The sequence below is a fragment of the Nocardia sp. NPDC059240 genome (assembly GCF_042753865.1).
Classification (GTDB): Bacteria; Actinomycetota; Actinomycetes; order Mycobacteriales; family Mycobacteriaceae; genus Nocardia.
In genome coordinates, this window is sequence record NZ_JBHZAC010000001.1 from 1 (window position 1) to 57,335 (window position 57,335).

The window sequence follows — 57,335 nt, forward strand, 5'->3', positions numbered from 1 at the left end:
GGGGGGCCTTCCTCTGTTGTGCTAAGATATTGTTTTGGGGGGGTTTTTTCAATCTCCCGGCGGGCGCGCCCCTCTCGACATTGTCGAGAGGGCCTCGCCCGCTATTGTGGTGCGGCTCAGTTCTGCGAGCCGCCGAAGTGCTCCCCGGCGATGGAACGCGACGGCTCCCCGTCGACACCCACCGGCACCTCGCCCTCGAGCGTCGTGCGGTACAGCACCCGGGTCACGTCCAGGTGGTTCAGGTCGCCGGGGGCCAGGTGTGCGGTGGCGCGGTTGTCCCAGAATGCGACGCTGCCCTTCTCCCAACGGAATCGGACCGTGTACGCGGGGTCGGAAAGCTCGGCGTAGAGCAACTCGAGCAGGGCGTCGCTCTGCCGCGGGCTCAGACCGACGATGCGGGTGGTGAAGCCCGGGTTCACGAACAGCACCCGCTCGCCGGTCACCGGGTGCACGCGCACCACCGGATGTTCGGTGATCAGCGGTGCGGCCGCGACGCGCTTGGCGTAGTCGCTGTCGGCGTCCCATACGGGCAGTTTGCCGCCGAATCGGTGTTCGGCGCGCAAACCGTCGAGGAATGACTTCAGCGAATCCGGCAGTCCCGCATAGGCGGCGGCGAGGTTGGCCCACTGGGTGTCGCCGCCGCGCTCGGGCGCGATCTCGGCCCGCAGCAGGGACGCGGCGGGCGGGTTGATCAGCGGCGACACATCGGTGTGCCAATGATTGGTGTAGCTGAACTTCTTGCGCCCGAACCGCTTCTCGTACAGCTGGCTGTCGACGGCGAGGATCTCCGGGAATTCGGTGGGCGCGTCATCGTCGTAGGGGTGCGACGGCGTGACCGCGCCGAAGCGCCGGGAGAAGGCGATCTGCTCGGCGTGCCCGATGGTCTGCCCGCGGAAGAACAGCACCTTGTATTCGTGCAGGGCCGCGGTGAGGACCGCGATCTGCTCCTCGGTGAAGTCGTTGCTCAGGTCGATGCCGGTGATTTCGGCACCGATGTGACCTGCGACGGGTGCGATGCGGAAGGTGTCGACCGGGTTCTCGGTGGTGACTTGGTTCTCGGTGGTGGTCATGGCGGTTTCCTCTCGGAGCTCAGGCGGTCGCCTGGATACGGACGGGGGCGAACTGGCTCTCCACGGGTGCCAGCCCGTAGTGACCGCGCAGGGTGGTGGCGGTGTACTCGGTGCGGAACAGGCCGCGCTGCTGCAGGATCGGCACCACTCGATCGACGAAGTCCTCGAGTCCGCCGGGCAGATACGGCGGCATGATGTTGAATCCGTCGGCCGCGCCGCCCTCGTACCAGCTCTGTAGTTCATCGGCGATCTGCTCCGGAGTGCCGGCGAAGGTGCGGTGGCCGCGGCCACCGCCGAGCTTGCCGATGAGCTGGCGCACTGTCAGCTCCTCCTTCTCGGCCAGCTCCTTGACCAGCGTGAAGCGGCTCTTGCCGCCCTCGATGGCGGTCACCGACGGCAGCGGCGGCAGCGGCGCGTCCAGGGCGTGCTCGGTCAGGTCGACACCCAGTAGCGAAGACAGCTGCCGCAGTGCGTAATCCGGGGAGATGAGGTCGGTGAACTCCTGCTCGAGTGCGCGGGCCTCTTCCTCGGTGTCGGCGATGAACGGCACCAGCCCGGGCAGCACCTTCAGATCGTCGGCGGACCGCCCGTACTTGGGCAGGCGCTCCTTGAGATCCTGGTAGAACGCCTGGCCCTCTTCGATGGTGCGCTGCGCGGTGAAGACGGCTTCGGCGTATTTGGCCGCGAATTCCTTTCCGCTCTCCGAGGATCCGGCCTGCACCAGCAGCGGCCGCCCCTGCGGGCCGCGCGGCGAGTTGAGCGGGCCGCGCACTCGGAAGCGCTCGGTGCGGTAGTCGATGGTGTGCACCTTGTCCGGGTCGGCGAAGACTCCGGTTTCCGCGTCGAGCACGATGGCTTCCGATTCCCAGCTGTCCCACAGCTGTACCGCCAGGTCGACGAATTCGTCGGCGCGCTCGTAGCGGCGGGCATGCTCGGGGATGGCGTCGTAGCCGAAGTTGAACGCCTCCTCCTCGCTGCCGGAGGTGACGATGTTCCAGCCTGCCCGGCCGCCGCTGATGTGATCGAGCGAGGCGAACTTGCGTGCCAGGTTGAACGGCTCGTTGTAGCTGGTGGACGCGGTCGCGATGAGTCCGACGTGCTGGGTCACCGCGGCGATGGCCGCCAGCAGCGTGACGGGTTCGAACACGGCCAGCGCATTGCGTTTGATGCGGGGGCCGACGGCCAGCCCGTCGGCGAAGAACACCGAGTCGAGCTTGCCGCGCTCGGCGATCTGTCCGAGCTCCTGGAAGTGCGCGACGTCGAGCACCCGGCGCTCCTGGGTGCGCGGATGCCGCCACGCGGCCTCGTGGTGGCCGACACCCATCAGGAAGGCATTGAGGTGGAAAGGACTGCGTGCGTTGGTCATAGAGGAGGTCTCCTTGAGGACGGTCAGTTGGTGCGCCAGCGGGACAGTCGCCGCTCGATGGCCACCAGCACGCCGTTGTAGGCGAGCCCGACCAGGGCGATGGCGACGATCCCGGCATACATGTCGGGGATCTGGAAGTTCTGCTGTGCGGCGGTGATGAGATAGCCGAGTCCGGCGCGCGCGCCGAACATTTCGGCGGCGATGAGCACCAGGATCGACCCGGACGCGGCCATCCGGATGCCGGTGAAGATCGACGGCACCGCCGCCGGCAGGATCACCTTCTGGAACAGTCGTAGCGGTGAGAAGCCCAGCGACACCGCTGATTTCACGAGCAGCGGATCCACGGTCCGCACTCCGCTGATGGTGTTGAGCAGGATCGGGAAGAACCCGGCGTACACCACCAGCGCGATCTTGGAGGTCTCGCCGATCCCGAGGATCAGGATGAACACCGGCAGCAGCGCCAGCGCGGCGGTATTGCGGAAGAGTTCGAGGATCGGACTGAGGAATTCCGCGACCGGCCGATACCAGGCGATGGCCACGCCCACCGGGATGGCGGCGATGAGAGAGATGGCGAACCCGATCAGCGAGCGCGCGAGGCTGGTCGAGACGTTGTCCCACATCTGGCCGTTACGAGTGAGTTCGATCCCGGCCTGCACCACCGCCGAGAAGGGCGGCAGGAAGATCTCGTCGACCAGCCCCAGTCGCGGCGCGGCCTCCCACAGTCCGAGGAAGGCCGCGATCACGATGCTGGGCTTGCCGATTCGCCAGGCCACCCGGCCGATCCTGGCCAATGGCAGTACCGACCGCTTCGGCCGCAGCGCTACCGAATCGACATCCTTTGCCGAGATGCCGGTGGTTTCGGCGGCCGACGTGCCGATGGTTTCGGTTGCCGAGGTGGCGGTGGCGGAACTACCGACCGTGGAGCCATCCGAGGTGCCGGTGGTGAGATCTGGGAGTTCGAGGGTCGCCCCTGTGAATCGCAGAGCGCTAGACATTGGAATTCCTCCTGTCGGCGGCGAGTGCCGCCTGCTCGAGGTCCTGGGCGCGTGCCACCTCGTCGTGCAGCAGCGACCAGACATGGTGGCGCAGTTCCCGGAATCGCTCGCTGGAGCGGATATCGGCGTCGCCGTCGGAACCGGCGCCGCGCTCGAGATCGATATCGACGATCGCCTTGATCCGACCGGGCCGCGAGGTCAGCACCGCCACCCGCTGCCCCAGATAGACCGCCTCGTCGATGCCGTGCGTGATGAACAGCACCGTCTTGCCGGTGGCCCGCCAGATCCGTAACAGCTCGTCCTGCAACGATTCCCGGGTCTGCGCGTCGAGTGCCGCGAACGGTTCGTCCATCAGCAGCACTTCCGGATCGAAGGCCAGGCTGCGGGCGATGGCGACGCGCTGTTTCATCCCGCCCGACAATTCGTGCGGATAGCGCTCCCCGAATCCGGCCAGGCCGACCAGTTCCAGATAGTGCTCGGCAAGGCGCTGGCGTTCGCGCCGGCGAATGCCCTTGGCCTCCAACCCGAATTCGATATTGGTGCGGGCCGTGCGCCACGGCAGCAGCGCGTACTGCTGGAACACGATCCCGCGATCGAGACCGGGACCGGTGACGGGCGAGCCATCGAGGAGGATCTGCCCGGAGGTGGGTTTGCCGAGCCCGCCCAGCAGATCCAGCAGCGTGGATTTGCCGGAGCCGCTGGGGCCGACGAGGACCAGGAATTCGCCCTCGCGCACGTCGACGGTGATGTCGGACAGTGCCGTGAGGCTTTCCCGCTCGCCACGGACCGGGAATTCCTTACCCACGCCGGCGAGCGCGAGTTTGACTGCGGCCGAACTCATTTCGCCACCGCCTCGCCGCTCGGGCCGCCGTCGGCGGGATAGGTGCCGTTGGCGTAGGGGTTGTCCTTGTTGGTGTAGAGGTCCTTGGCGGCGAGCTTGCCCGCGGGCAGTTCACCATTGCGCACCAGCCAGTCGATCCAGATCTGCAGTTCCCGTTCCGCGATCACCGCACCGGGAACCGGCACACCGTAGGTGTGGTAGTACTGCAGCAGCGAGGTGTTCTCGTTGCGGCCGCGCTTGGTGATGATGTCGGTGAACTTCGCGACCACCTGATCACGCGGGGTGACCTGCAGCCAGCGGGTGGCGCGGGCGGTGCCCTGCACGAAGTCGGCCACCGCGTCGGCGTGCGACTTCAGGTAGTCGTTACGGAAAACATAAGTGCCGTAATCGAATTGCCCGAACAGATCCTTGTCGGTGTAGAGCGTGTGCAGGCCGCCGCGTCCGACGGCGGTATCGCGGAAGACGCCACCGAGCGCGGCGACGTCGATCTGCCCGTTGCGCAGCGCGTCCTCGGTATTGGCCGGCGGCAGCACCACCAGCTGAACCTGTTTGATCTCCGCGTCGCTGAGACCCTGATCGTGCAGCCACTGCCGGGTGATGAACTCGTGGTGCGCGCCGAGGGTATTGACGCCGACCTTCTTGCCGATGAGATCGCGGGCCGACTTGATGCCGGAGTCGTCGCGTACGAAGTATCCGGTGAAGTTCTGCTCGTCCGCGCCGTAGGAACTGAGTACGGCGGTCACGGGCGCACCGCCCGCTACGAGCTTGATGACCGCGCCGTTGAAGGCGCTGCCGAATTCGACCTGTTTGGTGGCTGCGGCCTGGATATTGGCCGGGCCGCTGGTGGTGTCGCCTTCCCAGTGCAGGTCGATCTTGGTGAAGTAGCCGAGGTCGGCGGCCAGTTCGAAGGCCGTGACCTGACCGGTGGTGCCCTGGTAGCGGATGACCGTCTTACCGTCGGCGGTCGTGCCCGCGTCGGTCTTGGCGCAACCGGTCAGCACGGCGATCGCACTGGTGACGGCGAATGCGGCCGCGAGGGCGCGCCGCAGCCGGGGGCGGCGGAGAGGGGATGCCATGGGGGACTCTTTCGGTGAATATGTCTGTCGCACGGGCTGATTCGAGACGGGGGCGACAACAGAGCTGCATGGGATTCCCTTTCCGGGAGGGGGAGTGCACATATGCTGCGATGCCGCGTCCGGCGCGGCAATCGCGATTTCACGATGTGGAAATCAGCGTGAGCGAAATTCGGCGGCGGAAAACGCTGGGCCACCGGTGGTTTGGAACAGGGGCGCGATCCGGCCGGCCGCGATCCGCATGGCGGGCACGACGGCCCGGATGAGCTCGTCATCCAGGCGTGCGGAGCGGGCCTGCACGGCCAGCGCGCCTTGCACCTGCCGATGCGGTCCGACGATCGGCACCGCGAGCGCCCGGATCGGGTCCTCGGTCTCGATCAGTTCGGAGGCGAAGCCGATATGGCGGACGCGATCGAGGTCCACATCGGCGGTGGCGCGGGCGGGGGAGTAGGCCAGCAGGGCGTGCCCGGTCGCGGTGGTCTGCAGCGACTGCCGCGGCCGGGGCACCTGGTGGTGGCAGAAGTAGACGGGTGGGCGGGCCTGGAACACCGTGACGGCGTCGCGGTCGTCGACCACGCTCACGCTGACCGTGATGCGGATGCCCGCCGCGAGCGCGTAGAGGTGGGGTGCGACCGAGTCCAGGCCCAGCCGGGTCAGCGCGGGCCGGGCCAGCGTGGCCAGCCCGTGACCGACGCGGTACCGGTCGGTCGAGGGGTCCTGTTCCAGCAGCCCGCCGCGGACGAGGGCCTGGGCCAGCCGGTGGGTCGTGCTGACCGGCAGTCCGGCCCGCTGGGCGAGTTCGCTGACCGACAGTTCGGGATCGTCGCCCTCGAAGCAATTCAGGACTTGCACCGCGCGGTCGACCGCGCGTGCGCCGGACCGGGGTTCATCAATGGCGGCCATGGTTCCTCCTGCGGACCCGAAACGGTGTTGCAGGCACTATGGCGAGGGCTCTGACCTGGGGCAACGGTTGTGCGCAGCAGGATCCGAGCCGGTCGGAAGGCGATTTTCGGTGCGCATCGTTTTGTATCGCCTTTGTATTACGCGATCGGGGTCACCATTTCTCCGTGACCTCCGTCACAAATCCGGCTGTAAATTCCAGAAATGTGATTCCGCGACACTCCGATGCCAACTGCGTAAACGTCAAGAGTGCGTTAGATACCGTTCTGTCAACTGCCCGTGATCGATACGTGATTCGCCGTGATTGATCCGTTACCGTCGTTCTCGGCTCGGATTCCTCCGGGCCCCCGCTCGAATCGACGAACGCCGGAACCCGTCCCGCGATTCGAGAGCAACCGATAACCCTGGGGACGGGGAACCGCAGCTTACAGCGCGGGACGGTGGGCGCAGGCAAAGGGAAAATACTTATGCATCGCAACCGGAAGCTCACCACCCGCATGCTCGCCGCCACCGCGGCCGTCGGCGCGATCGTGTCCGTCCCGTTCGCGCTGTCCACCGCGACCGCGTCGGCCGCCGGGCACAACTGGGACGCCGTCGCCAACTGCGAGGCCAGCGGAAACTGGGGCGCCAACACCGGCAACGGTTTCTACGGCGGGCTGCAGTTCACCCAGAGCACCTGGAACGCCTACGGCGGCGCGGGCAATGCCTCGAACGCCAGCCGTGAGGAGCAGATCCGCGTCGCGGAGAACGTGCTCGCCGGTCAGGGTGCGGGCGCCTGGCCCGTGTGTGGCGCGTACCTGTAATCAGGTTCCGCGTTCGTCAGAACAAAACAATGGCCCTCTCCGCAAATCTGCGGCGAGGGCCATTGTTGTCTTTCGATACTTACTCGTGCGCCGCGTAGATCGCCGCCGCCAATTCTGTTTTGAGGGCCTGGAACTCGGGTGTGGCCGTGACTGCGAGATCACGCACGCCGGCGCCGTCATCATCCGGTAATTCGATGCGCCGGTCCACGATGATCCGGCCGGGACGGGCGCTCATGACCAATACCCGGGTGGACAGGAATACCGCCTCGGCCACCGAATGGGTCACGAACACAATGGTTTTGCCCGCTTCCCGCCACAGCCGCAGCAGTTCCACCTGCAGGCGTTCGCGGGTGAGCTGATCGAGTGCGCCGAACGGTTCGTCCATGAGCACGATGCGCGGATCGTTGACCAGCACGCGCGCGATCTGCGCCCGCTGCTGCATGCCGCCGGAGAGTTCGTAGGGCCGCTTGTCGCCGAAGTCGGCCAGGCCCACCAGTTCGAGCATCCGCTCGGTCGCCGCGCGCCGCGTCTTCTTGTCCACACCACGACATTTCGGGCCGAACTCGATATTGCCGCGCACCGACAACCACGGGTACAGGGTGGGGGCCTGGAAGACCACCCCGCGTTCGGGTCCGGGTCCGTCGATCCGGTCTTGTCCGACCAGCAGGGTTCCGGTGCTGGGCGGCAGGAAGCCGCCGAGCAGCTGCAGCAGCGTGGTCTTACCGCAGCCCGAGGGCCCGACGATGCTCACGAACTCGCCGGGCTCGATGACCAGGTCGGTGGCTGAGAGCGCGACGGTGCTGCCGGTCGGGGTGTCGTAGGTCTTGGAGACGTCTGTCAGCACCACCCGGTCGCGCAGCTCGAGCGCGGCGGTCATTTCGCGCTCACCGTCGCGGCGGCATTGGCGTAGACCGCGCCCGCGTAAGCGTCCGGTGCCGCCACACCTTGGATCTCGCCCTGGCTCAACAAGAAATCGGCCGAAGACTTGAGGTCCTGTCCGAGCTGCTTGCCCAGGTAGGCGGGTCCGGCCTGGGTGGCCGCGTCGAGGTAGCCGTATTCGCCGAGCTGCTTGCGGATGTCGGGGACCGGGACGCCCAGTTGCGCCGAGATCCGGGTGGCCGCGGTGTCGGGCGCGGTATTGATCAGGTTGACCGCCCAGTTCTGTGCGGCGGTCCACACCTCGAGGAACCGTGGATTGGCCGAAACGAAGTCGGCGCGTGCGCCTTCCAGGTCGTAGGTCGGTTTGCCCGCCTTGGCGGTGTCGGCGGCGGTGGTGACCACATGCCCGTTCTTCACCAGCTCCGAGAGCGTCGGTTCCCAGATGAAGGCGGCGTCGATGTCGCCACCCTTCCAGGCCGCGGCGATGGCGTCGGGCTGCAGGTTCACCAGGTGCACGTCCCGCTCGATGCCCGCGGCGGTGAGTGCCGCGAGCAGACTGTAGTGCGAGGTGCTGGCGAAGGGCACCGCGATCCGCTTGCCCCGCAAACCTGCGACGCCGGTGATGGCGGAGTCCTTCACGACCAGCGATTCGGCGGCCCCGATCACGTCGTGCACCCACACCGCCTTCATCGGAATATTGAGCGGCGCGGACACCGCGCGGGCGGCGGCCGCGCTGCCGAGCAGACCCAGGTCGAGGGAATTCGACCCGAACGCCTGGATGACCGTGGCCCCGGAGGCGAACTTGCTCCAGGTGATGGTGGCCTTGGGCAGGCAGGTTTCGAGCAGGCCGGCGTCCTTGACCACCAGGTCACCGTTGGGGATGTCCTGGTAGCCGAGTCGAACTGTGCCGGTGAAGCTTTCGTCCACGGCCACCGGGCAGGCGGGCTTGTCGCCGGTGGCGCGCGACTGGTCGGTGCGCCCGGATTGGACGCACGCGGTCAGCGAGGCGGTGAGCAGTCCGGCGAGGGCCAGGGTGGTGAGAGTGTGCTTCACGCTTTGCCTTTCCATGGCACGACCAGCGCGCCGATCCAGCTGATGACCGCGTCGAGAGTGAGCGCGGTGAGTCCGATGACGAGAATGCAGGCCATGGTCAGCGGCGTATTGAGCTGCTGACCGGCCAGAAATGCGAGGCCGCCGATACCGGGGATGCCATTGTTGAGTTCGGCGGCGACCACGGTGGTCCAGGCGAACCCGACCGCCACCCGGATGCCGCCGATGACTTCGGGCAGCGTGGCCGGCAACAGCACGCGGGTGACAATCTGCACCCGCGATGCCCCCAGCGACCGTGCCGCGTTGATCCGATCGGCCGAAACCCCGTGCACCCCTGCGATGGTGGCGATCACCACGGGTGGGAACGCGGCCAGGAACAGCAGCCAGATCTTCGAGGTGTCGCCGATGCCGAACCACACGATCAGCAGGCCGATATAGCCCAGCGGCGGCAGCGTGCGCAGGAAGTTCAGGTACGGGCCGACAATGCCGGCCAGGGTTTTCGAGGTGCCGAGCGCGAATCCAACGACGGGACCAAGGATTACAGCCGCGCCCGCGCCGAGAGCGATGCGTTGGAGGCTGGCCAGGAGGTGTTCCCAGAGGAAGTAATTCTGCTCCCCGGGCACCTCCCGTGGCACGCCGGGCGCGAGCGGATGCCAACTGTTGGCCCGCACGAACGCGTCCCAGACCGCGCGCGGGCCCGGCAGGAATTGCGGATCGACCAGTTTCGCGGCGGCGACCGCCCACCACAACGCCAGCAGAACGACCAGCGACAGCGCCCGCACGAGCAGGCCGCGCACGGGACCGGGCAGGGTGAATCGGGCCGGGTTCACCGTGGTGGCAGCGGTTTTCGTCGCGCCGAGACTGATCATGTGAGGGTTCCGAGCACGCGGTGGGGACTCACGCGAAGCGCCTTCCTGTTCGACGGTGGACCTGGCGGTCGCGGGAGCCGCAACCGTCCGGCCAGATCCTGTCGTGGGTCGGCGCGCGCGAACAGCGCCACGATCACCGTGATTCTGAAGCCGGTCCCGGGATCGCCGGCAGCGGCCGGGTGGAGATAGCGGCGGTGAGGCGGGTGCCCATGCCGGGTGCCGAGTCGACGGTGAGGGTCCCCCCGATCACCGAGAGGCGATCGTGCATATTGGTCAGCCCCAACCCCGGCCCGGCCGCTGCCGGGTCGAAGCCGCGACCGGTATCGCTGATGGTGAGCAGCAGTGTGCCGCTGCGCTGTCGCGCCGCGATGGTGACCGTGGTGCCCGGTCCGCCGTGTTTGGCGCTGTTCTGCAGGGCCTCGAGACAGCAGTAGTAGAGCGCGGTTTCGATATCGGGCTGGTACCGGCCGAGGCGATCCACGCGGACGCGGACGGGTACGGGGGATCGCGTCGCGGCGGCGGGCAGCGCGCCGGACAGGCCGTCGCGGGCCAGTAGCGGCGGATAGATGCCCTGGGCCAGGCGGCGGATGTCGGCGATGGCGGTCTGCAGCAGTTCGCCTGCCTCGCCGATCAATTCGGCACAGCCGACCGGGTCGGCGCCGGCGGTCTGCCGGGCCAGCTGCAGGGTGACCGCCACCGCGACCAGTTGCTGCTGCGCGCCGTCGTGCAGATCCTGTTCCAGGCGACGGCGTTCGGCATCGGTGGCGGCGACCAGGCGGGCCCGCGAGGCGGTCAGCTGGTCGGCGCGTTCGGCGAGCAGCCGCTGCGAGGAACGCAGCGCGTCGGCGGCGCGGCGGGCGATGATCGCGATCTCGCGCATGGTGGCCGCGGTATGCCAGACCACCAGCAGCATCGGCGCGGCGACCGCCGGATAGGCCAGTGCGGCAAGGTATCGCACGGCGGTCGGGGTGGTCGAGGACGTCAGCCGAGGCAGGGCCAGCGCGGCGCCGATGGAGACGCACACCAGCGTGCCGAGGAAGTAGCGGGGCAGCTGCCGCCGGGGCACGTAGGGCGCCGCGCAGATCGCCGGGATCAACGCGGCCATCTCGTGCACGGGCAGCGTGAGCGGTGACACCCAGGAGGCGGCGATCGCGCCCGCCCAGATCATGATCGACACGGTGGCGACCGCGCGTTCCAGCGCGCCGCGATCGGCGAGCCGCAGTGCGATCACGAACCCGAGCGGCTCCACGAGCAGCACCGCGAGCATGCCGAACACCCATACGGTGGGCCGCAGATAGACCGCGACACAGTTGAGCGCGATGAGCGCGCCGGTGGAGAAGATCAGCGCGTAGATCAGCTGCCGGAGCCGGCGCCGCGCCAGCGACCCGGCGGGGTCGGTGTTCACGAGGGTGTCAGCTCGTTCCAGATGCTTCGCAGCAGCTGCGGACCCAGAGTTTCCTTGTGCACGTAACCTGATGCGCCGCACTGTGATACCTCGTGGGGGAGATCGGATGTGTCGTAGGTCGACATGAGCCAGACCGCCACCCGCGGGTGTGCGGCGCGGATGCGGCGGGTGGCCTCGATGCCGCCGATTCCGGGCATATTGATGTCCATCAGCACCAGTCCCGTGCCCGCGTCACGGGTCAGGTCGAGGGCCGCCTCACCGCTGTCGGCCTCACCCGCGATCACGAATCCGGTGCTCGCGGCCACCAATGCGGCTGCCGCGCGCCGGAACTCGGGCCGGTCGTCGACGATCCACACCGGCACCGGCGCGGTTGTGGCTGCCCCTGGTGTGGTCACCTTTGTCATCGTGCGACGTGTCCGGGCATCCGGAAAGGGTGCACGCACCCCTAGCCGGGGTTGGCGGCCAGAAACATCAGTACGGCGGTGACCCGCTGATCCAGGGTCGGGTCGCTGGTGAGCCCGAATTTCGCGAAGATCGAGTTGATGTGTTTCTCGACCGCCCGCTGGGACAGGCAGAGTCGTTGCGCCACCACCCGATTGCTGCCGCCCCCGGCGATCTCGCCCAGCACCTGGCGTTCGCGCGCGGTGAGCCGGGAGACCATATCGTCCTCGTGGCGACGCGCCAGCAGGGTCTCCACGATGTCCGGATCCAGTACCGAGCCGCCGCCGGCGACCACGTGCACGGCGTTGAGCAGCTGGTCGAAGCGGGCGATGTGCTCCTTGAGCAGGTAACCGCGCCCGGCCGACCCGCCGTCGAGCAGTCCGGTCGCGTATTCCGGTTCGGCGTAGTGCGACAGCGCGATGACGCCGGTGCCGGGCTGGGTGGTGCGTAGTTGCCGGGCCAGCCGGATGCCCTCGTCGGTGCCGGTGGGCGGCATCCGGATATCGGTGATCAGCACGCTCGGCGCGTGGCGGCCCACCAGTTCGACAGTGGCGTCGTAGTCGGTGGCGATACCGACCACCTCGATCGTGTCATCGGTGGCCAGCACCCGTAACACGCTGTCGCGGATCAGCATCGAATCCTCGGCCACCACGACCGTGACCCCCGTCGTACTCACGCTCCCAGCATCCTCCGCCGTCGGCCGGTGTGCGTGGGTACCGCACTACCCGAATCCGGCGGCCGCGCGGCCGCCGGCGGGGGTGCACGCACCCCGGCCGGAAGTGGTATCTGCAGGCTGCCTCGGGGGCGGGGTCGCGGACGACCATCGAATCGCACAGTCAAGTGGCGGTTTCCGTGCGCGGGAACCGATCTCATATCCACGGGGGCGATCAGGTGGAGACACTACTCGCGACGGCCTTTCCGCTGTCGGCGGCACAGCGCGGCATCTGGTTCGCGCAGCATGTGGTCGGCGCGGCCCCGATCTCGATCGCCCAGTACGTCGACATCACCGGCGATCTGGACTTCGAGGCGCTCTCCGCGGCCCTGGTCCGGGCGGGCAAGGAGTTCGGGACCGGATACCTGCGCCTGATCGAGGTCGACGGCGAGCCCTACCAGGTGATCGACGAGAATCAGCCGGAACTGCCGCGTTACCTGGACCTGTGTGCCGAAGCGGATCCGGAAGCGGCTGCGCTGCAATGGATGTGGGAGGAATACCGGAGGCCGTTGGATCTGCTGCGGGATCGGCTGGTGCACACCGCCGTGCTGCGGGTCGGGCCGCGCCGGTGGTTGTGGTACCTGCGTTTCCATCATCTCGTGATCGACGGATTCGCCATCGCGGCGCTCGCGCAACGGATCTCGCAGCTCTATGACGCGATGATCGCCGACGAGCCACCGCCACCGGCGTGGTCGCAAGATCTGGCGGCCATCGTGCAGGCGGACACCGCCTATCGCGAATCCGAGCGGTTCCAGGCCGATCGCCGGTACTGGACGGAACATCTGCGCGGCATGCCGGAGCCGGTGTCGCTGGGCGGGCGGCCCGCCCGGGTGGACGAGCATCCGCACCGGGCCACCGCGGTGCTGCCGGACGATCTCGCCGACTTGCTGGACCACGTTGCCGCCGAAGCGAATTCGAGCGTCGCGCCGGTGCTGGTGGCGGCGTTCGGCGCGTTCCTGTCCCGGCTGAGCGGCCGCGCCGAGGTGTCGCTGAGCCTGCCGGTGTCGGGCCGGACCACGGCCGCGCTGCGCCGCTCCGGCGGCATGGTGGCCAATGTGGTGCCGTTGCGGCTGCGCCTGGATGCCGCCGACACCGTCGGCGGGCTGATCACCGCGACCCAGCGCGAACTCACCGGAGCACTGCGGCGGCAACGCTATCGGCAGGAGGACATGCTGCGGGATCTGGGCCGCCCGGCCGACGCCATGGCCGCCTTCGGCCCCGCGGTCAACATCATGCCGCCGTTGCCGCCGCTGCGTCTGGGGCGGGCCGAAGGGGTGGGCCACATCCTGTCCTCCGGCCTGATCGAAGACCTGTGCGTGACGCTCTACACCGGGCACGGTGCGGCCGGAACGCGAATCGACTTCCTGGCCAACCCGAATCGGTACCGGGCCGACGAACTGCAACGACACCATGGGCGGTTCCTGAACTTCCTGCGCGGCTTCCTGACCGGTGGTCTCGCGGCGGAGCACGCGAGCACCGAGCTGCTGACGGCCGCCGAACGCGAGCGACTGGTCCCCGCCCGCGGTGGTGCGGCCGAGCCGCCGCGCACCCTGCCCGACCTGCTCACCGCCGCGGTGCGGCGCGCGCCGCACCGTCCCGCGGTGATCGCGGGGGAGCGGGTGGTCACCTACGGGCAGCTCGCGGCGCGCTCCGCCCGGCTGGCGGCGCGGCTGCGCGCGGCCGGCGCCGGACCGGAAGTGCCGGTGGCGGCGGCGATCTCGCGGTCGGTCGAGTCGATCGAAGCGCTGTGGGCGATCGCCCGCTCCGGTGCGGTGTACCTGCCCGTCGATCCCGGCTATCCGGCCGAGCGGATCACCTATCTGCTCGACGACTCGGGGACGCGTCTGGGCCTGACAACCCGCGCGGACCGGGCGGGTCTGCCCGATGCGGTGCGCTGGCTGATCGTCGACGAGCAGGATGAGCCGGTGAAATGTGCCGGGCCGCAGGACTATCCGTGCGTCCATATCGACCAGGCCGCCTATCTGATCTACACCTCGGGCTCGACCGGGCGGCCGAAGGGCGTCACGGTCAGCCATCGTGGACTGGCCAATTTGGCCGTCGAACAACATGACCGCTACCGCCTGGACGCGACCGCGCGGGTGCTGCACGTCGCTTCCCCGGCCTTCGACGCGACCCTGCTGGAAGTGCTGATGGTCGTGGAATCGGGTGCGGCCCTGGTGATTGCGCCGCCGGAAGTGTATGCGGGCCGGGCCCTGCAAGAGCTGATCCGGGCGCAGCGGATCTCCCATGCCTTCCTCACCCCCGCGGTGGTCGCCACCCTCGATCCGGCGGCCGTGCCGGGGCTGCGAATGTTGACCGTCGGTGGCGAGGCGGTGCCGGATGAGCTTGTCGCCCGGTGGAATCCGGGGCGACGCCTGTACCTGTGCTACGGCCCCACCGAAACCGTCGTCGTGGTTACGATCAGTGCGCCGATGCGGTCCGGTGACCCGGTCACCCTGGGCGGGCCGATCCGCGGCGTCGCCGTGGTGGTCCTCGACGAGCGGCTGCGGCCGGTGCCGGTGGGCGTGCCGGGCGAACTGTATGTCGCGGGCATCCAGCAGGCGCGCGGCTACCACGGACGGCCGGGCCTGACCGCCGCGCGCTTCGTGGCCGATCCGTTCGGGCCGCCGGGAACCCGCCTGTATCGCACCGGTGACCTCGTGCGATGGACGCCCGCAGGCACCCTGGACTATCTGGGCCGCACCGACTTCCAGGTCAAGGTGCGCGGTCAGCGCGTGGAACTGGGCGAGATCGACGCGGCCTTGACCCGGGCGACCGGGTCCACCTACGCCGTCACCGTGGGCTGCCCGGGACCGGCGGGACACACGGTGCTGGTGTCCTACGTAGTTCCCGCCCCGGGCCGGTCGGTGCAACCGCGCGAGGTGCGGCGGCGGCTGGCGTCCGAGCTACCCCGGCACCTCGTACCCGCCGAGATTCTCGTCCTCGACGCCCTGCCGCTCACGCCCTCGGGAAAATTGGACCGCAAAGCCTTGCCGATGCCCGATCTCTCGGTGTCGCACACCGTGTTCGAGCCCCCGCGCACCCCCGCCGAGCGGACGCTGGCAACGGTGTTCGCGCAGGTTCTCGGTCTCGACCGGGTCGGGATCGACGACTCCTTCTTCGACCTGGGCGGCGATTCGCTCTCGGCGACCCGGGTGGTCGCGGCCCTCGACTCGGCGGTCGCCTTGCGCGACGTATTCGAAGCACCCACGATCCGTGAGCTGGCCTTACGTGTGAACAATGCTGCGGCACAGGCACATCGGCTACCCCTGACCGCCACCGACCGCCCGCCGCGCGTGCCGCTGGCCGCCGCTCAGCAGCGCATGTGGGTGCTCAACCAGCTGGATGTCACCGCGCCCGCCTACAACGTGCCGGTCGCCTTACGCCTGCGCGGCGATCTCGACGTGGCCGCGCTGCGTGCGGCACTGGCGGATCTGATCGAGCGGCACGAGAGCTTGCGCACCTACTATCCGGCCGACTCGGCCGGCCCCCATCAGGTGGTGCTGCCCGCGCATCCGGATCTGACCGCGCTGCCCGTGACCGTGGTCGAGCCCGATGAACTGCCCGGTCGGCTGACCGCGACGGTCGGCGCGGGATTCGATGTCACCACCGCGATCCCGGTGCGCGCCGGGCTGTTCCGGCTGACCGCCGACGACCACGTGGTGGTGCTGGTCCTGCACCACATCACCGCCGACGGCCTGTCGCTGGCTCCGCTCGCGGCCGACATCGTCACCGCCTACGGTGCGCGGCTGCGCGGGGCGGCACCCGGCTGGACGCCGCTGGCCGTGCAGTGTGCCGACCACGCGCTGTGGCAGCAGGCGGTGCTCGGCGACGAATCGGACGAGAACTCCCTGGCCGCACGACAACTCGGCTTCTGGCGCGCGGCGCTGGCCGACGCACCCGCCTACCTGGAACTACCCACCGACCGGCCGCGACCCGCCACACCGTCGATGCGGGGTGCGACGGTGTCCTTCGAGATCGACCCGCGCCTGCACGCCGCCGCCCGCAACCTCGCCGCCACGCATCAGGCCAGCCTGTTCATGGTCGTGCACACGGCTTTCGCGATCCTGCTGGGCCGCCTGGGCGGCACCGCCGACATCGTCATCGGCACCCCGATCGCGGGCCGCGGGGATCCGCTGCTGGATCCGCTGATCGGCATGTTCGTCAACGATCTGGCCCTGCGCACCGTCATCGACCCCGCGAGCACCGGTGCCGCACTGCTGAATACCGTGCGGGGAAGCGATCTCGACGCCTTCGCTCACGCGGACCTGCCGTTCGAGCGGATCGTGCGCGCCCTGGGCGGCGACCGCTCGAGTGCCCACCATCCGATCTTCCAGGTCATGCTCGCCCTCGAGAACTTCACGCTGCCGACGCCCGGACTGCCGGGCCTGCAGGTGGAACTGCTCGCGGCGGAGCACGGCAGCGAACGGTTCGATCTGGCGTTGGTGCTGCGTGAACGCCCCGACGGCGGACTCGACGGTGAAATCGGCTACGCCACGGATCTTTTCGACCGGCACACGGTGCAGGCACTGGGTCGTCGCTTCGTACGCGTGCTGAGCGCCCTGTGCGCGGACCCCGCACGTCCAGTCGGTGCGATCGACATCCTCGACGAGGAGGAACGCGCGCTGCTCTACCCGATGTCCGGCCCGCCGAACGTCCCCGCCAGGCTCTGGCCGGAACTGCTGGGCGCGCGGGTCGCGGCCCGGCCCGACCATCCGGCCTTGCTGGACGGCGACCGGAGCCTCACCTACCGCGAGCTCGACGAGCGTTCGAATCGGCTGGCGCGCCTGCTGATCGAGTCGGGCGCCGGACCCGAGCGGACCGTGGCCGTCGCGCTCGAGCGGTCCGCGGAGTCGGTGACGGCACTGTGGGCCGTGGCGAAATCCGGCGCGGTGTTCCTGCCGATCGATCCCCGCCAGCCCGGCGTGCGACTGGCTCACATGCTGTCGGATTCCGCTGCCGTGCTGGGGATCACGACCCTCGGGACGCGCCCGTCGATGCCGGATTCGCTGCCCTGGCTGCTGATCGACGAGCCCGGACGACTTCGTCGCTGGGCGGCCGCATCGCCCGCACCGATCACCGACGCCGAGCGACCGCGGCCTCTGCGCGCGGCCAACTGCGCCTATCTGATCTATACCTCGGGGTCCACCGGAGTCCCGAAGGGGGTGAGCGTCACCCACGCCGGACTGTCGAATCTGGTGGCGGGCTGGATCGATTCGGCGCTACCGGAGGACTCGGACCTGCGTTTCGCGCACCTGTGCCCACCGATCTTCGATGTGTCGGTGGAGGAACTGCTGGTGTGCGCCGTGCTCGGCGGCACCACGGTGGTGGTGCCGCCCGCGGCCTACGCGAGCACCGCGCTCGCCGAGGTGCTCGCCGCCCACGCCGTCACCCACCTCGAGGTGACACCCGGCGTGCTGGCCACCCTGGACCCCGACGGTCTGCCGAGCCTGCGCACCGTGATCGTCGGCAGCGACGTGTGCCCGCCGGAACTGGTGGCGCGCTGGGGTGATCGGGTGCGGCTGGTGAACTCCTACGGCCCGACCGAGACCACCGTGTCGGCCACCTTCAGCCGCCCGCTGTCGGGCGACGGACCGGTCAGCATCGGCGCGCCGGGCACCGGAGTATCGGCACTGGTCCTGGACGGCCGCCTGCGTCCGGTGCCGGTCGGTGTGAGTGGTGAGTTGTACTTGGCCGGTGCGGGTTTGGCACGCGGCTACCTGGGCCGTCCGTCCGGGACCGCCGCGCGGTTCGTTGCCGACCCGGCCGGCGCCCCGGGTGAACGCCTCTACCGGACGGGTGACCTCGTCCGCCGGCGGGCCGACGGTGAGCTGGAATACCTGGGCCGCACCGACTTCCAGGTCAAGCTGCACGGCCTGCGCATCGAACTCGGTGAGATCGATGCCGCCCTGACCGCCCACCCGACCGTCGCGCAGGCCCACACGCTCGGGCGTACCGATGCGGCGGGCCGCAAGTCGCTCGTCTCCTACGTGGTGGCCGCACCCGATACCGAGCCAGAGCTCGCGGAGCTCACCGGCTGGCTGCGAACCCGACTGCCGGACTACATGATTCCCGCCGCGATCACGCTCCTGGACCGGCTGCCCCTCACGCCCACGGGCAAGCTCGACCGTCGCGCCCTGCCCGCACCCGCGGTCGACGCGGTCGCCTACCGTGCCCCGCGCACGGCCGTCGAAACCGTGCTCGCCGAACTGTTCACCGAGGTGACCGGCGCATCCGGCCCGGTCGGTATCGACGATTCGTTCTTCACCCTCGGCGGCGACAGCATCACTGCCATCCAACTGGTGTCGCGGGCGCGTTCGCGCGGCGTAATCCTGACCGCGCCGCAAGTGTTCGAACACCGCAGTGTCGCAGGCCTGGCCGGCGCCGCGACCATCGATGACGCTCCGCTCCCGCCGGGACCGGAGACACCGGACGGCGGGATGGAGGGGATCCCGCCGTCCGACGTGTGGCCGGTGTCGGCGCTGCAGCACGGGCTGTACTACCACGCGCTGCTCGCCGGTACCGGGGTCGATCCCTATCTCACCCAGACCGTGCTGACCCTCGCGGGCGAGCTCGATACCGAGCGGCTGCGCGCCGCCATTGCCGCTGTGCTGGCACGGCATCCGAGCCTGCGCGCCGCGTTCGTACTGGATGCGGCCGGTGAACTGGTGCAGCTGATCACCCGGGTCCGAACAACCCCGTGGCGGGAACTGGATCTGCGGGCGCTGACCCCGGCGCGATTCGACCGCGAATTCGCGCGGCTGCGCGAAGCCGACCGGGTCGAGGGCTTCGACATGGCCACCGCACCACTGCTGCGCTGCACGGTGATCCGCGCACCCGGCGACCGGTGGACGCTGCTGGTGACCATCCACCACATCCTGCTCGACGGCTGGTCCTGGACGGTGCTGCTGCGAGACCTGCTGGCGCTGTACCTGATCGGCGACGCGAGCGCACTGCCCGCGCCGGGCTCATATCGGCGGTTCCTGGCTTGGCTGGAGCGTCGCGACACCGCCGCCGCGCACCGAGCGTGGCGGGCGGCGCTCGCGGGGATCGGGGAACCGGCGATGCTGGCACCGGCCGAGTCGAGGGGTGACACCGTCGCCGCGCCGCAACACCTCGACGTCGACTGGGACGATGACCTGACCCACGCACTCCGCCGCCTGGCCGAAAAATCCGGTGCCACGGTCAATACCGTCCTGCAGTGCGCGTGGGCGCTGGTGCTGGGCCGCTACACCGGCCGCACCGACATCGTGTTCGGGGCGGTGGTGTCGGGACGGCCGCCGGAGCTGCCCGCGGTCGAATCCACGGTCGGACTGTTCGTCAATACGATTCCGGTGCGCGTCCGGCTCGACCCCGCCGAGACGGTGACCGCCCTGCTGCGACGCGTGCAGACCGAACAGGTCGCCCTGCTCGAACACCATCACCTGGGCTTGACCGAGATCCAGACGGCAACGGGCGCGGGGCTTTTCGACACGCTGCTCGCCTTCGAATCCCATCCCGTCGACTCCGGTCTCGCCACCGGCGACCACGAGACGCTGAACGGGCTGCGGCTGCTCGGCGTCGAGGGCACGAGTGCCACCCACTATCCGCTCACCCTGGAGATCAACCCCGGTGGGCGGCTGCGCGGCCGGGCGACCTTCCAGCCCGAGCGCCTCGACCGCGACACCGTGCGACGCCTCACCGGACAGCTGACCCGGGTGCTGCGCGCACTCACCGACGAATCCGACCGGCCGGTGGGCGGACTCGACCTGCTCGACCCGACCCAACGACTCGACGCGCGGATGCCGAGCCCGGCCGGTGCCGCACCCGCGACCCTGCCCGCCCTGCTCGCCGCCGCCGTTGCGGCCGAGCCCGACGGTGTCGCGGTGGTGGACGGAGACCGCACCCTCACCTATCGCGAACTCGACCGCCGGTCGAATCGGCTGGCGCACCGCCTGATCGCACTCGGTGTCGGTATCGAGGACGTGGTGGTCGTCGCGCTGCCACGGTCGCTGGAATCGGTGCTCGCGAGCTGGGCGGTCGCCCGCGCGGGCGCGGCCTTCGCGCCGGTGGATCCGCGCTATCCGTCCGCTCGCATCGCCCAGCTGAGCGCCGAGTGCGGTGCACGGATCGGGTTGACCTCCACGGATCTCCGGGCCGAGCTGCCGGACGGGCTGCACTGGGAGCTCCTCGACAGCCCGGCCTGCCTCGAAGCGCTGCAGCAGGGTTCGACTGCGGCACCGCCGCTGCCCGCGCTTCGCCCGGACCATCCCGCGTACGTGATTCACACCTCCGGCTCGACCGGTCGACCCAAGGGTGTGCTGGTTACGCACGCCGGGCTGTCGAATGTGGTTGCCGCCCAACGGCTGCACTGCGCGATGGAGGCGAGTTCCCGGGTGCTGCATCTCGCCTCGCCATCCTTCGACGCCTCGGTCTTCGAACTGCTGATGGCCGTCGGGGCCGCCGCCACCCTGGTGGTGGTGCCCGCCACCGTGTTCGGTGGCGACGAGCTAGCGAGCGTGCTGCGGCGGCACCGAGTCAGCCACGCGGTCATCACGCCCACCGCACTGTCGACCGTCGACCTGACCGGGCTCCCGGACCTGCGGACGGTACTGGTCGCCGGGGAAGTCTGCCCGCCGGAACTGGTGAACCGCTGGGCCGGTACGGATTCCGGGAGCCGACGCCTGCTCAACGGGTACGGGCCGACCGAGACGACCATCGTTGCCAGCATGAGCAGACCGCTGGCAGCGGGCGGGCCGATCACCATCGGCGCGTCCCTGGACGGGGTGCGGGCACTGATCCTCGACGACTGGCTGCGGCCGGTCCCCACGGACGTGACCGGCGAGTTGTACGTCGGCGGTACGCATGTCGCGCGCGGCTACCTCGGCCGACCGGCGCTGACCGCCGCCCGTTTCGTTCCGGACCCGCACGGTGCGCCCGGCGCACGCCTGTACCGCACCGGCGACCTGGTTCGCCGCCGCGCCGACGGCGAATTCGAATTCCTGGGCCGCGCCGACGCGCAGCTGAAGCTGCGCGGCATCCGCATCGAACCCGGCGAGATCGAGAGTGTCCTCATGGCCGACCCGACCGTCGGGCAGGCGGTCGTCACCGTCCGCGACGACGGTTCCGGACCGCGGCTCGCCGCCTATCTGGTCCCGGCCCGACCCGACACGGCCATCGACACCGCCGCTCTGCGCGCCGCCGCCCGCGCGACTCTGCCCGCACACCTGGTGCCGACCGCGTTCGCGGTACTGAACGCCCTGCCGCGCACCGTGAACGGCAAACTCGACCACCGCGCCCTGCCCGCGCCGACCCTCGCGTCCCGGCCCTACCGGGCGCCCGGCACGGACCTCGAACAGACCGTCGCCGATACCTTCGCCGCGGTGCTCGGTCTCGACCGCGTCGGAGCCGACGACGACTTCTTCGATCTGGGCGGACATTCCCTGCACGCCCTCGCCGTCACGGGTCGCCTGCGCGAAGCCGTCGGTACCGAGATCCCCGTGACGTGGATCTTCGAAAACCGCACCGTCGCAGCCTGTGCGCGCCGGATGAGCGACCCGGTCGATCGGCCCGACCCTCTCCGGTACCTGGACGTCCTGCTCCCGATCCGCACCGAGGGCGAGCGTGAACCTCTGTTCTGTGTGCACCCTGCCGCCGGAATCGCCTGGTGCTATCAGGGATTGGCGCAGGCCATCGACCCTGGACGGCCCATCTACGGGCTGCAATCGCCCGAACTCGCGGGCACGGAACACCCACCGAGTTCACTCACCGAATTCGCCGACCGGTATCTCGAGTGCATCCGGGCCGTCCAGCCGCACGGGCCGTACCACCTGCTGGGCTGGTCACTCGGCGGGGAGATCGCGCACACCATGGCCGCCCGCCTGGCCGCCGACGGCGAGCCGGTCGCGCTACTGGCCATGCTCGATTCCGATTGGGGGAGTGGCGACGACACCGAGCACACCGACCTGTCCCCGGAGGATTTCGTCCGCGTACTCGCCGCCGACTTCGGAATGGACTTCCTGCCGGCACAGGCGAGCGCTACCGATGCCGCCCGCCTCATCGGCGCGTGGTGCGGACTCGACGGCACCACCATCGCCACCGCCCTGCACCGGATCACCCACTGCTACAACCGCGCCGCACAGATCAGGAGCGGCCACCGACGTCCGCTGTTCAACGGCGACCTGATCTATTTCACGGCCGGGCGTGACGATATCGACGTCCGGCCCGGCGGCGCGGGCTGGCAGCCCCACATCGGCGGCACCGTCACCGAACACGAGATCGACGCGACCCACGCCCAGATGACCTCGCCCCGGGTGCTGCCCGATGTGGCCGCGATTCTCAATGCGGCGCTACGGGTTCCGGCGTAGGAGCGGCGACCGCCATCCGCGCGTCCACCAGCAGCCCGATCACGCCCAACGCCAGACACGCTGCGGTGACGATCCATTGGGCGGGGGAGGTGCGGTTGGTGAGCGCGTCGCCCAGCAGCACCGTGCCGACCGTGCCGGGAATGATGCCGATCAGCGTCGCCAGGAAGTACGGCGTGAGCTTGATGGACGACAGTGCCGCGCAATAGTTCACGATGGAGAACGGCGCGAAGGCGATGAGCCGCAACGACCCGATGGCGAGCCAGCCGCGCCGGGCCAGCCGGGCATCCACGGCCTGCACGGTCGGGTGGGTGAGATGTGGCCGGACGCGTTCGTGACCGATGGCGCGGACGAGCCACAAGGCCAGTAGCGCGCTCACCGTCGTCGCCGTGATCGCCAGCGTCAACCCCTCCGCCGAGCCGAACAGCATGCCCGCGCTGAGGGTGAAAATCGTGCGCGGGAACGGGACTATGCAGACCAGCGTGTGCACGAGGAAGAACACCACCGGCAGCATCGGCCCCACCGAATCCGCCCACTGCCGGATCTGCTGCGGGCCCGGATGCGGTGCGAACAGGGCCAGCGCGAAAAGCACCCCGCAAGCAATCAGCAGAGCCAGATTCCGGGGTTGGCGAAGGCGGTTGAGCAGCCCGGATACTCGCTCGAGCGGCGCGGGCACGGTTGTTGGCACCGCGCCAGGTTACCCGCTGGTAGTGAGACTCCGGAGACGGTAAAGCAAAGGGTACCGCTAGCATCAGGGGAAAGACCATGAATGCTCGTTAACCAAAGTGCCCGTTGAACTGGGCGGATACCGGTTCAACGGGCATCCGGTCAGGGAGTGGAAGAAGGAAACAGCAGCTATGCCGATTGCTTCCGACTCGGGCACCGAACCGGTGCCCGAGTTTGCCGCCTGGCGCCAAGGTGTCGCCGGGGTGCTGGCCAAGGCCCGCAGGGTGGATGCGAGCGAACTGCCGGCCGAGCCGGAGAAGCTGCTCGCGGTCACGACCTATGACGGTCTGACGGTCAACCCGCTCTACACGCGTCGCGACGAACTGCCCGAGCAGCCTTTGCCCGGGCAGTTCCCCTACGTGCGCGGCGGCGACGCCGCGCGCGACCCGCACCGCGGCTGGTTCGTGAGCCAGCGCTTCACGGGGTCTGACGCCAAGGCCGTGAACGCGGACATCATGTTCGCGCTGGACAACGGTGTGAGCGCCGTGTGGCTCGGTGCCGCCGAGCGTGGCGTCCCGGTCGAGGGTCTCGCTACCGCGCTTCAGGGTTTCCTATTCGAATTGGCGCCCCTGACCCTGGATGCCGGGCCTGCCGCCGATGAGGCTGCCGCCGCACTGTTCTCGGTGCTGGACGCCTATGAGGCCCCGAACCGCAAGGACATTCGCGTCTCGCTGGGTGCTACTCCTTTGACGAGCCTGTTCGCCGGTTCCTCGGCCATCGACCTGGACGGCGCGGTCGCGCTCGCCCAGCAGGCGGTGGCCCGCACCGAGACCGTCCGCGCGATCACCGTGTGCGGCGTGGCCTTCCACAACTCCGGTGCCTCCGACGCCCAGGAACTGGGTGCCGCGGTCGCGGCCGGCCTGGAATACCTGCGCTCGCTCACCGACGCCGGTGCCGATATCGCGGATGCGCTGGGCCAGTTGGAGTTCCGCTTCGCGGCCACCGACGACCAGTTCGAGACGGTCGCGAAGTTCCGTGCGGCGCGGCGGCTGTGGGCCCGGGTGGCGCAGGTGTGCGGGGCTCCGGCCTTCGGCAACGCGCCGCAGCAGGCGATCACGTCGGCGGCCATGATGAGCCAGCGGGACCCGTGGGTGAACATGCTGCGCACCACCCTCGCCGCGTTCGGGGCGGGTGTCGGCGGCGCGGACATCATCACCGTGCTGCCCTTCGACGCCGCACTGCCCGCCGGGGAACTCGAAGTGTCCCAGGCGTTCTCCGAGCGCATGGCCCGCAACACCCAGCTGCTGCTGCTCGAGGAATCCCGCCTCGGCCACGTGCAGGACCCGGGTGCGGGCTCCTGGTACGTGGAATCGCTCACCGATGAACTCGCCGCCAAGGCGTGGGAGTTCATGCAGGAGATCGAGGCCGCCGGTGGTTACCTGGCCGCGCTGCAGGCGGGCCTACTCGCCGAACGGATCGGCGCGACCAAGGCGAAGCGCGATTCCGATGTGGCGCACCGCAAGACGGCCGTCACCGGCGTCAACGAGTTCCCGAACCTCGGCGAGAAGCCGCTGTCGGAAGCCGCCCGCGCGGAATCCGGTTTCCGCTACGGTGCCGCCTTCGAGGCGCTGCGCAACCGGTCCGACGCCTACGTGGCCGCACAGGGCGCGCGCCCGCAGGTGCGACTGGTTCCGCTGGGGCCGGTGTCGGAGAACAATGTTCGTGTCACCTTCACCACCAACCTGCTGGCCTCCGGCGGCATCGAGGCGGTCACCGAGGCCGGTCCGTCGATCGCGGTGCTGTGCGGTTCCGACACCCGCTACGGCACCGACGCCGCCGCGGCCGTGGCGGAACTGCGGGCGGCCGGTGTCACCACCGTGCTGCTGGCCGGACCCGAGAAGGCGGTCGCGGAGCTTTCCGGGGCGGATCGCCCGGATGGCTTCGTGACGGCTCGCATGGATGCGGTCGCGGCTCTGACCGGCCTGCTCGAAAAGCTGGGAGCGTAGAGATGAGCGATATCAAACATCGCATCGGCAATTTCGCCGAAGTGCCGCTGACCGAGGGCGACACCGCGCCCGCCGCCGTCAGCGCCACGCAGGTCGAGGAGTTCGTCGCCGAGGCCGCGAACGCCAACAACTATGCGCCCGAACAGCTCACCTGGTCGACACCCGAAGGCATCGAGGTGCCGCCGGTGTTCACCAAGGCCGACCGGGACGCCATCGTCGCCGAGGGCTACCCCCTGGACAGTGTGCCGGGTGTGGTCCCGTTCCTGCGTGGCCCGTACCCGACCATGTACGTCAACCAGCCGTGGACGATCCGGCAGTACGCGGGCTTCTCCACCGCCGCGGACTCCAACGCCTTCTACCGCCGCAACCTGCAGTCGGGTCAGAAGGGTCTGTCGGTCGCCTTCGACCTGGCCACCCACCGTGGCTACGACTCCGATCACCCGCGCGTGACCGGTGACGTCGGCATGGCCGGTGTCGCCATCGACTCCATCCTCGACATGCGGGAACTGTTCGATCAGATTCCCCTGGACCAGGTTTCGGTGTCGATGACCATGAACGGCGCGGTGCTGCCGATCCTGGCCTTGTACGTCGTCGCCGCCGAGGAGCAGGGCGTCAAGCCCGAGCAGCTGGCCGGAACCATTCAGAACGACATTCTGAAAGAGTTCATGGTCCGCAACACCTACATCTACCCGCCCAAGCCCTCGATGCGGATCATCTCCGACATCTTCGCCTACACCTCCGCGAAGATGCCGAAGTTCAACTCGATCTCCATCTCCGGCTACCACATCCAGGAAGCCGGAGCCACCGCCGACCTGGAGCTGGCGTACACCCTCGCCGACGGCGTGGAGTACATCAAGGCCGGTCTGGACGCGGGCATGGAGGTCGACAAGTTCGCGCCGCGGCTGTCGTTCTTCTGGGCCATCGGCATGAACTTCTTCATGGAGGTCGCCAAACTCCGTGCGGGACGGCTGCTCTGGAGCGAGCTGGTCGCCAAGTTCGAGCCCAAGAACACCAAGTCGCTTGCGCTGCGCACGCATTCGCAGACCTCTGGCTGGTCGCTGACCGCGCAGGACGTGTTCAACAATGTCGCGCGCACCTGCGTGGAGGCCATGGCCGCCACCCAGGGACACACCCAGTCGCTGCACACCAATGCGCTGGACGAGGCGCTGGCGCTGCCGACCGACTTCTCGGCTCGCATCGCGCGCAACACCCAGCTGCTGATTCAGCAGGAGTCCAACACCACGCGTCCGGCCGACCCGTGGGGCGGCTCGTACTACGTGGAATGGCTGACCCATCAGCTGGCCGAGCGGGCCCGCGCCCACATCGCCGAGATCGAGGCGCACGGCGGTATGGCGCAGGCGATCTCGGAGGGCATCCCGAAGCTGCGCATCGAGGAAGCCGCCGCCCGCACCCAGGCGCGCATCGACACCGGGCAGCAGCCGGTGATCGGCGTCAACAAGTACCTGGTCGAGGAAGACACCCCGATCGAGGTCCTCAAGGTCGAGAACTCGCGCGTGCGGGCCGAGCAGAACGCCAAGCTGGAAAAGCTGCGGGCGGAACGCGATTCGGCCGAGGTCGAAGCCGCGCTGGCCGAATTGACCCGTGCGGCAGCCTCGTCCGAGGGCGGCATGGACAACAACCTGATGGCCCTGGCCATCGCCGCCGCCCGCGCCAAGGCCACCGTCGGTGAGATCTCCGACGCGCTGGAGAAGGTGTACGGCCGCCACCAGGCCGAAATCCGTACGCTCTCCGGCGTTTACCGTGAGGAGGCCGGCAAGGTGACCAATATCAGCAAGGCCATCGAACTGGTCGAAGCGTTCGGCGAGGCCGAAGGCCGCCGCCCGCGCATCCTGATCGCCAAGATGGGACAGGACGGCCACGACCGCGGCCAGAAGGTGATCGCCACCGCCTTCGCCGACCTCGGCATGGACGTCGACGTGGGCCCGCTGTTCCAGACCCCCGAAGAGGTGGCCCAGCAGGCGGCCGACAACGACGTACACGTCGTCGGCGTGTCCTCGCTGGCCGCGGGCCACCTCACGCTGGTGCCCGCCCTGCGGCAGGCCCTGGCCGATGTCGGCCGCCCCGACATCATGGTCACCGTCGGCGGCGTCATCCCGCCCGGCGACTACGACGAGCTGTACGCGGCCGGTGCCGCGGGCATCTTCGGCCCGGGCACCATCATCGCCGAAGCCGCCATCGATCTCATCCAGAAACTGGCCGTGCAGCTGGGCCACGAGATCGGCACCGGCGCAACGGAATGAGCGACGCCGCACGCGCGACCGAGGGCGGCGAAATCCACCCTCGGCTCGGCACCACCGCAGGCGTCGGACTCTCCGCCCCCGGTGCGGCACCTGCCGCGCCGGTGGCGGCGCGGCGCGTGATCGACGTCGAGCAGCTGGCCGCCCAGGTGCGGGCGGGGGAGCGGGCCGGACTGGCCCGCGCCATCACCCTCGTCGAATCCACCCGTGGCGACCATCGGGAACTGGCGCAGCAGCTGCTGTTGCGGTTGACTCCCGAAACCGGGCAGGTCGTCTCGAATCGGGTTGGTATCACCGGTGTTCCGGGTGTCGGCAAGTCGACGTTCATCGACGCGCTGGGCATGTACTTGATCGGGCAGGGGCAACGGGTGGCGGTGCTTGCCGTAGACCCGTCCTCGACCCGCACCGGCGGTTCCATCCTGGGCGACAAGACCCGCATGGCCCGGCTGTCGGTGGAGAAGGATGCGTTCATCCGTCCCTCACCGACCGCCGGAACCCTCGGCGGCGTGGCGAAAGCGACCCGCGAGACCATCGTGCTGCTGGAAGCGGCGGGCTACGACGTGATCCTGGTGGAGACCGTCGGCGTCGGCCAATCCGAGGTCACCGTCGCCAATATGGTCGACGTCTTCTGCTTCCTGACGCTGGCTCGCACCGGTGATCAGTTGCAGGGCATCAAGAAGGGTGTCCTCGAACTCGCCGACCTGGTCGCAGTCAACAAGGCCGACGGCCGCCACGAGCTCGAAGCCAAGGCCGCAGCCCGGGAACTGCAAGGTGCGATGCGGTTGATCCACCCGCGCGAATCCCTCTGGCGGCCACCGGTACTCACCATGTCCGGGCTCAACGGCATCGGCCTCGACAGCTTCTGGGATACGGTGCTCACCCACCGTCGAATCCTCACCGAGGCAGGCGAATTCGCCGAGAAGCGCCGCCGCCAGCAGGTCGACTGGACCTGGACCATGGTCCACGACAACCTGCTGCGTCGGCTCACCGAGAACCCGCGAGTCAAAGGCCTGCGCGTCGAGGTCGAAAAACAGATCCGCGACGGCTCCCTGACCCCCGCCCTCGCCGCCGAAGAAATCCTCCGGGCCTTCGACGAAAAGGACTGACCCGCATGGGTATCCGGATCCGACCCGGCACCGAAGCGGACGCGAAGGCGGTCGCCACGCTGCACACGGCCAGCTGGCGCACCGCCTACGCGGACATCATGCCCGCGTCCTACCTCGACGGCGCACTGGCCGACGAGCATCAAGCGCTCTGGCTGACCCGCCTCACCGCCGGTCATCCCGAAGGCAACCTGTTCGTCGCCGAATCCGGCGGTGACCTGGCCGGATTCATCTACTTGGCACTCCAGCCCGACGGTCGAGTCCTCATCGACAACCTCCACGTCCAGCCGATGCTGAAGCGCGTCGGCATCGGCGGGCAACTGCTACGTCACGGATTCGATTGGGCCGCCACCGAATACCCGGGCCGCGCCGTGTATCTGGAAGTGCTGCAAGCGAACACGCCGGCCATTGCCTTCTATCAGCGCCACGGCGGCCGGCCCGGTGAACCCCGAACAGCCCACTTCCCGGCGGGTTTCGAGGTCACCGACCTGGAAATCACCTGGCCGTAGGGGCGACCCCGGAATTCACCTGGCGCTGGGGGCGACCGCTGAATTCACTTGGCGCTGGGGGCGACCGCGGAATTGGCTGCCAGCCGATCAATCCTCCGCAGCCGCACCGCCATCTGCCCCGCACACAGCCCGATCAGCGCCATGGTCGCCAGCCGGAACGGGTCGGTCAGCTCCCCGCCCGACACCGCGACCGCCCCGTAGACCACGAGCACCGCCAGCTCGATCGCGACCGCCCGCTGATGCCCCAGCCGCCGAGCCGCCACGAACTCCGCCCATTCCGTCGCCTCGGTATCGCCCGGCGGCCGCCCGGTCGCGAGCGCCCGCTCGAACGGCCGCCACAACCGCCGATACTCCCCACTGCGCCAACGTTCCGCCCAGACACCGGCGACGAGCACGAAGGGCGCGACCGCCACCCCGATCATCAGTGTCCACAGCGTCATCATGTTCTCCGTAACCCACGCTCGAATTCCTTGATCCGAGTGTGGACGTCACGCGAGCCCGGCAATACGTACCCCAGGGCTGGGGTCCACCCCACCTCCGCGCGCACCATGACCGGGCTGCGGATCTCGCGGCTCAACTCACGATCGTGGGAGCTCAGCGCATTCTGGTGAAGCTGGCGTAATGATCCCCGGTGTACCAAGCCGACCCGTCATCCCCGGTCACGATCCGCTCGGCATCCCGGGACTGCCCCGGCGCCTTGCAGTTCACATCCCACTCCCGATACCCGACCCCCGCCGGCAACTGCCCACCCCTGTTCTGCCACACGGTCCCGCCGTGCGTCCCAGGACAATCACTCGGCGGCCACTCACCCTTGTCGATCAACCCCAGCGTCGTCCAAGCCTGTTGCGGCACACCGGCCGCAACCAACCGCAGCTCCACGCCGACCACCGTGTTGTGCGCTGTGAACGACTCCGAGCGTCCACCACCCGCCAGCAGACCGACTGCCGCCACCAGCGCCAGCCCAACCGCAACCGCCTTACCCCACAGCGTTTTCGTCTCAATCCCCATTCCCTCACGATCCCACCCGCCCTTGAAGCCCGCGTCACACCGACCTGTCCTACGGGTTAATAGCCGACCCCCGAGCAACCGATCCGCCGATCCACGTATCCACCGTCGTCCGCCCATTGCCCAACGACTTGCGGACCGCATTGACGAGCTTCACCTGCTCACGTGCCACAACGAGACTCGCCTGTTCGAACTCTGCCGCCTCGAGCGGGCTGACAGCCGGATCGATGTCCCGCGCAACACGATCCAAGAACACATCCACAGCGCCGCCGAACCCATCGATCGCCCCGGCGACCTCTGCGGGAACGATCAAGCTAGCGCGCACCAAAGCAGCGCTCCATGCCCCCCAGTCGTAGTCCCACCCCCTCTGCTCCGCATGAGCCCGCTTCAACTCCATGCTGAACCTGGCGTAATGATCGAAAACGTCCCCTACTGCCGCCAACTGCCTGTCCCGCAACCACTGCCGATCCTGGCTCCGTCGAGTGATCAGCCCGCCGACAACGACCCCCGCCGTCGCCGACAAAGCCCCAGCCCCAGTCGTCACCAACGTATCGAACAGAGACATCCCCGCCCCTTCCTAGGCTCGGGCGAAATAGATCTCGCACCGCAGATGCCAATTGTGGGTCACGTGAGGACTCGGGGCAGCATGAAATCCGTTGGAAGACAAGCCCGTTCGTTACGCCGCGGAGTCACTGCCACCCGGGCGTCAGGATTCGCGGACCGTCCTCGGTGACGACAATGGTGGACTGCCAAAGGGCCGACCGGCTTCTGTCGAGCGTTGCCCCCGTGAACTCGTCGTCCAACACCCGTATTTCCGTGGTGCCCAGGGTCAGGATCGGCTGCAGAGCGAGGACCGAGCCGACCTTCAGCCGTGGACCCTTGCCCTGCCCGCCCTCGTTCGGGACGAAGGGCTGCATGTGCATCTCCCTGCCGATGCCGTGACCACCGTAGTCTTCGAGAATCCCGTAGGTCCGCCCGTGCTTCTGTTCGGCAGACCGAGTGCCCATTTCGATGGCGTCCGAGACATCGGAGACTCGATTGCCAGGCAGCATCGCCGCGGCACCGGCCTCCAACGAGATGCGTGTGGCCTCGATCAACTCCTCATCCGCTTGCGCCAATGCGCCGATCCCGAAGGTGCAAGCCGCCTTACTGTGCCAGCCGTCGAGAATCGCCCCGCAATTCACCGACACCAGATCCCCCTCTGCCAAAACTCGTTCGGCAGCAGGCACGCCATTCACCGCATGATCGTTCACCGACACACAGATCGCCCCCGGAAATCCGTAGTACCCCTTGAACGTAGGCACCGCACCCGCCTCCCGAATCACCCCCTCAGCCACCCCCGCCAACTCGAGTGTCGACACCCCCACCCCAGCCGCCGCCCACACCGCCCCCAACGCCTCATCGACCACCGCCCCCGTAGCGGCCATCGCCTCGAGTTCCCCAAAACTCCGAACCGCCACAACCTTCTCCCTGCGCCAGAACAACATCAGCGCCCAACCCCCTCCGAACTCCACAGTCCGCAGAATGTAGCGCACAGGAGACCGGCACCCACACCCGAACCCACCCAGGCACCGACCACCCTTCAAACCCCTGCCCAGCCGTGCCGAAATCGGCGGGCGAACATGGCTTGTCCATACGCCGAGTGGCACAAATGCAAGGACAAATCGGTCAAATACCCTCCGAGATGTGCCACTCGGCGACGAAGTGTCCCAGGGGGACTGGTCCTTCGTGCACCCTGGCTGGCTGGATCGCTGGGTGTTGGTTAGTTTTCGGGACCGTAGGCCCAGGTGTCGGTAACCAGGTCATGGACGTAAGCCTGCTCGTGGTGGCCGGGTCCGTCGTATACGCCGGGGGCGGCGGTTTGTGCGCCGCCGTTGGTCGGCCACCAGGTGGGGCCGTTCGACCAGTCGACGATGCCGAACTCGCACTGGCCGGGGTCGACCTTCGGGTTGGCGTACATGGAGTCGTGGTAGGCGCCGTACCAGAGTTCGAGGCGGGTGAACTCCTGTACCGCGCAACGGTTGTCGACCCATACCATGGTCGGCGACACGCTGGCGTTGGCTGGTGATTCCGTCAGGACCGGCACTATTCCGCATACCGCGGCGACTAGCGCGATCCTTCGCATCAACCTCGAAGTGGTCATGGCGGCCTCCCGTTCGCACTTTTTGCGCCGCGTCTCGCGCCACACGTCAGAAGGCTAGAGAGCTGACCGCTGGTTGGAACCTGATCAGCGGGATGCGTGGTGCCCCAGGTATGGCCACCACGGTGGGTGAGTAACCCTGGCGGAAGTGCCGCCGCCGGCAAGTACCCCTGATCAATCAGCGGTTGTAATTCGATTGAAAGAGCGTCGGGACAGCCTGATGCGATGACACATCGATCGATTTCGACCGCGGCGTTGTTTCCCGTGCTGTGCGCGGTGCTGGCTTTCGCCGCCGCTCCGGCCGACGCCAAACCGAGCCCCTCGGGGCAGTACCTGCACAATGTGTTCTACAACCAGTGTCTTACCGACCGCGGTGAGAACCTCACCGTGGTGCTGCAGCCGTGCAGTTACGGTACGGACGGCTATATCGTCGCCGCCCAGCGGTGGAACCATGTTCCTTCGCCCAAGGGCGGCGACTACTACTTCGTTCAGTTGGTGAGTGGACTCGGGCACAGTTTGGAATTCGTGGGCGGCGCGTACGGAACCCCCTTGTACGCCAAGGCCGTTCCGAGCGGTGGACCACAGACCGTGTTCGTCGTCGGCGGTGGCTCCGGCACCGCGCTGCTGTCCGGCCATTGCGGGCCCGATAGCTGCTTCATAGACAGCCCGAACATTCCGATGTATCTGGAGCCGTATCAGCACAGTCGGCCCATGCAGGCCACCATCGGCATGACCGACAAGCTCGACAACTTCACCAACGACATGGTCCTCTGGACCCAGGGACCGGATGCACCGCCGTCGTGCGACGATTGCGGCGGGGGTTCTTAGGCCTGGTGTCACGTGTTGATCGAGGCTTGCCGACCGGGACTTTGCCGGTGGCCGATTCACCAGACCCTGGGGGTGAATATGCGCCTGTAGGCTTCGGAAATGGCTGATGCTGCAGACATTTTGAGCCCTTCGCAGGAAGCGCGATTGCGGGAGAGTATCGGGCGGCAGACCTTGCTCACCACGCTCGGTATCGGGATCGCCAGTCTGGCGCCCGGTCGTGTCGTTCTCGAAATGCCGTTTCGTGCGGATCTGTGCCAGCAGAACGGGTTTGTTCACGCCGGGGCGATCACCACGCTGGCGGATTCGGCGTGTGGGTATGCCGCCATGTCGTTGCAGCCGGTCGAACGGGACATCCTCACCGTGGAGTTCAAAGTGAATTTGATGAGTCCGGCTGTTGGGCAGCGGTTTCTGGCGACGGCGACGGTCGTGCGGTCCGGACGCACTCTCACTATCTGTACCGCCGAAGTCAGCTCCGATGCCAACGGTGGCGGCCCGATCGCGCTCATGCAGGCCACGCTCATGGCCCTGCCGAGCGCTTGACCAGTCTGCTGATGAATATTGTTGGACCTCAGCGTGTTTCGGGTCGGCTGTGAGACGATGAGCCTCCGGTCGGGGAGTGTTGGGCCGGGATTGCTGTCGCCAGCCGCGCGCTCGTGCATCGAAAAGGGAGGTCGGTCGACATGGCCGGATTCACGACGATCTTTTTCAATGATCCCTCGACCCTGACCGTGGGGTCGGGGACGACGAACATCGAGATCGAGCTCATGCGAGTCACCTACCGGCCCGTTCGGGTAGAGGCCGGGTCGCGAGACGTCAAAGTCGGTGCGAGCGAGGGGAATGTCTACGTCAATCCGAACACTTGGGATGCGCACGATGTGCTGCGGCCCGGTGATCCGATCGATGCCACGGTCCTCGTCGATGTGCACGCCATCATCACCGGTTACATCGACGGCCGCGTACTGGGCCCCGAACCGGGCCGGGATCCCGACCAAACGAAGATTGCGACCTTCGCCGCCGGATCCGCGGAACGCGTCAGCGTCACCTTCGACGTCCCCAAAGTCGACGCCTACTCGATGTACAGCCCCACTCAGGTCGGTCGGCTCTGGCTGGCGAACCCCCGCATCGCTGCCGACGGCGCGGAAACCGTGTATCTCGGCTGCCCCGACTGGGCGTTGACCGAGGACCGAAACCTCAACCCCGCCAACCCGCCCGTACCATTCGCCGACGACTCGACCACCAAATTCCTCGTCTTCGCGGACAACAGGGAACAGGCATTCGCAGCCGCGAGGGCGTTGAAGGACACCAGTCGAACTCGCCGCTAGCGTCCACGGCCGATGGCCGTCGTCGCGAATCTTCCTCAGACGCCAAGGGCGGCGGCGAACATCGGCCACGAGTCGTGGACGTCGTCTTGCCAGTAGGGCCAGGCGTGGGTGCCGTTGCGGTAGGCGATCTGGGCGGGGATGCCGAGGGACGCGAGGCGGCCGACCAGCGAATCCGTGCAGTTGCGGACTACCGATTCCATGACGCCGCCGACTGCCATGCGGTCGGTGAGGGCTGCGACGTTGCCGGCGATGCTGGGGTCGGCGAGGGATTCGTGAATGCCGGGGGCACCGTTTCCGGCGGAAATGTAGAGGGCCACGCCGCGTAGTCGGTCGGCATTGAGGACCGGGTCGTGGGCGTCCCAGGCCGGATTGTCGTCTCCGCCCCACATATTGGCGGCATTCGCGCCGAAGAGCCCGAGTTCGGAGCGGACGTAGGTGCGGGCGACGGCGTCGGTGGTGCGGGGGCAGCCGCTGTAGGAGCCGACCGCCTGATACATGCCGGGCGCTTCGATGGCGAGGTCGAGCGCCGAGACCGCCGACATGGAGGCCCCCGCGACCGCATTCCGTCCGGTCATCTGGAATCGCGACTCCAGCAAGGACGGCAGTTCGTGAATCAGGAAGGTGGACCACTTGTTTCGGCCCAGGGTCGGGTCGTCGGACATCCAGTCGGTGTAGAAGCTGGCCCGGCCGCCGATCGGCGTGATCACGTTCACCGGCTTGTCGGCGAAGAATTGCGCGGTATCCGTGCGGTTGTACCAGGGGCCACCGGATTCGCCGCCGTCGACCGCGTTCAACAGATACAAGGCCGGTGCGGAGAAGTCGGGGTGTGAAATCCATACCGGGATGTTCCGATTCATGGCCGCGGAATAGACCGTCACCTCGTATTGGCGACCGCCCAGCGGCCGGACATCGAGGATGGCGGCCCCACCGGGGTCGGCGGCGGCCGTGGTGGGCGCAAGTGCAGCAAATGAGGCAATCAGAGCAACCAGGTAGCGCGACAGCCGATGCATTATTGGATTATCGTGCCGACGACATCGAATTCTGGTGATCACCGCGCGTGTTCGTCGGCGGAATGTGCGCGCAGCGACGTGATCTCGGCCGCGTCGGATTCGGACACTCGCATCCGGTCAGCTATCGACTGCCGCAGGGTGCGCGGGAGATCCGGCGCGACCCGGGAGAGATACGCGTAGAGCCAGTCCGAGCGCGCGGCCAGAAACGGGAAGTCGGTGCTCATCATCGACCGCAGCACCAGCATCGGCAGCGGAGCATCCAGCGGATGGAAGTCGCGGTCCCACAGCCCCGGCACACTACAGCCGGGATAGAACTGGCCGAGCATCATGCCCTGGCCCACGACGTCGGTCTTGCGCTCCGCGTGCACGGCATCCACCAGGTCGAATCGGGTCAGCCCGGGAAACACCGTCACCAGGGTCAGCCCGCGCGCCTCGGCCGGATTCTCCTGTCGCAGCGCCTGATACAGCTCGAAGGCGTCTTCCACGATCCGATGCATACGGGAGCTGGTCAGGCCGTCGCCGCCCTCGGCGAGCCCCGCCCAGAACAGCCCCCGGACCACACTCTGCCGCACGAACGGGCACACCGGCCCCGGCCGCCCGAGCGCCGGATGCGGTCGCATGAGGTGCTCGTGCACCCACCGGGTGAGGATTTCGGCGGCCGGGCCTTCTCGTTCCCAGTCCGCCGCGCAGTCATAGACGCTGAACCAGCGCACACCGGTCCGCGGTCCGCTTCTCATCCGCGGCTCTCGAGATGTGCCGCGAGCAACGGCCCGATGACCGCGACGACCTCGGCATTGGTGAGCTGTGCATGCGTGGCCGCGACGGGATGCTCGACCAGGCTGCCCGTGACGTACGGCCGCCACAGCGTCGCGTCGAGCGATCCGGTCATCCCCTGGGTGGCGGAGAAATACAGCAGATCCCCGTCGAAAACGTCCGGCCGATACCGGGCCGAGAGCCGCACCCCGTCGACGTACCCCCGATGCAGCCGAGTCAACTGCGCTGCGGTCAGCCCGCTGCCGAAAGAGGCCGCGGACGAGGCCAATTCGGCCGCCGCCTGCTCGGCGGTGACATCGGGCAGCGCGTCGCCGTCCGCGGGCTCGTCACCGAGCAGGTGCGTCAGCAGATCCCGCATGCGGGGTGTGGGCGGTGGCGGCATGTCCTCCGGAAAGACGATGCTGTCCAGCATGGCCAGGGTCGCGACCTCCGCACCCGCCCGCCGCAACCGGACCGCGACGGCATGCGCGATCTGCCCGCCCAACGACCACCCGAGCAGGTGATACGGACCGTCCGGTTGCACGCGCAGGATCTCCTCGACGTACCCGCTCGCGAGCTCCTCGATCCCGGCGATCGATCGGGGTTCGCCAGCAGGCGCCTGCAAACCGAGCACCGGACGGTCCTGAACCTGACGTGCCAGCCCCGCGTAACACCAGGCCAGCGGAACCGCCGAATGCACACAGAACAGGGGAGCGCGAGAACCGTTGCGGCGCAACGTGAGAACCGTGCCGAGCGCGTCCTCGGTGATGGTGCTGCCGTCGTGGGTCGCCAACCGCTCCGCGAGCTCGGCGACCGTCGGCGCGGTATAGAGCCAGCGGACCGTCACCGGCAGCCCGGTGGCAGCGGACAATTCCGCCGACACCGCCACGCCCAGCAGCGAATTGCCGCCCAGCTCGAAGAAGTCGTCGTCGAGGCCGATCCTCGCGGTGCCGACGGCGGCGAACTTGTCCGCGACCAGGCGCTGCAACTCGGTCTCGGGCGCGCGGTAGGGGCGCTGCACGACAGGCGGGGGTGGCAGGGCCGCGCGATCGACCTTGCCGTGCGCGGTGATCGGGAGGCGCTCCAGCGCGACCACCTGCGCGGGCACCAGCGCCGCGGGCAACAGCGTCCGCAATCGGCGCACCAGCCCGGTCGTGTCGAGCCGCACCCCGGGCGCGGCGACGACATAGCCGATCAGTCGCACACCGGTGGACGACTCCTCGGCGGTGACGACGGCCTGCGTGATCTCCGGCAGCGTCAGCAGGGCGGCCGCGACCTCACCCGCCTCCACTCGTCGACCGTGCACCGTCAACTGGTCGTCGGCGCGGCCCAGAAACTCGTGGCTGCCGTCGACCTCGGCACGGACGAGATCGCCGGTGCGATAGAGCCTTTCACCCGGCTCGAACGGATCGGCCAGGAACCGTTCGGCGGTCGCACCCGGCCGATGCAGATAGCCCCGCGCGACACCGGCACCACCCAGGTACAGCTCGCCGGGGCTGCCGGGCGGAACCGGCCGCAACCGGCCGTCGAGCACGAACGCCCGGACCCCCGGCAGCGCCGGACCGATCGTCACCGGACCCGTCGCGGTCAATGCCCGCGATTGTGTTGCCATGATGGTGGTCTCGGTCGGCCCGTACCCGTTGCACAGTCGCAGGGCCCCAGCCCACCGTCGCACCAGATCGGCCGGGCACGCCTCGCCACCCACCACCGCCACCTGCAGTCCCGGGACATCGGCGGGCGTCAGCGTCGCCAATACGGCCGGGGTCGTCAGGAAATGCGTGATTCCGGCGGTGTTCAGCAGCCGCGTCAGCTCGGCTCCGGCGACCACACCCGGCGGCTCGACCACCAGCCGCGCCCCCGCCGCGAACGCCGCCAGCAGTTCGAGCAAGTGCGCATCGAACGACGGCGCGTGCGCGTGCAGCACCCGTGAATCCGCTTCTACGCCATAGTGTTCGACGAGATAGTCGGTGAGCGTCCCCAGGCCGCGATGGGTGACCACCACGCCCTTCGGGACGCCGGTCGTGCCCGAGGTGTAGATCAGATATGCCGGGTGCTCGGCATGCAGCGGACGGATCCGGTCGCGGTCGAGCACCTGCGCACCGGAACGCTGCCGGACCTGCGCGCCCAACCCGGGGTCGTCGAGCTCCAGCCAGATCGGCTCCTCCGGCAGGTCGGCGTGCACCGCCGAGACCGTGATCCCCACGCGCGCACCCGAATCCGCCGCGACGGTCCGCAAACGCCGGATCGGATCGGTGGGATCGACCGGAACGAACGCGGCCCCGGTCTTGGCGACCGCCCACACCGCCAACACCGATTCGGCCGACCGCGGCACCGCCACCAGCACGAACGACCCCGGCCCGGCCCCGGATTCGATCAGGACCCGGGCCCACCGCGACGACGACTCGTCGAGTTCGCGGTAGGTCCAGCTTCGTACGCCGTCCTGGAGAGCTACGGCCCCGGAATCTCCTTCGGCACGAGAGAGCGTGCTGCGCAGCAGGTCGGGCAGCAGCCGGGAACTCTTCGTGCGGCCAGCCGGCCGGGCCTCGGTGCCCGCCGTGAAAGCCGCGTGCACCGAACTTTGTTGCGGGGCGCAGTTATCGATTGTGGCGGTCGGATCGTGGGGCACGGTGGTCGAGGTAGGCGTTGCACCGTGAGCGGCGAACTCTACGACAGGGATCGGCAGCAGCGGATCGACGAGGAAACGCTCGAGATACTCCAGAAATCGAGCGTGATGCCAGGCCAGCGTCTCGGGGCTGTACAACGCCGGATTCGCTTGTATGTCAACGGTGATCGTGCGCTCGTCCGGGCCCAGCTGATAGGCGTTGACCAGCAGATCCTCCACCGGCCCCAGTGAGAGCAGCCGCACCTCGGCGCTCAACGGCCCGACCCTGGGAGGCTCGACGAACCGCAGCATGTTCACCACCGGGCCGAAACTGCCACGCACCGTGTGGCTTTCGCCGCTGTCGCGCAGCATGTCCTCGTAGCGATAGCGTTGATGTCGCAACGCGCCCACCACCTTGGCGCGCACCTGCTCGACGACCTGCGCACCCGTCGCGCCGCGAATTCCGGTCAGCCGCAACGGCACCACGTTCGACACCGTCCCCGCCGAGCGGCGCAGTGCGGCCGTCGGCCGCGCGGGTACCGGCAGCGACAGCACGATCTCGTCGGACCCGGTCAGACCCGCCAGATAGCAGGCGAAGGCCGCGATGATGAGTTCGGGAAACGCGTTTCCGTGGTCCTGGCGCGCACTACGTAGCCGATCCGCGACGCGGTCGGGCACCTCGGCGGCGATCCGATGCGATCGTGGCGCGGGGGTGGCGGGCGGTCCCGCCAGTCGCGCGGGCTCACCCATCCCGGCGAGTTCCCGTGCCCAATAGTCGCGATCGGCGGCGGCGCGAGCGGAGTCGCCGTATCGGCGCTCGTCCTCGAGCAGATCGGCGACGGTCAGGAAGGGCGCAACCGAATCGGCGATGGAATCCGAATCCAGTGTGGCACTGTATAACTCGGTGGTCCGGCGCAACAGTGCGGCCGCGCCCAGCCCATCCAGCACGATGTGATGGCTCCGCAGATACAGCAGATGCCGCTGCGGCCCCAGCCGGTACACCGTCGCGACGGTCAACGCGTCCGCGAGCAGATCCAGTGGCGCGCACCGGTCACGGTCCATCAGCCCCAGCGCGCTCGCCATCGGATCCGGATCACCGCTCAGATCCACGAACGGCGCGGCCCCGAACGCCCCGGCATCCGTGTACTGCCGCGGATATCCCTCGACCAGCCGGAACCGCAGCAACGGCGATTCCAGCTCGCGCGCCGCCCGGGCCCCGCACTCCTGCAGCAACTCCCGCTCGAGGGACCCGGTCAGCTCCAGGTACATGGCCACGGTATTGGGCACGCCCGGAAACAGCTGTTGCGCCACCCACCAACGCAATTGGGTCGCCGACAGGGGCAGATCGGTGCAGAGCGCGGTATCGCGCACGCCGCTGTCGGCCCGTGTCACCGCGCCTCCTCGCTCCCGAACAGCCCGTCAGGAATCGTACGGAGGCAAACCTACGGCATCCAACACCGCAACGGCCCGCAAGCAGGGCCGCCGGGTGCGGAAACGGTACCGGGCCGACCCGCCCGATCGGTCAGATCATGGCGCGCAGCGGTCCCTCGGGCTCAACGCCCATGATGGTCAAAGCGGTCGAGTGATACAGCGACCCGGGCGTGTGAATGGCGTGCTGCAGCCCCACGTGCGCGTCGCGCCAGAACCGCTGCATGACATTCGCCCGCCGCACCGCATTGCCGCCCGAGCGCGCGAAGATCTCGTCGACCGCGGACACCGCCCGCCACGCACAGCGAACTTGATTGCGCCGCACCAGGGATCGATCCTCGAAGGTGATCTCCTGTCCGGCATCGGCCTTGTCGTAGAGGCGGCTGACACCGTCGAGCAGCTGCGTGCGCGAGGCCGCGATATCGGCGGCCGCCTCGGAGATGGCCGACAGCACGTACGGATCGTCCTTGATCCGGGTCCCCATGGCCGTGACCCGGTCGCGCTGATAATCCAGGTGCGCCGCGAGCGCACCCTCGGCGATGCCGACGACCGCGGAGGTGATGCCCAGCGGGAACATCGCCCAGAACGGCAGCTTGTACACGGTCTCGGTGCGGCCCGCCCGCTCGGCGGCGACCTCACCGGCGGCCACGGCATCCATCCCGATGGTCCGATAGTCCGGGATGAACGCCCCGTCGACGATGATGTCCTTGCTGCCGGTGCCCTGCAGCCCGATCACGTCCCAGGAGTCGTCGACGATGGTGTAGTCGCGGCGCGGCAACACGACGTGCATGACATTCGGCGGCATCACCGGCTTGCCGTCGGCATCACCGACCAACGCGCCCAGAAAGATCCAGTCGCAGTGGTCGGTGCCCGAGGAGAACTGCCAGCGTCCGCGCAGCGTGTACCCGCCCTCGACCGGAGTCGCGACACCCTGCGCCGCATAGGGCGACGCGATCCAGGTGTCCGGGTTCTCACCCCACACCTCGTTCTGCAGGCGACGGTCCATCAGCGCCATCTCCCACGGATGCACCCCGCCGACCCCGCACACCCAGCCGGTCGAGCCGCAGTGCTTGGCCACGGCCATGACCGCCTCGGCGAAGTCGCGCGGGTGCGCGGCGTATCCGCCGAAGTCGGTCGGCTGCAGCAGCCGCATCACGCCGGCCTGGCGGATCAGCTTGACGCTCTCGTCGGAGAGCTTCCCCAGTCGCTCGGTCTCCTCGGCGGTCGCGGCCAACTGCCCCGACAGCTCCTCGACCCGGCTCACTACCTCGTGCGTCATCGCAACTCCCACTACCTCGACGTGTCCATTAGTAGAACGCGTTCTAGTGAAAGCTATCGCCGATCCGGCTGCTCGGGAGGGAAATTCCCGCTGATCGGTACCCGGTCTTGCCTCGGCGATAGCCGATTGTGATCCAGCAGACGGCCAGAAAGATTGTGCACAATTTAATTTGGGGCTACGTTGTTGAACGTGACCGAAGAGCACTCGCTCGACAACCAACTGTGCTTCGCGCTCTATGCCGCGTCGCGGGCGATGACGACCATGTATCGGCCGAAACTCGACGCGCTCGGCATCACATATCCGCAGTACCTCGTCCTGCTGGCGCTCTGGCAGCGCGACGGGCGCACCGTGGGCGATCTGTGCTCGGCCCTCGAATTGGACTCGGGCACCCTCTCGCCCCTGCTGAAACGGCTCGAATCGGCGGGCTTCGTACAACGCCGCCGATCGGCGTCCGACGAGCGGCGCGTGGAGATCACGCTGACCGACCGCGGCCGCGAATTGCGCACCGCCGCATGCCACATCCCGGAGCAGTCCGCCGAGATCACCGGCATGTCCCTGGCCGAACTGGCCGAACTCCGCGAAACCCTGCGCCGCCTGACCGCGGCGCTCACCAGCCACACCCGATCGAAGGAGAACCACGCATGAGCGTGCTCTACACCGCAGAAGCCCTCGCGACCGGTGACGGCCGCAACGGGCACGTCCGCACCGACGACGGCAAGGTCGAATTCGACCTGTCCATCCCGAAGGCGATGGGCGGCAACGGCATCGGCACCAACCCCGAACAGCTCTTCGCCGCCGGCTACGCCGCCTGCTTCCACTCGGCGCTGCGCACCGTCGCCCGCATGACCAAGGAGAACGTCGACGATTCCGCCGTCGGCGCGAAGGTCGGCATCGGTCCCAACGAGAACGGCGGCTTCGGCCTGACCGTCACCCTGGAGATCTCGCTGCCGCACCTGCCCCTGGACGAGGCCAAGGTGCTGGCGGAGAAGGCCCACCAGGTGTGCCCGTATTCGAATGCCACCCGTGGCAACATTCCGGTCGATGTCATCGTGGTCGAGGACTGAAGGAGATGAGCATGCGTGCGGTAGTCATCGAACAGTTCGGCGAGCCCAAGGATGTGCTGACGGCAGGGGAGCGGCCGACGCCCGAACCCGGCCCCGGTGAGGTGCGCGTCGCCACCACCCTGGCTCCGATCCACAATCACGACCTGGCCATCATTCGCGGCGTCTACGGCTACCGGCCGGAACTGCCCGCCATCCCCGGCACCGAGGCCGTCGGCCGCATCGACGCCCTCGGCCCCGACGTCACCGGCCTGGAAATCGGCCAGCGGGTGACGGTTTCGGGTGTGCAGGGCGCGTGGGCGGAATACTTCGTCGCCAAGGCGGCCGGTGTCGTGCCGGTGCCGGACTCGGTGTCCGACGCGACCGCCAGCCAGCTGCTGGCCATGCCGCTGAGCGCGTTGATGCTCCTGGAAGACCTGAATGTCGAACCTGGGCAATGGATCACGATCAACGCCGCCAATGGTGCGGTCGGGCGACTGCTGAACCTGCTGGCCCGCGCCCGCGGCGTGCACGTCCTCAATCTGGTGCGCAGCGCGGCCGCCGCGAAGTCCTTGCGGGAGCTGGGTTTCGAACCGGTCCTCGACACCGAGTCCGAGGATTGGCGCAAGCAAGCGGCCGAGGTCACCGCCGGTGAGCCGATCGTGCGGGCCGTCGACCAGGTCAGCGGCAAGGCCGCCGATGAACTGCTGTCGCTGCTGGCGCCGCGCGGCGAGCTCATCACCTTCGGTGCGCTCTCGGGTCAGCCGATGATGCTCAACCCCGGGCCGATCATCTTCAAACAGGCCGTGGTGAAGGGCTTCTGGGGCTCCAAGCGGGCCGAGGAGATCGGCGGGGCCGAGCGCCGGCGCCTCATCACCGAACTGGTCACCCTGGCCGCGCAAGGCGTCCTAGACCTGCCCGTCGAGTCCACCTACCCGCTGGACGAGGCGGCCGAGGCCGCCGCGGCCAGCGAGCGCCCCGGCCGCAATGCGAAGGTCGCCCTCAGCCCGGCGGCGCTATCCGGCCAGTAGGACCGCGATCAGCGTGATCGCGCCCGGCAGCGCCTGGACGAACAGGATCCGCCGGCTGGCGGTGGCCGCGCCGTAGAGTCCGGCCACCACCACGCAGGCCGCGAAGAAGATCTTCGCGGCCTGCCCGACGGGGTCGGACGCGATCAGACCCCAGATCAGGCCCGCGGCCAGGAAACCGTTGTAGAGGCCCTGATTGGCGGCCAGCACCTTGGTCGCCTCGGCGAACTCCGCCGTGCTCCCGAAGCTCGCGCGCACCCGCGGCGTGGTCCACAGGAACATCTCCATGACCATGATGTAGACGTGCAACGCGGCGAGCAATCCGACCAGGATTTCCGCGACCAATCGCATGACCGACCACCTTTCGTGAGGCGCTAGCCGATATCGAAGACGCGTGCCGCGTTATCGTGACAGACCGCGCGCAGCCAATCATCACCCAGGTCCAGGCGTTCGAGGGCGAACAACGCGTGGCCGTACGGATACGGAATATTGGGGAAGTCGCTGCCGAACAGGATGCGGTCGCCGAGATCGCGCACGCGCGGGAGTTCGGCGGCCGGAAAGACGCCGGCGTCGAAGAAGTCGGTGAAGTTCATGGTGGTGTCGAGCAGCACGCCGTCGTAGGACTCGGCCAGATCGAGGAACTCGCCGTACTCGGGCGCGCCCATGTGCGCGATGATCGGGCGTAGTCGCGGGAAGCGTTGCAGCAGTGTCGCCATCGGCCCGGGACCGGTGAATTCCCCGGCGGCGGGCCCGGATCCGCAGTGCATGACCACCGGGATACCGGCGTCCTGCACCATGCCCCACACCTCGTCCAGCAGCGGATCGGCCGGGTGATAGCCGCCGACCTGGATGTGCAGCTTGAAGATCCGCGTCCCGCCCTCGATCGCGGCGCGCACATAGCCGGGCGCGGACGGTTCCGGGTAGAAGGTGGAGGTGTGCAGGCAGTCCGGCGTCCGCGCGGCGAAATCGGCCGACCAGTCGTTGAGCCAGGCCGCCATGTCCGGTTTGTGTGGGTACACCATCGACGTGAACGCGCGAACCCCGAAGCCGCGCAGCGTCTTCAACCGCACCTGTTCCTCGTCGCGGTAGGTGATGGGCCAGTCGCGATTGCCGATCAGCGGTCCGGCCGCGTCGAAATAGCCCCACACCTTGCGCAGTACCTGCTCGGGCATGAAATGCGTGTGGACGTCGATGATGCCGGGTAGTTCGAGGCGATTGCGGAATCCGGCGACATCCAGGTCCTGGTCGTCGGTCACCGCTGGGAATCCTCGGCCGCGAACGCTGTTCGCGCGTAGTCGCCGACCCGGCCGATGAGCCGCTCGAAGAACAACTCCGGATCGGTGGCGACCACGATGTCCGCGTTGGGTTCCCGTCCCCACATGCCCGCCCAGTCGGCCACGGTCGTGGCCCGGGTGATCGTGCCGGCCAGCTCCACGTCCACGGTCGCGGGCTTGGTGATCGCCAGACTCGGGTCCAGCGCCACCGCCGCCGCGAACGGATCGTGCATATGGGCCAGATAGCCCTGGTCGTAGAGCTTGTGGAAGTCGAAGTAGAACCGCACCGCGTCCGTCAGATACCGCACCAGCGGATTGCTCGCCGCCGAACGCGCTTCGGGCGGATCGTTCTCGGTGACCAGTTCCACCGGTGTGCTTCCGGCCCGTTCCGCCAGCAGCACCAGGTGTTTCGGCTTCATCTCGATGGTCTCGGTGATGTCGAGCGCGCAGACGATGGGCCGGCGGTCGGCGGGTGCGGCGGAGAAGGCGTCGAAGACCTCCTTGGCCGCCTCCGGATCCACGTGCACATTCCACTCGTTGGTCGGGGTGGTGTTGCCGGGATGGTTGAACGCGCCGCCCATGATGACGAGTCGTTTCAGCAGTTGCGGCAGTTGCGGTTCCATCCGCAGTGCAAGTGCGAGATTGGTGAGCGGGCCGGTGCACAGGCCGACGATCTCGCCGGGATGCTCGCGGGCCAGGTCCACCCACAGCTGTGCCGCCGACCGGTCGGACAGGGTCCGGGTGGTCGGCGGCAGCTCGGCGTAGCCGACGCCCTGTGGTCCGTGCGTGTCCTCGGTGGTCCGCAGCGGCACCGCCAAGGGGGTCAGGGCGCCCAGGGCCACTTCCAGGTCCGGGGCGCGGACCAGGTCGAGGAGCGCGAGGTTGTTGGCCGCCACCTGCGGCGCGGGCACATTGCCCGCGCTGGAGGCGATTCCGACGATCTCGGCCTCGGGGGAGGAGAGCAGGTAGAGCAGGCCGAGGGAGTCATCGATGCCGGTGTCGTTGTCCATCAGGATCTTCTGCCGCACGGGTTCGAGGGTAGCGGCCACGTTGCGGCTCAGTAATTGGGGAGGACGTAGTCGGCGGTGGCCGGGGCGAAGAGCTTCTTGGTGAGCGGCAGCATGACCTTGGAGGTCATCACCCGCCAGTTCATCCGTGCCGCGGCGGCACCGAACCGGGTGGTCGGCAGCATCATCTTGATGCCACCGCCCGGCAGCTCCTTGGCCTTGTCCAGGAACGGGGTCACCAGCTCCTGGTAGCGGGCCTGAGCGCGCCCCAGATCGCTTGGGGTGGCGGCGATCTCACCTGCGAGGATGTACGCGCCGACAATGGCCATCGCGGTGCCCATCCCGGTCAGCGGGGAGCCGCAGTACCCGGCATCGCCGAGCAGAGTGACCCGGCCCGACGACAGCTCCGGCACATCGATGCGGGCGAGCTGATCGAAGTAGAAGTCGGGCGTGGTGGTCATGGCTTCGAGGATGGTCGGGGCCTTCCATCCTGCGCCGCCGATCATTTCGCGAATCCGGGCCTGCTGCGCCACCGGATCCCGCCGCAGCGCCGGGTCGTAGTCCTGACGCAGCGTGATGATGCCCTTCGCGGTGGCCGGATCACGATCCGGGCGAATCGCGAAGGAGGCGCTGGGAATCGAGCATCCGGTCAGCCAGCCCTCCTCGGCGTCGGCGGGGGTGGGCATGGTGAAGAACGCCATGTATCCGCCGAGGTGGGTGGCGAACTGCTCTTCGGGTCCGAAGATCATGCGGCGGGTGGCCGAGTGCACGCCGTCCGCGGCGATGACCAGCTCGAACCGTTCGGTGCCGCCGGAGGCGAAGGTGACATCGGCCCCGGTCGCGTCCTGGGCGATGTGCTCGACCCAGTCGCCGTAGCGGTAGTCCAGCGGTCCGCCGACCTCCGCGATCTGGTCCAGCAGCACCTGGTTGAGGTCACCGCGGGAAATCTCGATCTCGGCGGCGGGACCTTCGCCGCCGAACATCTCCACGTCGATGCGGGCGTAGGTCTTGCCGCTCTCGTCGACGTAGGCCCAGCCGTGCTCGTGGACCTGCAGCTTGCGGATGCCCGGCATCAGGCCCATGCGCTCGGCGGCCTCCTTGCTGGCGGTGCGCAGGTCGACCGCCTGGCCGCCCGGCCGGGGAGCGGTGGCCCGCTCGACGACCGTGGCGGAGATGCCGGCCCGAAGCAGTTGCAGGGCAACGGTGTTGCCGGCGATGCCGCCGCCGACGACGAGGATGCGGGGGGTGTTGGTGGTGGTCATGTCGAACTCCTGGTGAGCTGGTGTACGTCCGTCTAAGACATATGTCTAACAGATTCTGACACGGTTGTCTAGAACAAATGTCTAAGACGCTGGTAGGGTGGGGTCATGGGAAATCGAGAAGACCTACTGGAGGGCGCTCGCCAGGCCGTGCTGGAGCGGGGCCTGGCCAAGGTGACCGCCCGCGACATCGCGAAAGCGGCCGGGGTGAGCCTGGCGGCCATCGGCTATCACTTCGGTTCGAAGGATCAACTGGTCACCGAGGCCATCACCATGGGCTTCGGCACCCGGATCGGCGACGACATGGACGCGGCGATCAAGGCGGCGGGGGAGGGTCGCACCCTGTGGGAGTCGCTGGCCGGGACCTGGAACGGCTTCGTCGATGTGGTCGAGCGCAATCGGGACGGACTGATGCTCAGCACCGAGAACGGCATTCAGATCGCTCGTGATCCCGAACAGCAGGTCTTCATGGCGCAGGCGAGTGCGGTGGCGAACCGCGATCTGGCGGAGATCCTGCGGACCGTGCACCCGGAACTCACCGAGGATCAGGCAGCGGCGGTCGGCCAGTTGCTGTTCCTGGTGTTCCAGGGGCTGGCCGTGCAGAAGATGATCGCGCCCACCGCCGAACTGCTGGACGGGGATTCGTTCGTGACCGCGATCGATGCCTTGCGCGGCAACTGAATCGGTCTAACCGGGCGGGACGTGCCGCAGCCGCGTCATGGCGATGAGCGCCAGCAGCAACGCGGCTCCCGCGGCGATGGCGGCGGTGAGATGCATCCCCGCGAGGAACGCGTGCTTGGCGGCGTCGGCGACCGCGTCGCCCACCTTGCCCGGCAGGGTGGTCGCGACTTCCATGGCCGCGCCGAGCGTGTCGCGCGCGGCATGGGCGTCGTCGACGGGCAGCCCGTAGGGCAGGTTGGCATCGAGCTGGCTGCGGTAGATCGCGATGCTGATGCTGCCCAGAATGGAAATCCCCAGCGCACCGCCGAATTCCGCCCCAGTCTCCGAGAGCCCCGACGCCGCGCCCGCCTGCTCGGGCGGCGCGGTACCGACGATCAGCTCGGTGGTGATCCCGAAAACCGGTGCGAGACCGAAGGACACCAGCAGCGACGCCGCGATGGTCAACTCCACCCCGCCGGTCGCGGTGATCCGGGTGAGCAGCAGCAGCCCGGCCGCCGCCATGGCCATCCCGATCCCGATCATGTAGGCGGGCCGCATCACCTTCATGATGCGCGGTCCCAGCTGGGAGCCGATCATGAAGCCGAGCCCGGCCGGGATGGTCGCCAGCCCCGCCCGCAGCGGCGACATGCCCAGCACCAGTTGGAAATACTGGCCGACGAACAGCGCGTAGCCGAAGGTCACGAAGATGGAGACCATATTGATGGTGAGCGCGGTACGGAAGCTGCCCAGCCGGAACAGTCGCAGATCCAGCATGGGTTCGGGCACATTGAGTTGGCGGCGCACGAAGATCGCGCCGATGCCGAAGCCGACGGCGAGCGCGCCCAAGGCTGCCGGTCCGGGACCGTCCTGTGCCGCCTTCTTCATCCCGAACACCACCAGCAGCATCGCGGAGGTGCACAGCGCCGCACTGATCAGGTCGAGGCGACCGGCGTCGGGATCGCGGTACTCGGGTAGTACCCGGGGTGCGAGCACGATCAGCAGCACCATGACCGGTACCGCGAGCAGGAAAACCGAACCCCACCAGAAGTGTTCGAGCATGATCCCGCCCGCCAGCGGTCCGATGGAACCGCCGACCGAGTAGGCCCCCACCCAGACGCCCACGGCGATCGAGCGCTGTCCCGCGTCACGAAACATGGTGAAAATCAACGAGAGTGTGGACGGCGCGAGGGTGGCCCCCGCCACGCCGAGCAGCGCCCGGCAGCCGATCAGGACCGGGGCCGAGGGCGCGAAAGCGGCGATGATCGACACGGCGGCGAAGGCGGCCGCGCCGACCATGAGTAGTCGGCGCCGGCCGATCCGGTCGCCGATGGTGCCCATGGTGAGCAGCAGCCCGGCCACCAGAAACCCGTAAACATCGATGATCCAGAGCAATTGGGAGCTGGTGGGGCGCAGGATCTCGCTGATCTGCGGTACCGCCAGGTGCAGCACGGTGAGGTCCATGGAGTACACCAGGCATGCCAGGGCCAGCACTGCCAATCCGGCCCATTCCCTTCTCCCCACCGAGGTCATGCCATCGGCGGCGTTGAGCAAGGGAGCAGGTGTGTCCACGGTGACGTCCTCCATACGCATGTCGACACACGGGTCGACAATATTGATGTCGGTTTCAGGGTCTCATTTATTAACGTCACGCGGGGGTCAAGCTCGGTGTGTCGAAAGACATGAATTGCAAGGCGAATTCGCTTTATTTGCGGATGCACTTGCGGGTGTGCGTGCAGCGCGTTGTATACAAACGCAAGCGCTACGAACCGACCGGTAGGACTCGCCAGTTGGGCGCCGCCGAACCGTACTCCGGAGCGGGCCACGGATAGTCCGCGTAGGCGGTCAGGGCGGGTGCCGCGGTGGTCACCGCGCCGTGCGTGCGGGCGGTACCTGGATCGGGTGTCGCGGGCGCGACGTGAACCGGTGTCCGACCCGGCGCTGTGATCAGCCAGGATGCCGTGCGGGCGAGGGCGACTCGGACATCGCGGCCGTGGCCGTCGGCGCGCCGGGCGCACAGCGCGTCCAGCACCCCGGCGGCGAGCAGATAGCCGCTGGCATGGTCGAGGGCCTGCGCGGGCAGCACGCCCACGACTGGTTCACGGTGTGAATTACCCGGTGTGCCTTCGATGAGCGAAATTCCCGATGCGGCCTGCGCGATGCTGTCGAAACCGCGTCGATCACCCCATGGTCCGGTTTCGCCCCATGCCGAAACTCGGCCTCGCACAATTCCCGGCCGCAATTCCCCGGGCCGCACTCCGAGGTGTTCCAATCTGCCCGGTCGGTAACCGGAGATGATTATGTCTGCATTGCTGATCAATTCGCGAAAAACAGGAAGATCGGTACGCAAATCGACTACAGTGGACCGCTTCCCCTGACAGGTGTCCAGGAACTGCCACTCGATCTCGGGCAGCTGCGGCGGGTCGATCCGCAGGACATCGGCTCCGAGCAGGGCTAATGCGCGGGTCGCCACCGGGCCTGCGATCACCCGGGTCAGATCGAGCACCCGCAGTCCGCGCAACGGCTGCAGCCGCGTTGCGGCAGTGGATGATTCGATGCCGCCGTGCTCGGCTGATTCGACACCGCCCCGATCCGCGCACGTTTCGACGGTGACCAACGGGCCTGCCGCCGCGGCTTTGCCCTGTGGGCTGTCGGCCCATTCCCGCTCATCGCGCACCCGCACGGCGATGGCCCCGTGCGCGGCGGCTCGTGCTTCGATATCCGCTGCGGCGAGGGTGGCGATCCGTCGCGTGAAGTCTTCGCGGCGTGCATCGGCGGGCAACTCCACCGCCGTGAGCAGTCGCGCCCGATGATGCGGGTAGTTGGCATGCGTACGCACCCATGCGTCCGCAGCCCTGAAGAAACCTGACAACTCTGCGAAGCCGTCCGGCCGCGCACCGTCGCGGAGGAACAACCGCTCGCTGGAGAACGCCGCCGTCACCCGCGCCGGATCGACGGCCGCGCCCAGCGGCTCGATCCCACAGGCCACCCGCCAGCGGTCCGCGGCCAGGGCGAACGCGGTCACCGCGCCCCCGGCCAGCGCCCAGACGGGCAGTACCGCAGCCAGATTCGCGCCCGGTTCGGGAGATTCCGGCGGTGTTCCCGCGACACCGACCCCGGCCTGATAGTCGCGGACCAGGTCATCGGTGGTAGCCATGATCCGACTGTATCGCCGCGACCGCGCCCGACCGCGGTGGAAAATCTCACGGCATACTCGACCGGGTGACCGTCACCGAACTCACCGCGACCCCCTGGCTGCGCGCGCTGCGGCCCGACCCCGCCCCCGCCACCGTGCTGGTGTGCTTCCCGCCCGGCGGCGGCTCGGTGACCGCCTACCGCTCCCTGGCCCTGCGCTTCGGCTCGGGCACCGCGGTATTCGGCGTGCAGTACCCGGGCCGTCAGGACCGGTTGGCCGACGCGCCGGTCCCGGTGCTCACCGAACTGGCCGCCCGCGCCGCCGCGGACCTGCTGACCTGGCCGAAGGGCGTGCGGCTGGCCATCTTCGGGCACAGTATGGGCGCGACGGTCGCCTACGAGACGGCCCGACGGGTGGAAGCCGGTGGCCAAGAGATCGCGCACCTGTTCGTGTCCGGCCGTCCCGCACCGGCTTTCGTCGAGACCGCCCAATTACACGCCGGACCCGACGCCGCCCTCATCGCCGATCTCGAACGGCTGTCGAACGATCCGGCAGCAGTGCAGATTCTGCGCGACGAGCCGGGCCTGGCCGAGCTGGTCCTGCCCGCCGTGCGCAACGACTACCGCGCCGTGGAAACCTATCGGCACCAGCCGGGTTCCCCGCTGCGCACCCCGATCACCACACTGGTCAGCACCGCCGACCCGACCACCACCGCCGAGCAGGCGACCCAGTGGCGCGACTACACCACTGGCGGCTTCGACCTGGCCACCTTCGACGGTGGCCACTTCTATCTGGATCTGCCCGAAAACCTGCCCGCCATAGCGGATTTGATCGCACGCACGCTGCGCTCGAGTTGAGGACCGGCTCAGCCCAGGTATTCTGATTCGAGTACCCGGTCCTTGAGCAGGGTCTGGTACTCGATGTGGGTGTCGTGCTCGACGGTGCGCCAGGTGGTGCCCTCGGCCGCGCGCATGTACTGCAGGTAGTCCGGGGCACCCGGGATGCGCATATTGTCGGCGACCACCAGCGACCCCGGGTGTAGCCACCCGGCCTCGAGAATGGTCTTCAGATCCGCCAGGTACGCGGACTTGTCGTGGTCGACGAACACGAAATCGACCGAGCCCGCAGTGATTCCGTACTCCTCGCCGAGCCGCCGGACGGTCTCGCCGCCGTCGCCGATGGTGCCGACCACCACCGTCACCCGATCCGCCAGCCCGGCGTGCGCGATGATGTCGCGCGCCACCTCGGCATTGGCGGCACTGAATTCGACCGAGATCAGCCGCGCGCCGGTCGGCATGGTGTGCGCGGTACGGACCGCGCTGTAGCCGATGTAGGTGCCGAGTTCCAGCAGCAGGGTGGGATTCGCGCGCCGGACCGCGGCATCCAGCAGCAGGCCCTTCTCGTCGCCCACGTTCACCAGATTGCTGCGGGTGCGGGCGAACTTGTCGATGGCCTCGAGCACGCTGCCCGGATTGCCTTGCTCGGCGGTGGCGATCACGTGATCGCGCACGGCGGCCTCGCGGCCGTCACCGAATTGACCGGTGCGCGTGAAGTTTCCGAGCCCCCGCACGGTGCTGATGGCGGTGCGGACCGGATAGACCACCCGCTCGCGCAGGACCGCCCCGATCGATGTGCCGGCCATGAATACCCCTTTGCTCACGTAGACAGCTACGCGATTATGCCGAACTAGAACAAGTTCCGCTTCCGGGAGCCGGTTCGTCGGGCAGCACGACGGTGCGCAACAGGCGCCTGGTGCGGTCCGGCGCGGGCCCGTTCGTCATCCGGGTGGCGACCACCCGGCCCAGATCAGCGGCGAATTCGGCGAATTCGGCATCGTTGAGCCAGAGTCCGAACATGCGGTAGCCGACACCGTCACGCACATAGTCGATTTCGTCGCGGGTGAGGTAGCGGTCGAAGTCGGCCACCAGTCCGGCGACGAAGGCCATGAAGGCGCGATGCTGCTCCTCGACGCTCGCCTGGGCGAGCGCGGCGGGGTCCACGTAGGTGGCGGCGGGGCGCAGCCGGTAGGTGCGCTCGACGGTGCCGCGCACGCGGCGCTCGGTGACCACCTCGAGGACCTGCGCGTCGACGAGTTTCGCGACATGGCGGTAGAGGCTGCCCGGGGGAACGTCGCCGAGTTCGGACTTGAGTTCGTTCGTGGTCTGGGTCCGGTCGCCGAGAAACGCTTGCACGATCCGCAATCTGACCGGGTGCAGCAGAAGTTCGACGGAGTTCACGGAATCGACCCTAGCAGCTTTACTTCCATCCCTAATAATGTTCACAATAGTGATAACAATCGCTGGGTCGTTCGTCGGAGAGGAATCAGGTGTCGAACATTCCGGTCGCCGCGCTGGTGCCATTGGTCGTGGTGGCACTCGGGTTCGTAGGTTTCTGCTGGTACGACATCTCCCGAACACGGGTGAAGTACCTGCCCAAGTGGGCATGGGCGGTGTTGTGCCTGATCAGCATTCCGTTGGGCGGAATCATCTACCTGGTGATCGGCCGCGACACCGGCTCCGCCCGTGAGTGAGCCGTCGGTCCAGGTCACCGGCGTGGCGGTGCGCTTCGGTGACTTCGTGGCGCTGGACGGCGTCGACTGGAGCGTCGACGGCTGCGGCGTGATCGGACTGATCGGACTCAACGGTGCGGGCAAGACCACGCTGATCCGCACCGTGCTCGGGCTGCAAGCGGTGAGCGCGGGTGACGTTCGCGTCCCGATCGGCCTGGGAGCAATCGGATACTGCCCGGACACACCGGGTTTCGAACCATGGCTTTCGGCGCGCGAGGTGCTCGAACAATCCCTCGCGATCGGTCCGGCCCGCGATCCCGGCACCTGGTCGGTCGACGCCGCGCTCGCCGCGGTCGATCTGGAACGGCATGCCCACCGCCGTGCGGGCGGCTTCTCCCGGGGCATGATGCAGCGCTTGGGAATCGCGGCGGCGCTGGTCCGTGAGCCCGGGGTGCTGATCCTGGACGAACCCACCAGCGCCCTGGACCCGGAGGGCCGGGCCGCCGTGCTCGCACTGATCCGGGAGCTGGGGGAGCGGATGACCGTCGTGTTCTCCAGCCACCTGCTCGCCGATGTCGAGGACCTCGCCGACCGGCTCCTGGTCCTGCATGGCGGGCGTGCCGTATTCGCGGGTACGACAGCCGATTTCCTGGCCGAGCACACCGCCGAACCCGCACTGCGGATCGCCCTGACCGGTGGCCGGGTCATCGAGGCCGAACCACCGGGGTGGGGTCCCGCGCTGGCGGACGCCGCCACCCGCAGCACCGACATCGAGGACATCCGGATCACGCGGCCCACCCTCACGGACGCGTTCTTCGCAGCGATAGGGGAACGGCCATGAACCGCACGGTCTTACGGGTCGAGTGGTACCGATGGGTGCGCACCCGGCGACTGCTCGCCCTACTGGCCGCCTTCGTACTGTTCGGCTTCCTCTCGCTGCTCGGCGCGAAATATCTGCCGGACCTGATCGGGCAGTCCGCCGATATCAAGCTGTTGCGAGTGCCCGACTGGCGAGACGGGTTGCAGCAGTACGTGAAGAACACGGGCCTGCTCGTCGCGGCCGTCGCCATGATCCTGGCCGCGCAGGCATGCGCGGTGCGGAGTACCGAGCCGATCGGGATCTACTACCTCAGTCGTGAGGTTTCGCCGGTACGGCTCTATCTACCGCGAATCCTGGTCGCCGCGAGCGTGATCGCGGCCTCGGCTCTCGTCGGGGCCACAGTCGCACTGTACGAATGCTGGGCGCTGTTCGGGTCGTATCCGCTGGGCACGGGAGTGGGTTCGCTTGCCGTGCAGGGCATCGCGGTGGTGCTGTTCGCCGTGTTCGCGGCGGCGATGGCGGCCCGGATCGGTACGGCGGGACTCGCGGCCGCGATCACCGCCGGGGTCTACGTGTGCTGCCTACTGCTGTCGACCGTGCCCGCGATCCAGCCCTGGCTACCCACGACCGCCCTGCAGCCCACCATCGCCGCGAGCGGATTCTCGTTCGCAGACGCGGCGAAATCCCTACTGCCGCTGGCACTGGCAACCGCACTGGCGCTCACCGTCGCCCTCACGACGCCGATTCGCGCGATTCGGGCAACCGCATAGCCGCCCGGCGCTTGGACAGCAGATACAAGCCCACCCAGGACACCACCACACAGATCACCACCAGCACCCGAACTTCCTCGAGCGCGCTGCGGGGGTAGAGCACGCCGGTGATGTAGCGGTCTATGAACCCGCTCGACGGCAGGCCCGCCTCACCCGCGCGATGGCGGGCCCAGTTCTCCAAATCCGTGAGCGGACACTCGAACTTGAACAGCACCGTGCTGAAACCCCACCCGAAGGCGGCCAGGTGCAACCAGATGGTGCGCGGCCACCGCCAGGCGACGAAACCACCGGCCACGACGTAGGCCACGAACACGAAATGCACGATCGCGGTCGCGTCGGCCAGCAGCCGGTAGCCCATGAGCCCCAGCATAGGCCGGGATTTCAAACTTTTTCGGCGGCCGTGTCGATCCGTGTCCGAGCCGTTCGACCTTGATGTGAAAGGGTCGGAAAGCGACCCGTGACGAAGGAGGACCCCCATGAAGTACATGCTGATCTGGCGTGCCAGCGACGAGGGCAACGCGTCCATGGCCGAGGCGGATTTCGAGAAGGTGCTCGAATCGGTGGGCCGCTACAACGACGAGTTGATCCGCGCCGGCGTGCTGCTCGCGGCCGAGGGCCTCGACAGCGCGGAGGACGGGGTGGTCATCGACTTCACCGCCGAACCGCCGCTGGTCACCGACGGGCCCTACGGCGAGACCAAGGAACTCTTCGGCGGCTTCTACATCCTCAATGTCGCCTCCAAGGAGGAGGCCGTCGAATGGGCCAGGCGCGCACCGTCGTTCGGACCCGGCTTCAAGACCGAGATCCGCCGCGTCACCACCATCGACGAATTCCCGCAGGACAACGAGTGGATCCAGAAGGAACGCGCCTGGCGCGAATCCACCGGGCAACTCTGATCCGCTGAGCCATGGCAGACCCCACCGGACGTGACGCCGTGGCCGCGGTGTGGCGCATCGAATCCGCGCGCATCGTCGGCGCATTGGCGCGGTACACCGGCGACTTCGGGCTGGCCGAGGACCTCGCCCAGGAGGCCCTGGCCGAGGCGCTGGTGGCGTGGCCGCGCGAAGGCGTGCCACGCAATCCGGCGGGGTGGTTGCTGACTGTCGGGCGGCGGCGGGCCATCGATGCCTTCCGCCGCCGGGCCGTCCGCGACGATCGCTACCGTGCCCTCGCCCAGGAACTGGGGGAGGGCACGGCGGCCAGCGGTGCGCCGCCGGCGGCGGTAGCCCTTGGCACGGAACCGCTCTGGGATCCGGATCAGATCGACGACGATGTGCTCGCGCTCATGTTCGTGGCCTGCCATCCGGTACTGTCCCGCTCCGCGCAGGTGGTGCTGACCTTGCGGGTGATCGGCGGTCTGACCAGCGACGAGATCGCGAAGACGTTCCTCGAACCGACGGCCACCGTGCAGGCGCGCATCACCCGGGCCAAGAAAACGCTTGCCGCCGCACAGGTTCCGTTCGCCATACCCCCGGCGGACGAACGAGGCGCGCGGCTGAGCGCGGTCCTCAATGTCGTCTACGTGATCTTCACCGAAGGCTCGTCGGCCTCCTCCGGACAAGACCTGATCCGCCTCGACCTCGCCGCCGAAGCGCAGCGGCTCGCCCGGGTGCTGGCCCGGCTGGTGCCCGACGAACCCGAAGTCCACGGGCTGCTGGCCCTGCTGGAACTGACTTCGGCACGCTTTCCCGCCCGCACGGACTCGAACGGGCAGCCGGTGCTGCTGGAACACCAGAATCGAATGCGCTGGGACCGGGCGGCAATTCGCCGCGGCCGGGCCGCGCTCGACCAGGCGGCACGGGGCGGGCGCGGGCTCGGGGCGTACGGGCTGCAGGCGGCGATCGCGGAGTGTCATGCGGTCGCGGCCTCGGTCGACACCACCGATTGGGATCGGATCGTCGTGCTCTACGAAGCGCTCGGGCGGCTCTCACCGTCACCGATCGTCGAGCTCAATCGCGCCGTGGCGGTGTCGATGGCCCAGGGCCCGGCGGCCGGGCTCACGCTCGTCGAGGAACTGAAGAACGCTGCGGCCATGCCGAATTCCCATCTGCTGCCGAGTGTCCGAGCCGAACTGCTCGCCCGGCTGGGACGCACCGACGAGGCGCGGGCCGAGTTCGAGGTCGCCATCGGATTGTGTGGCAACGAGCGGGAACGCGGAGTGCTGGAAGGCAAGCGGGCG

General features: G+C 68.3%; 49 protein-coding genes and 1 pseudogene (1 of these 50 running past the window's edge). 19 read left to right on the forward strand and 31 right to left on the reverse strand.

The genetic code is table 11. The features are described from left to right. Positions 1-116: 116 nt before the first annotated feature. From ACFXHA_RS00005 to ACFXHA_RS00030, 6 genes are all read right to left on the reverse strand, one after another. Positions 117-1,070 (reverse strand): TauD/TfdA dioxygenase family protein, encoded by a 954-nt coding sequence (locus ACFXHA_RS00005; protein ID WP_379351764.1) that lies wholly within the window; start codon positions 1,068-1,070, stop codon positions 117-119. A gap of 19 nt (positions 1,071-1,089) precedes the next feature. Next, positions 1,090-2,436 (reverse strand): LLM class flavin-dependent oxidoreductase, encoded by a 1,347-nt coding sequence (locus ACFXHA_RS00010; RefSeq protein ID WP_379351765.1) that lies wholly within the window; start codon positions 2,434-2,436, stop codon positions 1,090-1,092. A 23-nt stretch (positions 2,437-2,459) separates the two neighbouring features. Next, the gene (locus tag ACFXHA_RS00015) at positions 2,460-3,431 is read right to left on the reverse strand and encodes an ABC transporter permease (protein ID WP_379351766.1); all 972 of its coding nucleotides are present in this window, start codon (positions 3,429-3,431) and stop codon (positions 2,460-2,462) included. Further along, the gene (locus ACFXHA_RS00020; RefSeq protein ID WP_379351767.1) at positions 3,424-4,272 is read right to left on the reverse strand and encodes an ABC transporter ATP-binding protein; all 849 of its coding nucleotides are present in this window, start codon (positions 4,270-4,272) and stop codon (positions 3,424-3,426) included. Before ACFXHA_RS00020 ends, ACFXHA_RS00015 begins: the two co-directional genes overlap by 8 nt. Continuing rightward, on the reverse strand, positions 4,269-5,348 hold the full coding sequence (locus ACFXHA_RS00025; RefSeq protein WP_379351768.1) for an ABC transporter substrate-binding protein: 1,080 nt from the start codon (positions 5,346-5,348) through the stop codon (positions 4,269-4,271). Before ACFXHA_RS00025 ends, ACFXHA_RS00020 begins: the two co-directional genes overlap by 4 nt. Positions 5,349-5,501: 153 nt before the next feature. Then, entirely contained in the window at positions 5,502-6,248 is a 747-nt protein-coding gene (locus ACFXHA_RS00030; RefSeq protein ID WP_379351769.1) for an IclR family transcriptional regulator, read from the reverse strand. Positions 6,249-6,712: 464 nt separating this feature from the next. On the opposite strand from ACFXHA_RS00030, the pseudogene ACFXHA_RS00035 reads away from it, so the two are divergent. Beyond that, positions 6,713-7,045, forward strand: a pseudogene (locus tag ACFXHA_RS00035) (transglycosylase family protein); the annotation flags it as partial. Positions 7,046-7,127: 82 nt separating this feature from the next. On the opposite strand, the gene ACFXHA_RS00040 reads toward ACFXHA_RS00035, so the two are convergent. From ACFXHA_RS00040 to ACFXHA_RS00065, 6 genes are all read right to left on the reverse strand, one after another. Then, a complete protein-coding gene (locus ACFXHA_RS00040; protein ID WP_379351770.1) occupies positions 7,128-7,925 on the reverse strand; it encodes an ABC transporter ATP-binding protein in 798 nt (265 codons plus the stop codon). After that, complete coding sequence (locus ACFXHA_RS00045; protein WP_379351771.1) at positions 7,922-8,980, reverse strand: ABC transporter substrate-binding protein; 1,059 nt, start codon at positions 8,978-8,980, stop codon at positions 7,922-7,924. The genes ACFXHA_RS00040 and ACFXHA_RS00045 overlap by 4 nt, the downstream gene beginning before the upstream one ends. After that, positions 8,977-9,846 (reverse strand): ABC transporter permease, encoded by an 870-nt coding sequence (locus ACFXHA_RS00050; RefSeq protein ID WP_379351772.1) that lies wholly within the window; start codon positions 9,844-9,846, stop codon positions 8,977-8,979. The genes ACFXHA_RS00045 and ACFXHA_RS00050 overlap by 4 nt, the downstream gene beginning before the upstream one ends. Before the next feature lie 133 nt (positions 9,847-9,979). Next, the gene (locus ACFXHA_RS00055) at positions 9,980-11,251 is read right to left on the reverse strand and encodes a sensor histidine kinase (protein WP_379351773.1); all 1,272 of its coding nucleotides are present in this window, start codon (positions 11,249-11,251) and stop codon (positions 9,980-9,982) included. Then, positions 11,248-11,646 carry a response regulator transcription factor gene (locus tag ACFXHA_RS00060; RefSeq protein ID WP_379351774.1) on the reverse strand — a complete coding sequence of 133 codons (399 nt, stop codon included), beginning with the start codon at positions 11,644-11,646 and terminating at the stop codon, positions 11,248-11,250. The genes ACFXHA_RS00055 and ACFXHA_RS00060 overlap by 4 nt, the downstream gene beginning before the upstream one ends. Before the next feature lie 50 nt (positions 11,647-11,696). Beyond that, the gene (locus tag ACFXHA_RS00065; protein WP_379351775.1) at positions 11,697-12,368 is read right to left on the reverse strand and encodes a response regulator; all 672 of its coding nucleotides are present in this window, start codon (positions 12,366-12,368) and stop codon (positions 11,697-11,699) included. A gap of 215 nt (positions 12,369-12,583) precedes the next feature. On the opposite strand from ACFXHA_RS00065, the gene ACFXHA_RS00070 reads away from it, so the two are divergent. Further along, entirely contained in the window at positions 12,584-22,750 is a 10,167-nt protein-coding gene (locus ACFXHA_RS00070; protein ID WP_379351776.1) for an amino acid adenylation domain-containing protein, read from the forward strand. Here the strand turns inward: ACFXHA_RS00070 and ACFXHA_RS00075 are convergent. Continuing rightward, positions 22,722-23,435 (reverse strand): TVP38/TMEM64 family protein, encoded by a 714-nt coding sequence (locus ACFXHA_RS00075; RefSeq protein WP_379351777.1) that lies wholly within the window; start codon positions 23,433-23,435, stop codon positions 22,722-22,724. The two genes, ACFXHA_RS00070 and ACFXHA_RS00075, sit on opposite strands and share 29 nt — an antisense overlap. 169 nt (positions 23,436-23,604) lie before the next feature. On the opposite strand from ACFXHA_RS00075, the gene ACFXHA_RS00080 reads away from it, so the two are divergent. From ACFXHA_RS00080 to ACFXHA_RS00095, 4 genes are read left to right on the forward strand one after another with little or no spacing between them, the layout of a single operon-like run. Then, complete coding sequence (locus tag ACFXHA_RS00080) at positions 23,605-25,419, forward strand: methylmalonyl-CoA mutase family protein (protein ID WP_379351778.1); 1,815 nt, start codon at positions 23,605-23,607, stop codon at positions 25,417-25,419. A gap of 2 nt (positions 25,420-25,421) precedes the next feature. Next, positions 25,422-27,680 (forward strand): methylmalonyl-CoA mutase, encoded by a 2,259-nt coding sequence (scpA, locus tag ACFXHA_RS00085; protein ID WP_379351779.1) that lies wholly within the window; start codon positions 25,422-25,424, stop codon positions 27,678-27,680. Further along, positions 27,677-28,783 (forward strand): methylmalonyl Co-A mutase-associated GTPase MeaB, encoded by a 1,107-nt coding sequence (meaB, locus tag ACFXHA_RS00090; RefSeq protein WP_379351780.1) that lies wholly within the window; start codon positions 27,677-27,679, stop codon positions 28,781-28,783. The genes scpA and meaB overlap by 4 nt, the downstream gene beginning before the upstream one ends. Before the next feature lie 5 nt (positions 28,784-28,788). Then, the gene (locus ACFXHA_RS00095) at positions 28,789-29,289 is read left to right on the forward strand and encodes a GNAT family N-acetyltransferase (protein ID WP_379351781.1); all 501 of its coding nucleotides are present in this window, start codon (positions 28,789-28,791) and stop codon (positions 29,287-29,289) included. A gap of 44 nt (positions 29,290-29,333) precedes the next feature. Here the strand turns inward: ACFXHA_RS00095 and ACFXHA_RS00100 are convergent, their stop codons facing one another. From ACFXHA_RS00100 to ACFXHA_RS00120, 5 genes are all read right to left on the reverse strand, one after another. Then, the gene (locus ACFXHA_RS00100; protein WP_379351782.1) at positions 29,334-29,729 is read right to left on the reverse strand and encodes a hypothetical protein; all 396 of its coding nucleotides are present in this window, start codon (positions 29,727-29,729) and stop codon (positions 29,334-29,336) included. A 154-nt stretch (positions 29,730-29,883) separates the two neighbouring features. Continuing rightward, positions 29,884-30,297, reverse strand: a complete 414-nt coding sequence (locus ACFXHA_RS00105) for a ribonuclease domain-containing protein (RefSeq protein ID WP_379351783.1) — start codon at positions 30,295-30,297, stop codon at positions 29,884-29,886. 49 nt (positions 30,298-30,346) lie between these two features. After that, a complete protein-coding gene (locus tag ACFXHA_RS00110) occupies positions 30,347-30,859 on the reverse strand; it encodes a hypothetical protein (protein WP_379351784.1) in 513 nt (170 codons plus the stop codon). 124 nt (positions 30,860-30,983) lie between these two features. Continuing rightward, positions 30,984-31,781: a type I methionyl aminopeptidase gene (gene map, locus ACFXHA_RS00115; protein ID WP_379353384.1), complete on the reverse strand. Its 798-nt coding sequence runs from the start codon at positions 31,779-31,781 to the stop codon at positions 30,984-30,986. A gap of 275 nt (positions 31,782-32,056) precedes the next feature. After that, positions 32,057-32,344, reverse strand: coding sequence for a hypothetical protein (locus tag ACFXHA_RS00120; protein WP_379351785.1), 288 nt, complete (start codon positions 32,342-32,344; stop codon positions 32,057-32,059). 315 nt (positions 32,345-32,659) lie between these two features. Here ACFXHA_RS00120 and ACFXHA_RS00125 point away from each other — a divergent pair, with 315 nt between their 5' ends. From ACFXHA_RS00125 to ACFXHA_RS00135, 3 genes are all read left to right on the forward strand, one after another. Beyond that, positions 32,660-33,262 (forward strand): hypothetical protein, encoded by a 603-nt coding sequence (locus ACFXHA_RS00125; protein WP_379351786.1) that lies wholly within the window; start codon positions 32,660-32,662, stop codon positions 33,260-33,262. Positions 33,263-33,361: 99 nt separating this feature from the next. Continuing rightward, entirely contained in the window at positions 33,362-33,802 is a 441-nt protein-coding gene (locus ACFXHA_RS00130) for a PaaI family thioesterase (RefSeq protein WP_379351787.1), read from the forward strand. Between the two features lie 140 nt (positions 33,803-33,942). Beyond that, complete coding sequence (locus tag ACFXHA_RS00135; RefSeq protein WP_379351788.1) at positions 33,943-34,584, forward strand: hypothetical protein; 642 nt, start codon at positions 33,943-33,945, stop codon at positions 34,582-34,584. A 35-nt stretch (positions 34,585-34,619) separates the two neighbouring features. Here ACFXHA_RS00135 and ACFXHA_RS00140 read toward each other — a convergent pair whose 3' ends face one another. The 4 genes from ACFXHA_RS00140 to ACFXHA_RS00155 form a co-directional block, all read right to left on the reverse strand. After that, positions 34,620-35,594: an alpha/beta hydrolase gene (locus ACFXHA_RS00140; protein WP_379351789.1), complete on the reverse strand. Its 975-nt coding sequence runs from the start codon at positions 35,592-35,594 to the stop codon at positions 34,620-34,622. Between the two features lie 38 nt (positions 35,595-35,632). Then, positions 35,633-36,331, reverse strand: coding sequence for a DUF6875 domain-containing protein (locus ACFXHA_RS00145; protein ID WP_379351790.1), 699 nt, complete (start codon positions 36,329-36,331; stop codon positions 35,633-35,635). Further along, positions 36,328-40,341, reverse strand: a complete 4,014-nt coding sequence (locus ACFXHA_RS00150) for an amino acid adenylation domain-containing protein (protein WP_379351791.1) — start codon at positions 40,339-40,341, stop codon at positions 36,328-36,330. The genes ACFXHA_RS00145 and ACFXHA_RS00150 overlap by 4 nt, the downstream gene beginning before the upstream one ends. Before the next feature lie 130 nt (positions 40,342-40,471). Further along, positions 40,472-41,656: an acyl-CoA dehydrogenase family protein gene (locus tag ACFXHA_RS00155; protein ID WP_379351792.1), complete on the reverse strand. Its 1,185-nt coding sequence runs from the start codon at positions 41,654-41,656 to the stop codon at positions 40,472-40,474. A 189-nt stretch (positions 41,657-41,845) separates the two neighbouring features. Here ACFXHA_RS00155 and ACFXHA_RS00160 point away from each other — a divergent pair, with 189 nt between their 5' ends. The 3 genes from ACFXHA_RS00160 to ACFXHA_RS00170 are packed head-to-tail and all read left to right on the forward strand — an operon-like array spanning position 41,846 to position 43,727. After that, complete coding sequence (locus tag ACFXHA_RS00160) at positions 41,846-42,301, forward strand: MarR family winged helix-turn-helix transcriptional regulator (protein ID WP_379351793.1); 456 nt, start codon at positions 41,846-41,848, stop codon at positions 42,299-42,301. Continuing rightward, complete coding sequence (locus ACFXHA_RS00165) at positions 42,298-42,720, forward strand: organic hydroperoxide resistance protein (protein WP_379351794.1); 423 nt, start codon at positions 42,298-42,300, stop codon at positions 42,718-42,720. The genes ACFXHA_RS00160 and ACFXHA_RS00165 overlap by 4 nt, the downstream gene beginning before the upstream one ends. Positions 42,721-42,731: 11 nt before the next feature. Continuing rightward, positions 42,732-43,727: a zinc-binding dehydrogenase gene (locus ACFXHA_RS00170; RefSeq protein WP_379351795.1), complete on the forward strand. Its 996-nt coding sequence runs from the start codon at positions 42,732-42,734 to the stop codon at positions 43,725-43,727. Here the strand turns inward: ACFXHA_RS00170 and ACFXHA_RS00175 are convergent. From ACFXHA_RS00175 to ACFXHA_RS00190, 4 genes are read right to left on the reverse strand one after another with little or no spacing between them, the layout of a single operon-like run. Next, positions 43,713-44,075 (reverse strand): DUF1304 domain-containing protein, encoded by a 363-nt coding sequence (locus ACFXHA_RS00175; RefSeq protein WP_379351796.1) that lies wholly within the window; start codon positions 44,073-44,075, stop codon positions 43,713-43,715. The genes ACFXHA_RS00170 and ACFXHA_RS00175 overlap by 15 nt on opposite strands. Positions 44,076-44,098: 23 nt before the next feature. Next, entirely contained in the window at positions 44,099-44,980 is an 882-nt protein-coding gene (locus ACFXHA_RS00180) for an amidohydrolase family protein (RefSeq protein WP_379351797.1), read from the reverse strand. Beyond that, entirely contained in the window at positions 44,977-46,008 is a 1,032-nt protein-coding gene (locus tag ACFXHA_RS00185) for a nucleoside hydrolase (RefSeq protein WP_379353386.1), read from the reverse strand. Before ACFXHA_RS00185 ends, ACFXHA_RS00180 begins: the two co-directional genes overlap by 4 nt. Positions 46,009-46,055: 47 nt before the next feature. Next, on the reverse strand, positions 46,056-47,267 hold the full coding sequence (locus ACFXHA_RS00190; RefSeq protein ID WP_379351798.1) for an FAD-dependent monooxygenase: 1,212 nt from the start codon (positions 47,265-47,267) through the stop codon (positions 46,056-46,058). A gap of 105 nt (positions 47,268-47,372) precedes the next feature. On the opposite strand from ACFXHA_RS00190, the gene ACFXHA_RS00195 reads away from it, so the two are divergent. Beyond that, positions 47,373-47,945, forward strand: coding sequence for a TetR/AcrR family transcriptional regulator (locus tag ACFXHA_RS00195; RefSeq protein ID WP_379351799.1), 573 nt, complete (start codon positions 47,373-47,375; stop codon positions 47,943-47,945). 6 nt (positions 47,946-47,951) lie between these two features. On the opposite strand, the gene ACFXHA_RS00200 is transcribed toward ACFXHA_RS00195, so the two are convergent. Both ACFXHA_RS00200 and ACFXHA_RS00205 read right to left on the reverse strand, forming a co-directional pair. Continuing rightward, entirely contained in the window at positions 47,952-49,454 is a 1,503-nt protein-coding gene (locus tag ACFXHA_RS00200) for an MFS transporter (protein WP_379353388.1), read from the reverse strand. Between the two features lie 229 nt (positions 49,455-49,683). After that, positions 49,684-51,078 (reverse strand): CoA transferase, encoded by a 1,395-nt coding sequence (locus tag ACFXHA_RS00205; RefSeq protein ID WP_379351800.1) that lies wholly within the window; start codon positions 51,076-51,078, stop codon positions 49,684-49,686. A gap of 65 nt (positions 51,079-51,143) precedes the next feature. On the opposite strand from ACFXHA_RS00205, the gene ACFXHA_RS00210 reads away from it, so the two are divergent. Beyond that, on the forward strand, positions 51,144-51,914 hold the full coding sequence (locus ACFXHA_RS00210; RefSeq protein ID WP_379351801.1) for a thioesterase II family protein: 771 nt from the start codon (positions 51,144-51,146) through the stop codon (positions 51,912-51,914). 8 nt (positions 51,915-51,922) lie between these two features. Here ACFXHA_RS00210 and ACFXHA_RS00215 read toward each other — a convergent pair whose 3' ends face one another. Beyond that, positions 51,923-52,699: an O-methyltransferase gene (locus tag ACFXHA_RS00215; RefSeq protein ID WP_379351802.1), complete on the reverse strand. Its 777-nt coding sequence runs from the start codon at positions 52,697-52,699 to the stop codon at positions 51,923-51,925. Positions 52,700-52,733: 34 nt separating this feature from the next. After that, the gene (locus tag ACFXHA_RS00220) at positions 52,734-53,294 is read right to left on the reverse strand and encodes a helix-turn-helix domain-containing protein (RefSeq protein WP_379351803.1); all 561 of its coding nucleotides are present in this window, start codon (positions 53,292-53,294) and stop codon (positions 52,734-52,736) included. 89 nt (positions 53,295-53,383) lie between these two features. On the opposite strand from ACFXHA_RS00220, the gene ACFXHA_RS00225 reads away from it, so the two are divergent. From ACFXHA_RS00225 to ACFXHA_RS00235, 3 genes are read left to right on the forward strand one after another with little or no spacing between them, the layout of a single operon-like run. Beyond that, positions 53,384-53,587 carry a hypothetical protein gene (locus ACFXHA_RS00225; RefSeq protein ID WP_379351804.1) on the forward strand — a complete coding sequence of 68 codons (204 nt, stop codon included), beginning with the start codon at positions 53,384-53,386 and terminating at the stop codon, positions 53,585-53,587. Next, positions 53,580-54,407 (forward strand): ABC transporter ATP-binding protein, encoded by an 828-nt coding sequence (locus ACFXHA_RS00230; protein ID WP_379351805.1) that lies wholly within the window; start codon positions 53,580-53,582, stop codon positions 54,405-54,407. The genes ACFXHA_RS00225 and ACFXHA_RS00230 overlap by 8 nt, the downstream gene beginning before the upstream one ends. Continuing rightward, positions 54,404-55,156, forward strand: coding sequence for a hypothetical protein (locus ACFXHA_RS00235; RefSeq protein WP_379351806.1), 753 nt, complete (start codon positions 54,404-54,406; stop codon positions 55,154-55,156). The genes ACFXHA_RS00230 and ACFXHA_RS00235 overlap by 4 nt, the downstream gene beginning before the upstream one ends. Here ACFXHA_RS00235 and ACFXHA_RS00240 read toward each other — a convergent pair. Beyond that, positions 55,119-55,514, reverse strand: a complete 396-nt coding sequence (locus ACFXHA_RS00240; RefSeq protein WP_379351807.1) for a DUF2784 domain-containing protein — start codon at positions 55,512-55,514, stop codon at positions 55,119-55,121. The two genes, ACFXHA_RS00235 and ACFXHA_RS00240, sit on opposite strands and share 38 nt — an antisense overlap. Positions 55,515-55,632: 118 nt before the next feature. Here ACFXHA_RS00240 and ACFXHA_RS00245 point away from each other — a divergent pair, with 118 nt between their 5' ends. Beyond that, positions 55,633-56,052 carry a YciI family protein gene (locus ACFXHA_RS00245; protein WP_379351808.1) on the forward strand — a complete coding sequence of 140 codons (420 nt, stop codon included), beginning with the start codon at positions 55,633-55,635 and terminating at the stop codon, positions 56,050-56,052. A gap of 11 nt (positions 56,053-56,063) precedes the next feature. Next, positions 56,064-57,335, forward strand: the 5' portion of a protein-coding gene (locus tag ACFXHA_RS00250; RefSeq protein WP_379351809.1) for an RNA polymerase sigma factor. 15 nt of this gene lie beyond the right edge of the window; only the first 1,272 of its 1,287 coding nucleotides appear in the window; the start codon lies at positions 56,064-56,066; the stop codon falls past the right edge of the window.

Bases quoted from the DNA above. Each gene is read 5' to 3' on its own strand.
- ACFXHA_RS00005 (WP_379351764.1), bottom strand. From the start codon at position 1,070: ATGACCACCACCGAGAACCAAGTCACCACCGAGAACCCGGTCGACACC.
- ACFXHA_RS00010 (WP_379351765.1), bottom strand. From the start codon at position 2,436: ATGACCAACGCACGCAGTCCTTTCCACCTCAATGCCTTCCTGATGGGT.
- ACFXHA_RS00015 (WP_379351766.1), bottom strand. From the start codon at position 3,431: ATGTCTAGCGCTCTGCGATTCACAGGGGCGACCCTCGAACTCCCAGAT.
- ACFXHA_RS00020 (WP_379351767.1), bottom strand. From the start codon at position 4,272: ATGAGTTCGGCCGCAGTCAAACTCGCGCTCGCCGGCGTGGGTAAGGAA.
- ACFXHA_RS00025 (WP_379351768.1), bottom strand. From the start codon at position 5,348: ATGGCATCCCCTCTCCGCCGCCCCCGGCTGCGGCGCGCCCTCGCGGCC.
- ACFXHA_RS00030 (WP_379351769.1), bottom strand. From the start codon at position 6,248: ATGGCCGCCATTGATGAACCCCGGTCCGGCGCACGCGCGGTCGACCGC.
- ACFXHA_RS00040 (WP_379351770.1), bottom strand. From the start codon at position 7,925: ATGACCGCCGCGCTCGAGCTGCGCGACCGGGTGGTGCTGACAGACGTC.
- ACFXHA_RS00050 (WP_379351772.1), bottom strand. From the start codon at position 9,846: ATGATCAGTCTCGGCGCGACGAAAACCGCTGCCACCACGGTGAACCCG.
- ACFXHA_RS00080 (WP_379351778.1), top strand. From the start codon at position 23,605: ATGCCGATTGCTTCCGACTCGGGCACCGAACCGGTGCCCGAGTTTGCC.
- scpA (WP_379351779.1), top strand. From the start codon at position 25,422: ATGAGCGATATCAAACATCGCATCGGCAATTTCGCCGAAGTGCCGCTG.
- meaB (WP_379351780.1), top strand. From the start codon at position 27,677: ATGAGCGACGCCGCACGCGCGACCGAGGGCGGCGAAATCCACCCTCGG.
- ACFXHA_RS00095 (WP_379351781.1), top strand. From the start codon at position 28,789: ATGGGTATCCGGATCCGACCCGGCACCGAAGCGGACGCGAAGGCGGTC.
- ACFXHA_RS00100 (WP_379351782.1), bottom strand. From the start codon at position 29,729: ATGACGCTGTGGACACTGATGATCGGGGTGGCGGTCGCGCCCTTCGTG.
- ACFXHA_RS00105 (WP_379351783.1), bottom strand. From the start codon at position 30,297: ATGGGGATTGAGACGAAAACGCTGTGGGGTAAGGCGGTTGCGGTTGGG.
- ACFXHA_RS00110 (WP_379351784.1), bottom strand. From the start codon at position 30,859: ATGTCTCTGTTCGATACGTTGGTGACGACTGGGGCTGGGGCTTTGTCG.
- map (WP_379353384.1), bottom strand. From the start codon at position 31,781: ATGTTGTTCTGGCGCAGGGAGAAGGTTGTGGCGGTTCGGAGTTTTGGG.
- ACFXHA_RS00125 (WP_379351786.1), top strand. From the start codon at position 32,660: ATGACACATCGATCGATTTCGACCGCGGCGTTGTTTCCCGTGCTGTGC.
- ACFXHA_RS00130 (WP_379351787.1), top strand. From the start codon at position 33,362: ATGGCTGATGCTGCAGACATTTTGAGCCCTTCGCAGGAAGCGCGATTG.
- ACFXHA_RS00135 (WP_379351788.1), top strand. From the start codon at position 33,943: ATGGCCGGATTCACGACGATCTTTTTCAATGATCCCTCGACCCTGACC.
- ACFXHA_RS00140 (WP_379351789.1), bottom strand. From the start codon at position 35,594: ATGCATCGGCTGTCGCGCTACCTGGTTGCTCTGATTGCCTCATTTGCT.
- ACFXHA_RS00145 (WP_379351790.1), bottom strand. From the start codon at position 36,331: ATGAGAAGCGGACCGCGGACCGGTGTGCGCTGGTTCAGCGTCTATGAC.
- ACFXHA_RS00155 (WP_379351792.1), bottom strand. From the start codon at position 41,656: ATGACGCACGAGGTAGTGAGCCGGGTCGAGGAGCTGTCGGGGCAGTTG.
- ACFXHA_RS00165 (WP_379351794.1), top strand. From the start codon at position 42,298: ATGAGCGTGCTCTACACCGCAGAAGCCCTCGCGACCGGTGACGGCCGC.
- ACFXHA_RS00170 (WP_379351795.1), top strand. From the start codon at position 42,732: ATGCGTGCGGTAGTCATCGAACAGTTCGGCGAGCCCAAGGATGTGCTG.
- ACFXHA_RS00175 (WP_379351796.1), bottom strand. From the start codon at position 44,075: ATGCGATTGGTCGCGGAAATCCTGGTCGGATTGCTCGCCGCGTTGCAC.
- ACFXHA_RS00185 (WP_379353386.1), bottom strand. From the start codon at position 46,008: ATGGACAACGACACCGGCATCGATGACTCCCTCGGCCTGCTCTACCTG.
- ACFXHA_RS00190 (WP_379351798.1), bottom strand. From the start codon at position 47,267: ATGACCACCACCAACACCCCCCGCATCCTCGTCGTCGGCGGCGGCATC.
- ACFXHA_RS00195 (WP_379351799.1), top strand. From the start codon at position 47,373: ATGGGAAATCGAGAAGACCTACTGGAGGGCGCTCGCCAGGCCGTGCTG.
- ACFXHA_RS00200 (WP_379353388.1), bottom strand. From the start codon at position 49,454: ATGACCTCGGTGGGGAGAAGGGAATGGGCCGGATTGGCAGTGCTGGCC.
- ACFXHA_RS00205 (WP_379351800.1), bottom strand. From the start codon at position 51,078: ATGGCTACCACCGATGACCTGGTCCGCGACTATCAGGCCGGGGTCGGT.
- ACFXHA_RS00215 (WP_379351802.1), bottom strand. From the start codon at position 52,699: ATGGCCGGCACATCGATCGGGGCGGTCCTGCGCGAGCGGGTGGTCTAT.
- ACFXHA_RS00235 (WP_379351806.1), top strand. From the start codon at position 54,404: ATGAACCGCACGGTCTTACGGGTCGAGTGGTACCGATGGGTGCGCACC.
- ACFXHA_RS00240 (WP_379351807.1), bottom strand. From the start codon at position 55,514: ATGGGCTACCGGCTGCTGGCCGACGCGACCGCGATCGTGCATTTCGTG.
- ACFXHA_RS00245 (WP_379351808.1), top strand. From the start codon at position 55,633: ATGAAGTACATGCTGATCTGGCGTGCCAGCGACGAGGGCAACGCGTCC.